Source organism: Rhodococcus sp. P4_C10, from assembly GCF_056402135.1.
In genome coordinates this window covers 57,672-115,342 of sequence record NZ_JBFUHZ010000018.1, presented here as the reverse complement: position 1 = coordinate 115,342, position 57,671 = coordinate 57,672, and the positions used below count along the sequence as shown (strand labels likewise).

The following is a 57,671-nucleotide window of genomic DNA, read 5'->3' as shown; positions in this document are numbered from 1 at the left end:
GTCCCGAGCAGGACGTGATGATCAGCTGGCTGCCGCTCTTCCACGACATGGGCATGATCGGGTTTCTCACCGTCCCCATGTTGTTCGGGGCGGAGGTCGTGTCCATCACCCCGCTCGACTTCCTGCACGCCCCGATCCTGTGGGCCGAGCTGATGGGGAAATACCACGGCGCCGTCACCGCCGCACCGAACTTCGCCTACTCCGTGCTCGCGCACCGGCTCGCGCTGGCCGAGGACGGTGCCGTCGACCTGTCGACGATGCGCTGCCTGCTCAACGGCGCCGAGCCCGTCGACCCCGACACGCTGATCGCGTTCGCGGAGGCGGGCGCCCGCTTCGGGCTGGACCCGATGGCGCTCGCGCCGACGTACGGGATGGCGGAGGTCACCCTCGCGGTCTCGCTGGCCGAGCCCGGACTGGGGATGGTGCTGGACCTGGTGGACCCGGACCTGCTCGAGGCGGGCGGCATGGCGGTGCCCTCGCGGCGCAGCAACGCCCGCCGCCTCCCGACGCTGGGGACGTTGGTGTCCGGGCTCGAGGGGCGTGTGGTGGGGGAGGACGGGCAGGAACTGCCGCCGCGCGGCGTCGGGATCATCGAACTGCGCGGTGCGTCCGTGACGTCGGGATACCTGACGGTGGACGGTCCGCAGCCCACCCAGGACGCCGACGGCTGGATCAGCACCGGCGACGTCGGCTACTTCACCGAGGACGGCCTGGTGGTGGTGTGCGGCCGCGTCAAGGACGTGATCATCATGGGTGGGCGGAACATCTACCCCACCGACATCGAGCGGGCCGCCGGCTCGGTGCGGGGGGTGCGGCCCGGCAACGCCGTCGCGATCAGGCTCGACGCCGGGCAGAAGCGGGAGGGCTTCGCGGTCGCGGTCGAGACCAACGACATCGACCAGCCGGACGAGGTCCGGCGCATCGAGCACGAGGTCACGCACGCCGTCGTCGCCGAGGTGGGGGCGCGGCCGCGGACGGTCGCGGTGCTGGGGCCGGGGTCGATCCCGAAGACGTCGTCGGGGAAGCTGCGCCGGGGCAACTCGATCGCGCTGATCGGCGGCTGACTCCCGCCCTCCGGGGTTTGTCCTCTCCGGGGTTTGTCTCAGTGCAACCGGTTCTGCGCGGCCTCGAGCCCGACGCGCAGCAGCAGTTCGACGGCGTCCGCCGCCTCCTCGCAGTTCAGGTCCAGCTCCTTGCGCTCGACCGAGGAGAACGGCTTGAGCACGTAGTCGGCCGGGTCCATCCGGCCCGGGGGGCGGCCGATCCCGACGCGCACCCGCAGGTAGTCCTTGGTGCCGATCGCCTGCGAGATCGAGCGCAGGCCGTTGTGCCCGCCCTCGCCGCCGCCGAGTTTGAGCCGCAGCGTCCCGAAGTCCAGGTCCAGTTCGTCGTGGACCACCACGATGTCCGCGGGGTCGACGGAGAAGAACCGGGCCAGCGCCGCGACGGGTTTGCCGGAGAGGTTCATGTAGGAGCGGGGCTTGGCGAGGATGACCTGACGGCCGGCGACCCGCACGGTGACGGCGTCGGCGCCGCTCTTCTTGTGCAGGCTGAAGTTGGCGCGCTCGCGGGCGGCGAGGGCCTCGACGACCAGGAAGCCGATGTTGTGCCGGGTGCGTTCGTACTGGGGTCCGGGGTTGCCCAGCCCGACGACCAGGGCGGGGCCCTGGGGCTCGCTCGACGCGGTGTTCACGCTCAACGCTTCGGTTCTCTCGGTGGTAGGGGCAGGCCGCACACGGAAAGCGGCGCGCCATCCCTGTCGGGACGGCGCGCCGCTCACGTTAGCGCTGCACTGATGGGTGCGGGCGGAGGACTCAGGCCTCGGTGGCCTCGGCCTCTTCCGCGGGCTCCTCGGCCGCCTGGGCGGTGACGACGTTGACGATCAGCAGGTCGGCGTCGTCGGCGAGGGTGGAGCCGGCGGGCAGCTCGATGCTGCCGGCCAGGATCTGGGTGCCGGCCTCGGCGCCCTCGATCGAGACCTCGATCTGGTCCGGGATGTTGAGGGCGTCGGCCTCGAGCTTGATGGTGTCGACGTCGGTGACGACCAGGGCGTCGGACTTCGCGGTGCCGACCAGGACGATCGAGACCTCGACGGAGACCTTCTCGCCCTTCTGCACGATGAGCAGGTCGGTGTGCTCGATGTAGCGACGGATCGGGTGCACGACGACCGACTTGGTCAGCGCGAGCTGCTCGGTGCCGTCGATGTCCAGGGTGAGGATCGAGTTGGTGCCGTGGGCGCGCAGGACGCGGGCGAAGTCACGGGCGTTCAGCGAGAGGTGCTGCGGCTCGGTCTGGTGGCCGTACAGGACGGCGGGGACCAGGCCGTCACGACGGGCGCGGCGGGCGGCACCCTTGCCGAACTCGGTACGGACAGCGGCTTCGAGACGGTTGACTTCGTTCGACATGGAAATACAGCTCCTACGGCTCACATCAGATTTGCATCGCTTGGATGTTGGGCTCGACGGGGGCGGACAACGCGCACGGCCCGGAGCGGTCCTGCTCGATTGGTAGCCGTAGCCGCGTCGATCACGGTAAGCCAACAATGTTGGTTCACCCTCGCCGAGACAACTTGGACAGAGTACCGGACGGCCCCCGGCCGGCGCCACCCGGCGCCGATCCGGTTCGGTTCGACTACCGCCCGTCGACCGCCTCGACGAGCCGGTCGACGTCGTCGAAGGAGTTGAAGTAGTGCGGGGACGCGCGCACCACGGCGTCCAGGCCGCGCCGGCTCATGTCCAGGTATGTGGACCCGCGTCCGCTGACGGTCACGGTGATGTCCTTGGCCGCCAACGACTCCCGGACCCGGGTGGGGTCGACGCCGGCCACGGTGAACGAGACGATGCCGGTGCGGTCGACACCGAGATCGCGGACGGTGACGCCGGGGACGGCGGCGAGTTCGGTGCGCGCGTACTCGGCCCGAGCCGAGACCGACTGCTCGATCTCGTCGATGCCGAGGTCGAGCAGGTACCGGACCGCGGCGCCGAGCCCGAGCCTGCCCGCCACCGAGCACTCCCAGAACTCGAACCGCGACGCGTCGGGCGCGAGGCGGTAGCCGGACTCCTCCGTCCACTGCGCGCCGTGCAGGTCCAGGGCGGCAGGTTCCATGGTCGCGGCCAGTTCGGGGCGCACGTAGAGGAACCCGGTGCCGCGCGGCCCGCGCAGCCACTTGCGGCCCGTCCCGGACAGCGCGTCGACGCCGAGTGCGGCCACGTCGACGGGGACCTGGCCGACGGACTGGCAGGCGTCGAGCAGCACCAGCGCGCCGACGGCGTGGGCCAGGTCCACCACCTCGCGGACCGGGTTGAGCAGGCCGCCGTTCGTCGGCGCGTGCACCAGCGACACCAGTCGCACCCGCTCGTCGAGCATCCGGGCCAGGGCGTCGAGGTCGACCTCCCCGGTCGGGGTGGACGGCACCACCTCGACGACGGCCCCGGTGCTGCGGGCCCGCTGCAGCGCGGCGATCGCATTGCTCGCGTACTCCACCTCGGAGACCAGGATCTTCTGGCCCGCGGCCAAGGGCACCGAGTAGAAGAAGTCGGCCCAGCCGCGCGTGGCACTCTCCGTCAGGGCGAGGTCGCCGGGCTGCGCGCCGAGCAGGGCGGCGAGTGCGGTCTTGACGTCGGCGAGGTCCTCGGCGCGCTCGGCGGCGGCGCGGTAGCCGCCCACCTCCGCCTCGCGTCTCAGGTGCGCGATCACGGTCTCGGTGACCACCCGGGGTGGCAGCGAGGACCCGGCGCTGTCGAGAAACGCCTGGCCGAGGCAGCCGGGGGTGTCGGCGCGGACGCGGTGCAGATCGAGCATGTGCCCTCCCGCCGATTCGGTGCGTGCTCCCCGGACGGTACCGCGCGCGGGTGCGGCGTCATCGATCTCGGTTTAGTGTCGGAGGGGTTCTCCAGTCTCGTGAAGCGAAGTTCCTGCCGTAGAAGTGCCGCCCGACGATCGGAGCGCATCATGGCAATGGCAGTCGACACCCGCCGGTTCACCACCCGGGCCGCGGCGGAGGCGTACGTCGGTGGTGTCTGCTTCAAACTGGGGCCGCCGCGGCTGGTCGGGGCGGAACTGGAGTGGCTGACCTCCCGCAGTCGGCCGTCCAACGGCCGACCGGACCCGGGCGMCGTCGCCCGCGCGCTGGGGCCGCACGCTCCCACCTCGTTGGCCGCCGACTCGCCCGCCAGGCGGCTCTCCCGGGGCAGTGCGGTGACGATGGAGCCGGGCGGTCAGATCGAACTCTCCAGCGCGCCCTTTCCCTCGGCGGCCGAACTGTGCGCCGCGCTCGCCCGAGACGCCCGGTCGCTGCAGGACCTGCTCGAGGACGAGGGCATCGCCATGTACGACGGCGCCGCGGACGTCTGGCGGGACGCGGAGCGGGTGCTCGCGATGCCGCGCTATCGCGCGATGCAGGAACGATTCGACACCGTCGGGCCCTTCGGACGGCTGATGATGTGCAACACCGCGGCCACCCAGGTGAGCGTGGATGCGGGCGCCGACGCCGCCGAGGTCGAGGACCGCTGGACGGCGCTGTACGCGATCGGTCCGGCGCTGGTCGCCGCATTTGCCTGTTCGCCGCGGCTGCGGGGCGTGCCGGCGGGCACCTGGGCCTCGCAGCGGATGCGGGCGTGGCTCGAACTGGACCCGACGCGGACGGCACCGCCGCCGCTGGCCGACCCGATCACCGGCTACGCGCGCTGGGCGCTGGACGCGCCGCTGTTGTGTGTCGTCGGTGGGCGCCCCGGCTGCGGGAACGACTGGTCCGTGCCGCTCGGGGCGAGTTTCGCGGACTGGATGGCCGGCGCACTGGACGAGGAGGTCGGCAGACGGCCCGGACCTGCGGACCTCGACTACCACCTGACGACGCTCTTCCCGCCGGTGCGGGCGGCCGGTCACCTCGAGGTGCGGTATCTCGACGCCCAGCCCGGTGAGCTGTGGCGGGTGCCGATCGCCGCGGTGGCGGCCCTGCTCGGCGACCGGGAGACGGTCGCGGCGGCGTCGGCGCTGGCGTCGTCCACCGCGGGCCGCTGGCGGGACGCCGCCGAGTTCGGGTTGCGTGACGGTGAACTACGCAGTGTCGCAGCCGAACTGCTGTTCCTTGCGGCGTCCCGGTCGACGGCGTTCGAGGCCGACCTGGCCGCCGCGGCGCGTCGATGTTGCCACGGCCGGACGCCGACCCAGGATCCCGTCCATGCGGGGTTCGGCGCCGGGGGTCTCGGGCGATGAGCGAGACGGAGGCGTTGCGCGCCCGGCTGGCGGCGGTACTGACCCGGGCTCGTGACCGCAGCGTCGTGCTCACCGAGTGTGTCGACGAGCCGGACCTGACGGCGCAGCACTCCCCGCTGATGAGTCCGCTGGTGTGGGATCTCGCGCACATCGGCAATCAGGAGGAGTTGTGGCTGGTCCGGGATGTCGGCGGCCGTGAACCGGTCCGCCGGGACATCGACGAGTTGTACGACGCGTTCCGCCATCCGCGCTCGACCCGACCCGCCCTGCCGCTGCTGGATCCGGCGCAGGCGCGCGGGTACGTGGCGCAGGTGCGAGAGAAGGTGTGGGACATCCTGGACGGGGCGTCCCTACAGGGCCGGCCGCTCGAGCGGGACGGCTTCGCCTTCGCGATGATCGCCCAGCACGAGCAACAGCACGACGAGACCATGCTCGCGACCCATCAACTGCGCAGCGGTCCGGCGGTGCTGACGGCGCCGCCGCCGCTGCGCCCGGTCGCCGAGGTACCGACGGAGGTACTGGTGCCGGCCGGCGGGTTCACCATGGGTACGTCCACCGACCCGTGGGCCCTCGACAACGAGCGGCCCGCGCACCGGGTTGTGTTGCCCGCGTTCGCGATCGACACGGCGCCGGTGACCAACGGCCGCTACCTCGAGTTCCTCGCCGACGGCGGCTACCGGCGGCGGGAGTTGTGGAGCGAGCGGGGTTGGGAGCATCGGCAGTCCGCGTCGCTCGAGGCGCCGCAGTTCTGGGAGTGCGACGGCGCCGGCAACTGGTGGCGGCGCGCGTTCGGCACGTTGGCGCCGCTCCCGGCGGACAGCCCGGTGGTGCACGTGAGCTACTTCGAGGCGCAGGCCTACGCCCGCTGGGCCGGCCGGCGGCTGCCCACCGAGGCGGAATGGGAGAAGGCCGCGCGCTGGGACCCCCGGACCGGTCGGTCGCGCCGATTCCCCTGGGGCGAAGGCGAACCCGACGAGACTCACGCCAACCTGGGCCAGCGTCACCTCGAACCCGCCGGGGTGGGGGCGTACCCGGCGGGGCGGTCGGCACTCGGAGTGGAGCAGTTGATCGGTGACGTGTGGGAGTGGACGTCGTCGGACTTCCTGCCGTACCCGGGGTTCACGGCGTTTCCGTACCGGGAGTACTCGGAGGTGTTCTTCGGCGGTGACTACAAGGTGCTGCGCGGAGGTTCGTTCGGTACCGACCCGGTGGCCTGTCGCGGCACCTTCCGCAACTGGGACCTTCCCGTCCGGCGGCAGATATTCGCCGGGTTCCGTTGTGCCCGAGACGTTCCGGGAGAGTAGATCCGTGTGTAGACACCTCGGTTACCTCGGCCCGCCGCGCGCTGTGGGTGGTCTGCTCACCGCGGGACCGCACAGTCTGGCCACGCAGTCCTGGGCGCCGAGGGACATGCGGGGCGGCGGCACCATCAATGCGGACGGGTTCGGCGCGGCCTGGTGGGACGGGGCGGGCGCCGTGTGCGCCTACCGGAACGCGGAACCTGTCTGGTCCGATCCGGCGGTCGAGGGGGTGCTGGCGCAGGTGCGTTCGAGTGGGGTGCTGGCGGCGGTGCGTTCGGCCACGGTCGGCATGCCGCTCGAGCGGGCGGCCTGCGCTCCGTTCACCGACGGCACGTGGGCATTCAGTCTCAACGGGTGCATCGACGGCTGGCCGGACTCGATGGCGGCGCTGGCGGAATGGCTGCCCGCAGTGGAGTTGCTGCGGATGCCGGCGCTGACCGATTCGGCGCTGGTGTGGACGCTGGTGCGCCGGCGCCTCGCGGCCGACGGGCCGGAGGGCGCGTTGCGGTCGGTGGTCGCGGACGTGTTGGCGGCGGCGCCGGCGTCGCGACTGAACCTGCTGCTCGGCGACGGGACGACGCTGTGGGCGACGACGGTGTACCACTCACTGTCGGTGCGGGTGGACGAGACGACGGCGCTGCTGGCGTCGGAACCGATCGACGACGAGCCGGGCTGGCGGGTGGTGCCGGACCGGCACCTGGTGCAGGCCAGACCCGGACAGCTGAGCATCACCGCAGTACCCGACTGGGAGGAACAGCCATGAGCGAACCGACGGTGGAGGTTCACCTGTCACCGGAGCAGCTGCACCTGAGCCTGCGTGAGGACGCCCGCATCGGGCTGGCCGCCACGCCGAAGTGGTTGCCGCCCAAATGGTTCTACGATGCCCGCGGCAGCGAACTGTTCGAGGAGATCACTCGTCTGCCGGAGTACTTCCCCACCCGCACCGAGCGAGAACTGTTGCGGGCCAGTGCCACCCATGTCGCGGAGGCCACGTCCGCGCAGATCCTCGTCGAGCTGGGTTCCGGTTCGTCGGACAAGACGAGGTTGCTGCTCGCTGCGCTCACCGCGCACGGCACGCTGGAGCGATACGTGCCGCAGGACGTCTCCGAGGCGGCCCTGGTGTCGGCGACCCGGCAGCTGGCCGACGAGTTCCCCGAGTTGACGGTGCACGGGATCGTCAGCGACTTCACCGACACGCTGCACAACCTGCCTCGCGGGGGTCGGCGGATGATCGCGTTCCTGGGCGGCACCCTCGGGAACCTGGTTCCGGAGGAGCGGGAGGAGTTCCTCGCCTCGATCGCCGAGGTCCTCGACGAGGGGGAGCAACTGCTGCTGGGGGTGGGGTTGGTGACCGATCCGGCGGTACTGGTGCCGGCCTACGACGACGCGGCGGGTGTCACCGCCCGGTTCAACCTCAACCTGCTGTCGGTGCTCAACGAGCAGTTGGGCGCGGACTTCGACGTGTCGAAGTTCCGGCACGTGGCGTTGTGGGACGCGGCGCGCGAGTGGATCGAGATGCGTCTGGAGGCGACGACGGCGATGACGGTGCAGTTGCCGGTCCTCGGCACGAAGGTGAGCTTCGCCGAGGGGGAGCAGATGCGGACGGAGATCTCGGCGAAGTTCCGGCCCGAGGGCATCTGCAAGGAGCTGGAGCGGGCGGGGTTCGGCAGCGACCGAATGTGGACCGATCCGCAGGAGCGTTTCGCGCTGGTGCTCGCGGACCGGGTGGGCTGAGCAGGCTGAAACGCCGAAAACCGGATCCGTCAGCCGAGGCCGCGGGATCCGGTTTTCGGAAAGGCTGAATTACGCGGCGCTGAACGAGGTCAGTGCCAGACCCAGGCCGACCACGGCGCCAACACCGACGAGGGTGCCACCGAGTGCGGCGATGACCTTCTGGACGTCGCCGGCGGTCTTCAGGTCTTCGGCAGTTGAACCCATGATGGTGCTCCTAAGTGGTGAGGGGTAGGGGTGATGCGCATCTCAGCGCGTGACTATTTGTAGCGAAGGTCACGGTTTGATGCCAGGCCAGTCTCACTCAGTGGGAAATGAATATAAGGAATAGCCTCAATTCCGTCCGTAATTCGGCGTTTGTCCGGTTTCTTGTCCGGTTTGTCCGCCGTAGGGCACGAGCCGCCGTGTCCTGCCCGTTATACGGCGCCGCACTCGAGTGCTGCAGCTACGCCTGTCCGGTGACGTCGATGATGTTCACCTGCAGCTTGGGGACCGTCGTGCTTCCACCTGCTTGGGTGTCGTAGGTGTAGGAGCCGAGCACCTCGGCGTGCATGGTCACCAGGTCGTCCTCGACCACGTTGGCGATCAGGGCTGCGGTGTCCCCGACGACCATGGTGTTCTGGTCGTAGTCGTACTTGCTCGACGGTTGATTCGCCGCTGTGCGCGCCAGGAACTGAGTGGTTCCAGTGGCGGAGTCGAACTGAGTGATCCTGCCGTAGACCACGACCTTGCGGCCCGTCGCCGCGTCGGGGTTCTTCGCGATGAGCGCGAAGTCGCGATCCGTCAACTGCTCGTACGACGCGGGGTCCTTCTTGGCGGCCTCGATGGCCTGCAGTCGGGTCGCTTCCGCGGCGGCGGCCTCCTGTCGGGCCTTTGCTGCCGTCGCTTCGGCCTGCTTTCTGGCTTCGGCCTGCTGCGGCGTCTCGGTCGGCTGCGCCGAGGTGGTGGTGGACGGGGTGGCCTTCGCCTCGGTGTCTGAGGTGGCGCAACCGGTCAGGCTGACGGCCACGGCTACAGCGGCGGCCACGGCAGCCCAGGTCGACTTCGGAGTGTTCTTCGGGTTCATCGGATGCCTTTCGGGAAGTGCTGGGTGTGCCGTGGCCGCTGCCTGACGGCGAGCTACAGGGCGGAGGAGCCGGCCATCAGGAGCGGGAGGGCCAGCGGGAGCACCGCGCTGCCGACGACCGCGCTCCCGATCGCAGCGGAGCCGATGGCGGCTCCGGTCAGGTCGGGTGCCGGCGGTGCGGGGGCGTCGGCGACGCGCCGCCAGATGCCGCACCCGTAGGAAGTGCTGACCGCGTGGGTGGCGTAGTCGACGGTCATCTTCACGCCGCGACCCGTCGAGGCGTGACGGCCCGTCTCGCCCCAGTTCTCGTTGTAGAACGACACGCGGCATTCCATGTCGGGGCTGACGGACTCCGTCTCGTAGACGCCGGACGCGATGTCTTCGCCGACAATCCAGATGCCCGAGCCGAAGCTGGTGGCTGCAGCGTTCGCGATGCCCGACGCCCCGAGGGCGAGCCCCGCCGCCGCGAGCGAAACCCCGACCATGCTGGTGATCTTGCGCATTTCCTGTCCTCCTGATGGATGCCGTCTGTCTTGGTTGGCGCCACATCGACCCCTCGTCGACGCGGTGCCTCAACAGACTCGGCCCCCGGTCGGACATTGATGCAATGGTGGCTTGATAACGGGGGATATCGAGATTGGCGCAAGTCGCGTCGGACCCCTGCGATAGGTTCTCTGGGCAGCCAATGCGCGGCACTGGAACCAGCCGATTGCACAGACGATAGGGGAGGGGTGTGACACGAGTGACCGAACTCGAGGTGGCCTCGACCCTGCTGTTGACCAAGCCCGAGATTGCGGCGCTGGCGAAGGTGCAGCGCCCGGTCGTGACGATGTGGGCCAAGCGGTACCGCGGCGATGACCGGCCCTTCCCAGCCCCGGTCCAGGCCGACGGTCGCGGCGACCGGTTCGATGCCGGCGAGGTGGTGGATTGGATTCGGTCACGTGGCCTCGGCAACAGCGAGTCGTTGGCCGAAGACCTGGCCCTGCATGCCGCACTGGATCACCGGTCGCCGCTGGACGCGGACGTGGTCTTCGCCGGCATCACGGCCCTGCTCTGCGCGAAGTCTCTGCTCGGCGTACAGCTTTCGGAGCTCGACGCCGACAACCTGCTGGACGAGGTCGACGAGTTGGACCCGGACGACGAGTTCCTCTATTCGGAGGTGGCGTCGCTGGCCGGCGAAACCGAGGTGTTCGCGTCGTACGTGGACCGGATGGCCGACGCCGCGTACACGCCGGCGCAGGCCTTCGAGTCGATGATGGCGAACCGGTTCCGGCGCGGCCACCGGGACCTCTCGGACAGCGCGCTAACGGCGCGGGCGCTGGAACTCGGTGCGCGCGTGTGCGCGGCGTTGACAACAGACGAGCGGGCCGTCTACGTGGATCCGTCGGCGGACGGCAGCGACCTGCTGGTGGCACTGCGGGCAGCCCTGCCCGAGTACACGGAGCCGGTCGCAATGACGGGTGCCGACGGCACGGCGACGTCCCGGCTGGCCCGCCGGCGGTTGGCGGTGCACCAGTGGAGCCTCCGCGCGGCGCCGGAAGGTGGCTTCGCCGAGGGCTTCTCGATCGACGGGCCCGCTATGTTTCTCACCCAGTACCCGTCGCCGTGCTCGGTGGGGTTCTCGGATGCACAGATCCTCGCGGGAATCGACGACATCGCGCTGCAGATGGGTCCGGGCCACCACGCGGTGGTCCTCGGCCCGGCCAGTGCTCTGGTCGACGAGCTGGCCGACCGCGACGCGGAGTCGATCCGTTCGGCGTTGCTCCGCAGCGACCGCGTCCGCGCGGTGGTCCGGCTGCCCGAGGGCTTGGTCGTCACCCGTCCGGGCCTGTCGATGGCGATGTGGGTGCTCGGCAGCGCGGACCCCGCAATCAAGCCCGCGGACCGGTGGACGGTTCTTGCGGACCTCGGTGCGGTGGAGTTGGACGACGCCGCGATAGAAGGGGTCATATCGGACGTGTGCGCGGCGATGGGTTCGTGGGAGTCGCTGAGGGCGCACGCATTCCATTTCGGCGCGGTGATCAAGACCGCGGTCCTGCTCGCCGTCGGCGGCGGCCTCACCCCGCCGCGCCGGCACCCGGTCCGTCGACGGCTGGTGTCCGGCGGAGAGGCCGCGGGCCGGGTGATCGAACTGATCGACTCGGTCAACCACGCGGCGGCGGCAGTGGACCCAGGCCTGCGGCTGCCCGTGGAGTACCGCGAGTCCGGCGGCCGGATGCTGCCGACCGCGGGCGAACTGGCGCAGGCGCGCGAGCTGAAGGTGTTGCCCGGCAACCGGATCGACGATACGGATATCGCGGTCGACGGCGGCATCCGGGTCATCGGCTGCGACGAGGTGCTCGGCGGCCGGGCGCTGGGTGAGCGCGGCATCGACCGGTTGGACTTCGTCGCGAAGTACCCGAGCGGCCGGTACACCGAGCCCGGTGACATCGTCTTCTGCACCAGCCCCGCGTTCGGCGTCACGGTCGACGTCGAGGGGTCGTCCGTGGTGCTCGCGCCCGCCCGTGTCATGCGGATCGCCGATCCCGTTACGTCGGGTCTGATACCGGACCTGATCGCCCGGCACCTGTCGGCCCGCGGACTGGGGAAGCGGACCGCCGGCGCGATCAGGTCGGGCGACGGCTGGCGGACGTGGGAGATCCCACGGGTGCCACCGGACCTGGCCGCGGGCGTCGCGGCCGCGCTGGCCGAGCTGAGGCAAAGGCGCAGCGCCGCAGCACGGCTGCTGACCGACATCGATCGACTGACAGATGCCCTGGTGGACGGGGTCGCGCACGGAGCGCTGACCGTCGCCGAGGGAACCGAGACTGACAAAGGGAAGGGCTGACCATGCCACCGAAGAAGAAGGTCGCGGTGACCGCGCCGACGACGATGAAGGAACTCAAGGACACGCTGTGGAAGGCCGCGGACAAGCTGCGCGGGTCCATGGACGCCTCGCAGTACAAGGACGTGATCCTCGGCCTGGTGTTCCTCAAGTACGTCTCGGACGCGTTCGACGAGCGGCGTGAGCAGATCCGGGCGGAGCTGCTGGCCGAGGACATGAACGAGGAACAGATCGCGAACCTGATCGACGACGAGGACGAGTATCGCGGAGGCGGTGTGTTCTGGGTGCCGGCTGCCGCGCGGTGGCAGTTTCTGTCTACACACGCAATGGGGATTCAGGAGCAGGACGGTATTGAGGCTCAGAATGCCGGTGAACTGATCAATTCCGCCATGTCGACACTCATGGGGGCGAATGAGAGCCTGCGTGGCGTCCTCCTTGCGAATTTCAACGATGACAGTCTCGATCAGCGCAGGCTGGCCGAGCTGATCAACATGTTCAGCGACACCCGCTTCACCGGTCACGGTTCGACCCGTGCGCGGGACCTGCTCGGCGAGGTGTACGAGTACTTCCTGGAGAAGTTCGCCCGCGCCGAGGGCAAGCGGGGCGGCGAGTTCTACACGCCCGCAGGCGTGGTGCGGGTGCTGGTGGAGGTGCTCGAGCCGTACAGCGGCCGGGTGTACGACCCGTGCTGCGGCTCGGGCGGCATGTTCGTGCAGACCGAGAAGTTCATCGAGCAGCACGGCGGCAACCCGACCGACGCGTCGGTGTACGGCCAGGAGCAGAACCAGCGCACCTGGCAGATGGCGAAGATGAACCTCGCAATCCATGGCGTCACCGGACAGCTCGGTGACCGCTGGGAGGACACGTTCACCCAGGACAAGCACCCGGACCTGTTGGCGGACTATGTCCTTGCCAACCCGCCGTTCAACATCAAGGACTGGACGCGCAAGGAAGACGACAAGCGCTGGAAGTACGGCGTGCCACCGGTCGGCAATGCGAACTACGCCTGGATCCAGCACATCATCTCCAAGCTCGCCGAGCGCGGCAGCGCCGGCGTGGTGATGGCCAACGGCTCGATGTCGTCGAATTCCGGTGGCGAGGGCGATATTCGGGCGCAGCTGGTGGAGGCTGATCTTGTTTCGTGCATGGTCGCGCTGCCGACCCAGCTGTTCCGGTCGACCGGTATCCCGGTGTGCGTGTGGTTCTTCGCGAAGGACAAGTCGGTGGGCCCGAAGGGTTCGACCGATCGGCAGGGGCAGGTGCTGTTCATCGACGCCCGCAACCTCGGGTACATGGTCGATCGCGCCGAGCGGGCGCTGAGCGACGAGGACATCGCCAAGATTGCCGGCACGTTCCACGCGTGGAGGGGCATGGAAAGCGCTGCGGGCGTTGAGTATGTCGACGAGCCAGGCTTCTGCTACTCGGCGACGCTGGCGGAGATCAAGGAGGCCGACTACGCACTGACGCCGGGTCGGTACGTGGGTGCGGCGCCGATCGAGGACGACGGGGAACCGATCGAGGAGAAGATCGCGCGGCTGACGGGGGAGTTGTACCGGCAGTTTGACGAGTCGGCGCGGTTGCAGGGTGTGGTTCGGGAGCAGTTGGGGAGGGTGCTGTGATGGTGTGGGCAACACAGAGATTTGAAGAGCTCTTTACGTCGCCGTTGCGGAATGGTGTCAGTTATCCGTCACGGATGCGTGGGACCGGTGTGCCGATGGTGAATATGAAGGAGATCTTCGCCTTTGATGAGATTCGGGACCAGGATTGTGAACTTGCGCCGCTAAGCGACAGCGAAAGAGACGGATATCTTCTTGAGGTTGGAGACCTCCTGTTTGCCCGACAGTCGCTCACGTATGAGGGTGCAGGAAGGTGTGTGATCGTGGGCCCAGGTGCTTCAGAGCGGACCTGGGAGAGTCACATTATTCGTGTGAGGCTTGATTCACGCAATTCTTGCCCCGGATTCTATTTCAACTACTTTCGATCGTCGATTGGTAGGCGATCAATCGAAGCTATCATTCAGCAGGTGGCGGCCGCAGGCATCCGTGGGTCAGACCTTCGAAGGTTGGCAGTGCCAGTACCTCCAATCGCTGAGCAGCGAGCCATAGCGGAGGTCCTTGGCGCACTTGACGAAAAGATCACCGCGAACCGGAAGTTGGAAGAGGTCGCGGAGGAATATTTGGCAACGCAGTTCGCCGCACTAGGAATGGACTCGGACGCCGACGATCGGGATGCCCGAACACTGGATCTTTACTTCGATTTGAACCCCTCGTATCGGGTGACCGAGTTGGAACCGATCTACGTCGACATGCAGAAGTTGCCGACATCGGGAATGACCATTGCGGAGTGGGACCGCCGCCCGGCGAAGGGAGGGGTTCGCTTCGCGAATGGCGACACACTTATGGCGAGGATCACGCCGTGCCTGGAGAACAGGAAGACCGGGTATGTCGACTTCCTGGACAGTGGGCAGGTGGCGATCGGTTCGACCGAGTACATCGTGCTGCGATCGAAGGACGGTGTGCCTAAGGAGCTTTCCTATTTCCTCGCGGTCAGTCCGCGCTTTCGGACCTTCGCGATTCGGCACATGGTGGGGACCTCTGGTCGTCAGCGACTGTCGGCCAACGACCTTGCCGGGTACGAGGTCAGGGCGGTCGATCCGGTTGCGCTCGACAAGTGGGGCGCAGCTGCGGGTCCGCTTGTAGCGAGTCTTGGTTGCGCGCGCGATGAAACCCGGTCGCTCGCAAACATCCGCGACACTCTCCTCCCACAGCTTATGTCCGGCAAGCTTCGCGTCCGCGACGCGGAGAAGCAGGTCGAGCAGGTCCTGTAGGTAATCGACTCAAGGGTGGGGGAATCGTCAATGTCTGAACTCGGTTTGGATGATCGCTCGGCTCGGCTGGTATCCGGAAAGGCCGTGTGGGATGAGCTCACACCCATCCTGAAGCCGTATGCCAAGACCATCACCGCGGCGATTGCATACATCGGGTCTGTCGCCGCACAGCAACTCCACCTGTCCGCCGGTTCGTCGATCATCGTTGATGCGAGCGAGCGTTGTGTACGCGCGGGTTCCACAGACCCGCGCGTACTGCTCGCCTGGACGAAGTCGGGGGTCAAGGTGTACTCGCTGGCCGGGCTGCACGCGAAGATGGTGCTCGCCGACAGTCCGTCAGGTGAGTATCCGTCCTTTCTCGCAGCTGGGTCGGCAAATGTGTCCGCGGCATCGGGTAGTCGGCTCCTCGAAGCCGTTGTCCTTACCGACAGCGACATCACACTCGACGAGGCCAGGAATGCCCTCGTCGAGTGGAAAACGATGGCTGGGTCGGCACTTTCGCAGGCACGGTTGAGGGAACTCGAGGCGATGTACGGCGCTGAGCGAAATGGTATCGACGGAGATGTGGAGGAAGACGAAGCCAGCGGCGAACCGGATGGTGACGAGGACGGTTCGGCGACGCCGTGGCCTCGGCCCACATCCATCTACGTTGCGCCGGTGTCGACGACCGATGATGCGTCCGAAGAGGCGGAACACCGACTGGAGGAACTCTCCGCGCAATACGGGTGCGCTGACAATGGCGACGACACGGACCAGTTCGCAGTGACGATGTTTTGGTGGGACGAGACCGCAGATCCGGACTACGAGCCTAACTGGAAGTACGCCGAGGGCGCTCATGTGATCGTCGTGAACGGAACCAAGTCCGGCAGGATTCAGGCGAAATCTCTTGTGGGTGAGCCCGGTCGCGTTGTCCATTCCTACACCGACCAGGATGCAAGCCCGGCCCGCACCTACTACTACCTGTACTCCAAGCTCTCCGGTCAGCATCGAACCTTCGCGGATCTCGAGTCCGCACTCGAAAGTGTTGGCGTCAAGGTCGACTACTCGAGTCGTTACCTTCGCGAGAAGGTCGTCAACGCCCTCATCGGAATTTGGACCGACATCGAATACGACGAGGCCTGACACATGAATCTCATTGCACCGTACCTCCGCGTCGTCGCCGGCATGTTCGCCGCCGTCTGCACCTGGCTGGTGATCGTGGAACTGGTCAACGGCCGCTTCAGTGAATCCTTAGTCCAACTCCTCTTTGCTGTCGGACTCTGGTACCTCGCCATCGGCAAGCCGATTCGCAACCACCTCGCCCGCATCAGGGCCGACAACGCCGCGCTCGCCGCCCGTGCGCAGGCCGGCCACGAGGCCTACATGGCCGGGGATCCGGCGGCGTTCGCCCCGCCGCCGGAGGCTCCGCAGCCGCCCAAGGTCCGCCGGGGCGTCGTCATCGCCGCGGTCGCCGCCGCGGGACTGGTTCTGATCGGCATTGCCAGTGACATCGGCGACGGACTCGACAACGAGTCCAAGGACGACTTGACCGCCACCTCAGCACCTGCGTCGGTCGCCGCGGTCGCAGCGCCGACGGAGCATGCACCCGCTACGTTGCCGGCCGCAGCAGCACCGGCGTTCATGCCGCACGTGGTGTGCATGAACCTGCAGGACGCGCAGGACACGATTCAGGCTGCGGGCGTGCTCTACTCGCGGAGTGCGGATGCGACAGGACAGGGTCGCGCGCAGATATCCGATCGGAACTGGGTGGTCGTGCAGCAGTCTCCGGCCGCGGGTTCGACCTTCGGTGAGGGCGAGGCGGTGCTGTCGGTGGTCAAGCTGGGGGAGCCGGGCGACTGCTCCTGAGAGGAGCGCACCGCACGTGCGTGCGGACCGGACGCCATCTCAAGGGGTCGACCCCGCCGACATTACCCGGTCGCGGTTTGCGCTCTTCATGTGAAAACCCACAATAGGAACAGGCTGATCGCGATCAGAACCAGGATGAGGCAGAGGAGCTTCCACCTCCAGCAGTGATCGACAGTTGGCACGGGGTGGTTGCCGACGACGACGGGTGCACGGCCCGGTTGACCGATGACCACTGCCGGGCCGCCAGCACTCGGGTCCCAGGTGGCCGGCACGGTGTAGGTGCCGTCGCCATTGTCCTGCGGAGTCCCGGTAGCCGTTGTGCCAGGTCCTCCTGTGATCGTCACACCGTCGCCACGGCCCGGTCCGACGTTGTTGCCGTACGGGTCTCGCGGAGTGACGATGATGGTGCCGGTCTGCGTGCCATCGGGATTCGTGGCTGTCGTCGTTGTGCTCACGGTCGTGTGCTCGAGGTCGACGCTGGGCTCGACATGCACCGACCACTGAAGCTCGCGGGTCGCGACGCAACCGGTGCCGAAGGTCGCGACCGCGTGGAATGTGTAGTTGCCTTCCATCGTGAGGAGATCGGTGAGCGGCTTCCCGAACAGGCCGTGGGATTCGAATGCGCCGTTGGTATTGGCGGGGCCGCCGAGCAGATCGATGTCGACTTGGGTGTAGGTGATCGACGGTTGGCCGGTGTGCGCCTCGATCGCCTGGAGAGTGGCCTGGCGTGCTGGCACGGTGTCGGATCCGATGCTGATTGGCTGCTGAAGGCCCTTGTCCGACAACAGATTGCCGGCACTGACCGCGGGCCGGGTCACGGTTAGCCGGACTGTCGCATCGGCAGGCGAGCCGCCGCCGCCATAGTGAAGGAAGACCAACGGATTGATCGAGTCACCTGTGTAGTAGGCCGCGGGTCCGGGAACACGATCGAGCACCGCGCCACCGTTCGCGACCACGTTGACGAAGTAGCGAGCCGCGGGTACCGGTCTGGGGAACTCGCCGCCCCCACCAGGACGGAACACCGTGACGTTCCACCGCCCGTCGCGCTCGCCGCTGTGTGGCAGGGGGATTCGCAGGAAGGTCCAGGTGCGACCGGTGGCCGATGCGGTGCCGGGCGCTCCGGCGCCGAACGTTGCCCCTCCTGGAGTCGTCACGTTGACGAACAGCGTGGTGTCGAAGTTGTCCCATCCGACCACGATGGTGATTGTTTCTTCCTCGCACACGTTGAACGGCAGCGGCGGGGCGGAATACTGATTCTCCGCGATGACGAATTCTGGGTCAGTCAGCAGGCCGGACTCGAAGATGTTCCCAAATGCCTGGGCAAAGAACTTCTCGAGTTGAAGATTGGTGTCGGCGCGGACGTAGCTGCCGTTGTGAGCCGCAGCCAGTGCGGTCAGGAGGTTGCCGTCGAGGCTGGAGGCGGTACCGTACCCGATCGTGTTGAGGTCGACGCCGGTGATTGCGCCCTGCACGCCCGGGCTGTCGATCATTGGCGGCGTGTTCTGCAATCCGTCAGTCAACAGCAAGATGGTGCGTGGATTTGTGCCTCCGGTATGGAGTTGATTTCCTGCCGACTCGAGCCCGCCGCCGATCGATGTCGACCCGCCGGGCGTCAATGCGCCGATCTTGCCGCCGGCGTATGGCTTGTCACCGACAAGTACCTGCTTGTTGGCTGCGGAGGCGTCGTGGACCGAGAAGTCGACGCTCGCCGTGGTGCTGAACGACACGAGGCCAAGGCGATTGCCCGTGCCGAGCTGCACGAGCTGCACGAACAGCGAGGCGGCGTCCCGCGCCTCCTCGATCTTGGTGCGGCCGCTCGCACCAGGAAGCGACATACTGCCGGAGCGGTCAATCACGATCATCACGTCGCGCGTGATGACCGGCGCTGCCGTGGGCGCGGCAATCTGCTGAAGGATGCTTGCGGTCGGGTAGTACCTGAGGAACTCGTTGGGGTCGTTACTGCAGGGGGTGCCGTGGGAAAGCACACCGGTAATGCGGCCCGCCGCATCGAACAGGCCCGAACCCGAGCTGCCGCCCGAGACGTGGAAGTTCTTCGGGACCATCACGCTGACGTCGCTGCTGCTGACCACCTGCGCGTAGCCGGGATGCGGCACGGACAGCTTCTTCACAGCCCCGTTGGGGTGATGGATGCCGAAGACCCTCTCATTGACGCCCGGAAGGTCGTGGCGCATCTGGATTGCCGGCAGACCCGGTGGCACTGCGAGCTGGAACACGCAGTAGTCGATGTTGTAGTCCGTCGAGAGTTGTTGCTTGACGACCTTCTTGACCTTGATGAAGCGGCCCGCGTAACCGGCCGGCCGCGCCCCGCCGCAATCGACCTCGTAGTTGAAGATGACGGACGAGCTGCGAGCATCCTCCTCTGGATGTTCCATGCAATGGCCCGCGGTGACGGCGAGGTCAGGGCCGATCAGGGTGACCGAGCACGTCGACAGGACTTCGAAGCTCGGGTTCTGGTGCTCGGTGGTGTCGACATGGATGATCATGCCGACGCTCTTCGCGACTGCGAGTCGGATATCGGCAGCAGGAGTGACGCAACTGATGTTCTCCCAGTTCGGAGGTGGCCCGCAGAACCAGAATGGGTCGTATTTCGGCTCGACGTAGGTGGCGTCCAGCAGAAAAGGATCGCAATTCGACAGCGCGGCGGGATCCTGGTCACCGGTGTGTCGCTCGCCGCGACCGTACTTGTCGAGTGTCACGCTGCCGGTGGCGCCACCGCCACTACGGATGTAGCGAATCGGTACCTTGCCGTCTGCGAAGGCCGCGACGTTGATCGGGCGAGTCCAGAAGTCGGTGCTGTCGGCCGCAGTGAACACGTCCATGCTGTCGGCGCCGCCGTAGCCGAGATCGACCTCGAGTCGGTTGCTGGTCGGCAAGCTCACGTTGCTGAAATGCAGTATCAGTAGCTTGGTTCCGGACGGCGCAGGCTTGTGCTGGAAATTGAGCATCCAGATGTCTGGGGGATTGGTCGGCGGCCCGGCGGCGGGGCCGATCGTGAGCGCCGGCGAGACGGTCTGAACAGTGCCGACGATGTGGGACATGGCCAACTCCTCGATTGCTGTCACGCCGGGAATGACGTGGTTGCGTACGGAATCCGAGTGCCTCTGCAGACCAATTGTGGGTTCGGCGCCGCGACAAGTCGCGAGTATTCCGCTACTCGACTTCGCGAGCCTCGTCAAGCGAGCGAGAAGGCTCAATCAAGGGCCCGCCGACCACCCACCCGGTCGCGGCTGCGGCAGCCCCAGCACCGTCCGCGGTCATGCCCGACGTGACGTGCATGAATCTGCAGGACGCGCAGGAGACGATTCAGGCCGCGGGCGTGTTCTACTCGCGGAGCAAGGATGCGACAGGCAAGGGCCGCGCGCAGATCTCCGACCGGAACTGGGTGGTCGTGCAGCAGTCTCCGGCCGCGAGTTCGACGTTCGATGAGGGCGAAGCGGTGCTGTCGGTGGTCAAGCTGGGGGAGCCGGGCGACTGCTCCTGACCGCCGCATCGTGGCGCAAACCTTGGCCTGAAGACATGTTCGATTCAATTCGCATAAGTGCTGGTGCAGACCAGATTTGCGGCGTAAACTAGTACGCATGTTCGAGGTTCCGGGATCGCGGGAGGTCGCGTCTGTCGAGCCACTGCTCGACGATCTGGCCGACTGCGACCTGCCCGGCATCCTGCGCGGACATCACGCCCGGATCGCCCGCGAGCAGTTCCGCGAGATCGACGCCGTCACCACCGTGTACTTCACTCGCTGCTCGGAGGATGCCTCGCGCGGAATCAACGAGGCGCACGAGGGGGAGTACACGCACATCGAGGTCGCCGGGACCCTGCGGATCACCGAGTACGAGGCGAACCGGATGATTGACCTCGGGGTCGGCCTTCGGCTTCGCCTGCACCGGACGTCGAAGGCGTTCGCCGCCGGAACAATTGACCTCGGCAAGGCGCAGGCCATCAACGACGTACTGGTCAACGTCTCCGACGACAAGCTCGACCTGATCGAACGTCTCCTCCTCGTCGGTGCCGCGGAGCAGTCGCGGAACAAGCTCAAGGCGAAGGCCCGCCGGCTGATCAACAAGCACGACCCCAACGGTGCCCGCAAGCGCCGCGAGTCCGCCCAGGACGGTCGCGGCGTGTGGCTGACAGCCGATGAGGATGGCATGGTCGAACTCTCGGGGAAGCTGTCGGCCGCAACTGGACAGGCACTCGGGATGCGGTTGCGGGCCATGTCGTTTCAGGTGTGCGGCAACGACCCGAGGACGCTGCCGCAGCGCCGCGCCGACGCGCTGGAGGTACTCGCCTACGGCGGACACAGACTGGAATGCCGGTGCGGGCAGGGGGGTGCCTGCCCGAAGCGGCTCGTCCCGACCGACGGCGAGGCAGGTTCCACGGGAAACCATGGCGACGGCGACAGCACGAGTGCGCCCGACCGTGTCGGCGGCGTGGCTACCGCAGACCCCGAGGCCAAGGACCCCGCTGTAGGTGGCGTCGATTCAGACGATTCGGCCGCGGACGGCTTTGAGAACGAACAACATTCGCCAACCGGCGACGCCGAGTCGCACACCACGGTCCTCGTCGGTGTCAATGCCTCGACCCTGCTCGGACTCGACGACCTTCCCGGTTACCTGCACGGCCACGGCTCCATCGATGCCGAGCACGCCCGCGAACTGTCCGCCAACGCCACCTGGCGGCAGGTCCTCACTCTCACCGAGGCCGATCGGGAACGCCTGATCGACAGCCTGATCGACGCGCTCCTCCAGTCCGGCTACACGATTGACGGCCCCGAGCTGAAAAGTGACGTAGGCGCCCGAGACGATTCCGCGGAGTGGGTGAACGGCCATCGCGTCGACACCTCGGTCCCCGGACCGATCCTCGGCATCGGCAAGGCCCTCGACAAGGGTGGCATCGCGTCGTCGGTGATCCGCAATCGCACCAGGGCTCGCAGGGAGGAACTGACCTACCGGCCGTCGGTACGCCTGGCGCGGATTGTCCGGACACGGGACGGAACCTGCAGATTCCCGAATTGCACAGAGCGGGCAGAGAACTGCGACCTCGACCACACGGTCCCGTTCGACCGCGATCATCCCGAACTCGGCGGACCGACCACCGAACTGAACCTGGCGTGCCTGTGCCGCCGCCATCACCGCCTCAAGACGCAGGGGTACTGGAAGGTTCGGCAGATAGGTGGCGGACGCCTCGAATGGACCGACCCGAACGGCGAAAAGGTGGTCACGGTTCCCGGGGGACCATTCTGCGATTCGGATGCCTGGGACGGACGTGGCCTCTCGAATCACCGTGGCCTCTCGGACCAAGGCGGTGTCTCGGATGATCACGACGCGCCGGATGGCAGTGGCGCGCCGGATGGCAACGGCGTGCCGGACAACCACACCGTCGCGAGTGAACGCGGACTCCCCGACGAGCATGGCGCCTCACACCCGCCGGACATGCGAGACCCGGACTCCGCCACCGAGAGCGTGTGTAGTTCCGATGGAGCTCCGGACTGCACCGACAGCACTCCCGACGCCGCCCCCGTACGACCGACCGGGCGCGCCCGTACCGAGGCAGACCTCACCGCGCGCGGAATCGATCCGAGTGTCCTCACCGACCAGGCGACGCTGGACCGGATGTTCGCGGAGATGTGCTCGCCGGTTCTGAGCGACCTGGAATTCCTTCTCGACCTCAACGCCCCCGGCTGGAGAACGCCCGACCCGGAACTCGACCGCATGATCCACGAGATCCGCTCTGCCGGCGGCGACTACGTCGGAGCCGCCAGGATCGGTGAACCGGTCAACGTCGACCCGGCCATGTTCCCGCCGCTGAGCCCACCGCCCCCACGGCCGGACGAGCCGCCGCCGTTCTGACGTTCACAGCGCGGTGACACCAACAGTGCAGTGACACCAACAGTGCAGTGACACCAACAGTGCAGTGACACCAACAGCACTGCGCGATCAGCCAACCAAACGCGTTGTCACTTGGAGCTCGGAACCTTGGTCAGTGCACTCGCGGTCGTGGTGGGTGCCGGAATGCTCGGGGACGATTCCACAGGAGACGAATCCACAGGCGACGAAACCTTCGTCGCTTCCACCCCGGACGACTCCACCGATGCCTCCGGAACCACGGACTCGGTCGCGGCTGCGTCAGTCGTCGGCGCCACACTCGCGGCTTCGGGGGTCGCGGCCGCAGACTCCGACACAGGTGCAGATGCCGACGGGACCGCCGCAACGGTGCCGCTCGTCGGTCCGCCCGCCGAAGACTTGGTGGTCGACTCCTGCTTGACCGTCGCTGTCGCCGAGGGAGCCGCACTCGTCGTCGTCGCCACGGCAGCGGACGAGCCCACCGAGCCCTCCGACGACAGCTGCTCCACCGAGGCCAACGCATCGGCGTCGGGCTTGGTCGTGGTTACGACCGGCTGCCCATTCTGTGCCTGCTTCGCGAGCTCGGTCAGCCACGCGGCGGCGTACTCGGCAGACGTCAGCGGCTTGCCGTTCGCGGCATTGGCATCGCGCCAGTAGTCGAAGTGATGGCCCTTGGCGTCCGGTCCGAGGGTGAGGTTGTACGGGTCGCTCATGACCACCGGGATGGTGTTCTGGTTCGTCACGATCAGCCCGAGAATCTCGTTGAGCACCTTCTGCGGCAGGTAGGCGAGCGGCGACATCTCGTCCGTGGCGATCGCGACATCCTTCACCGGCGTCTTTGTCGCGGGCGTCTCGCCCGGCTTGTAGGTCGGGGCCGACACCTTCAGCAGCACGTCGAGGAACGTCTCGTCGCTCTGCATCCAGTCGGGCTGAGATCCGATCTCGGCGAACGCATTCATCGCGATCTGGCCGAGGACGACGGCGACGTCCTGCCCGGTCGCCGGGGTGAGCCCCTGACGCTCGAGTCCGTCGACGTTCAACTGCCGACCCACGTTGACGACCAACTGCAGCAGCGAGATGTTCTGCGGCGCAGAGCAGGTGAGGTCGCCGTCGGAGCAGAACGACGCGACCTTGCCGGCCAGCGCGCCGAAGTCGTCACCGCCGGTGTCCGGCAGCGCTCCCTGTCCCGGTGTCGCGGCACCGCCGGTCTGGTACTTCGTGTCGAACCCGTCTGGGTTGGTGAACGGGTTCTTGGAGCCGGGGAAGGGTCCCTGGTCGGCCGCGCGGCCCGCGTCGGCGAGGATGACGACACCGACGACGTTCGCGGGATTGGCGATCGAGTAGCCGCCGTCGGCCTCGGCCACTTGGTGTCCGACGTCCATTGCGACACGACGCGCGACGTCGGCGCCCTCGCTGTACCCCACCACCGCGAACTTGGTGTCCGGGCACGACTGCTGGATCTTTCGCATCACCGTTTCGGTGTTCGCCACACCCGCCGTGACCGCGTCCTCGTAGCTGTCCATGTTTGCGGGGTAGGCGATGTAGACCGCGGCGTAGGAGTCCTTGTCGACCGCACCCTTCGGCGCGTTCACCACCGGGTCGACCCAGCGGCTGCTGTAGTCGCTCGACAACATCGCCGGGAGTCGCTCGTCGTCGGGACCGACCAGCATCTTCGTACCGTCGACGGGCGTGTCACCTCGGCCGGCCACCGAGATGGTCACCATGTCGTGGCACTCGGTGGTCGACGCCGTCAGTTCGGTGTCCATGGTGGTTGGCCCCGAGGACAGGGCCAACGGCAGCGTGATCACCGCCGCGACCCCCACGATCGCGGGCGCGATCATTCCCGAGGCGATGCGATGTCGTGCGAAGAACCTGCGAAATGTCATGCCCGCTCCCTGTGTCGACATCAGGACACACACGCCTCCCTGCCCCCGAGCGGTGTGTCACGTCACTACATGCATCGTCCTCATGAGCCAGAGTGCTACATGTCGGGCACATAAACGCCGATTTGCGTCCTCAAGTGTCGCGGACACGTGGTCGAGTAGATCGACTGTCGAGTAACTCGATCATCGAGATATGGGTCCCAGGGTGCTGCCCGGACTACAGCTGACCCCAGGCGGTCGTGTCGGGATGGTCCCGCCGGGCCAGCGCATTGAACACCCCGACCAGTTCCTCCTCGTCCGCCGCCGCGAAGAATCCGGTGTGGATCATGGTGCCGATCGCCATCATGTAGTGCTCGGGCAGTGCGATGCCATCCCTCAGTGCCACCCACATCCCGGACTGCACGGCTTCGTACGGCTCGCCGACTGCCGCCGCGTTTGCCACCAGACGCACATCGTCAGAGCTTCCACCCTCGAGTAGCTCCGGCATCGCCTGCGCCACCGACGTCACCAGGTCGGCCGGATAGCCCGAAGGGTAGACGTTGAAGACCACGCCCTCGCCGCAGACCGGGAAGGCCGTCACCATCCGCGAGTTGCCGTCCATCGGCCGCCGCCACACCGTGCACACCAGCACCCCGTCGAACTCGCGCTCGTCGAATACGGTGTGTCCGATCTGCGTTCGCAGCAAGGGCTCATGCACCGTGGCTTCGACCCGCGCCAACGCCGTGTCCTCGGACCATGCTGCCGGGAACTCGGACTTGCCGGGAAGCCCCCCCCACCCCCTGTGTGGGCGCGCCGCATCGAGGCCCGCTACTGCAGGTTCACTCGCGCGCCGCCGGAGAACATCGAGTCGTGCAGCTTCATGTACGCGGGCACCGCGCCGGCAGGCATGTCGTAGACGACCTTCATGGTCACCGCGTTGCCCGGGTTGATCTCGTCGTAGAACGAGACGTCCGAGTCGAGGTTCAGTCCGGCTGAGGTGTCGGCGGTGAACTTTCGGCCCTGCGTGTCGTACATCTCCTGGTTGTCAGGGCTCAGGCCCTTCGGTTCCTTCGCGGTGTTCTGCACGGTCATCGTCACCACCACGAACTGCCCCTGCGCCTCCTTGGTGAGGAACATGTTGTCGCCCAGCGAGGAAAGCCCTGTCTCGACTTCGGTGACGGTGAACTCGAACTTGCCGTCCCGCACCGGTGCATTCAGCCCCGGAGCGCTGTCGGGCTTGGGCGCCTCGGCTGCCGGTGCCTCGGCTGCTGCGGCACCCCCGACGGCAGCGGCGCCGGCGGCAGGAGCCTCGGCGGCTACCGCGGAGTCGGACCCGGTCTTGGTCTCCTTGTCGCCGTCGCTGATGCCGGCGATCACGAAGACGGCGACGATGGCGCCCACCACCCAGGGCCACCTCTTCGACTTCTTCTTGGGCGGCTCGGGTGCCGGCGCGGTCGGCGGCATTCCCCAACCCTGCTGGGGGTTCACGGGTTCCTGCGGATACGTCATGGTGTGCCTCTCTGATCCAGGGAAGTCGGCGGTGGGGGTGTTCGGTCGCCCAGCGAGAACGCGAGCCCGGTCGGCGCCGACACGGGTGGGCGCATCGCCGGCGCCGCGGTCGCACTGCTTCGGGGTTCGTTGAACTGCATGTCCACAGGATTGGCGACGGCAGGCGGATTTCATAGTGGATGATTGATAACTGGGGTTATCGAGTGACTTGAGTAGATATCTCGGTGCGCCGCAGCGGGTCCCGATACCGTGTCGGGCATGACGAACGGGACCGCCATTGTGGCGGCAATCTAAGTTGATCACCATGAACGAGGGTGTGGTCACGGCCGAACAGCACGGTCTCTCCGAGGACGACTGGGAACAGCTCGCGCTCGACCAGCTCGGCGAGCTGGCCTGGCAGCCGCGTACCGGCGCATCGATCGCGCCCGGCACCGGGGAGCGAGCCTCGTGGGAGGAACTGCTGATCGTGCCCCGGCTGCGGTCGGCGATCGCCACGTTCAACCCTGCGCTGCCGCCGCATGTCGTCGACCAGGCCGTCGCGCACATCGCGACCGCGGGATCTCACGATGCGATCGCCGAGAACCAGACGGTGCACGGATACCTCACCGAGGGGCTTCGCAAGGTCAGCTACGTCGACGACACCGGCGCAGAGGTCACGCCCACCATCCGGCTGCTCTCCACGGCGCCCGACGACAACGACTGGCTGGCGGTCAACCAGGTCACCGTCGTCCGCGGCGACTTCACGCGCCGGTTCGACATCGTGCTCTACCTCAACGGCATGCCCGTCAGCATCATCGAGCTCAAGCGGGCAGGCAGCGAACAAGCCGACCTGGTCCAGGCGCATGCCCAGCTGCGTACCTACGTCAAGGAATTCCCGCTGGCCTTCCGGTTCTCCGTGTTCAGCCTAGTCTCCGACGGCGTCACGGCCCGGTACGGGACGCCGTTCACCGCGCTGCACCACTTCTCGCCCTGGAACGTCGACGACGACGGCGTGCCCGTCCCCATGGACAACGCCGACGCCGCAACCGCGCTCGACATCGCCCTGAACGGCCTCTGCAACCAGGAACGCTTCCTGCAGCTCCTGCGGAACTTCACCGCGTTCGACAAGGGTGAGGACGGGCTGCTCAAGCGAATTGCCAAGCCGCACCAGTACTTCGCGGTCAACAAGGCGGTCGCGTCCACCGTGCATGCGGTCGAGAGCAACGGCAAGGCCGGCGTCGTGTGGCACACCCAGGGCTCGGGCAAGTCGATGGAGATGGAGCTCTACGCCAACCAGGTGATCCGGCACCCCAAACTGGCCAACCCCACCATCGTTGTCATCACCGACCGCACCGAACTCGACGGCCAGCTCTACGAGACCTTCCTGCGTTCACAGTTGCTACCCGAGCAGCCCCAGCAGGTGCGCAGGCGCGAGGAGTTGCGCCAGGAACTGTCCGGGCGGACCACCGGCGGCATCTACTTCACCACTCTGCAGAAATTCGGCAAGACCAAGGAGGAGAAGGACTCCGGCGCCAGCCACCCGATGCTCTCGGCGCGACGCAACATCATCGTCGTGGTCGACGAGGCGCACCGCAGCCACTACGACAACCTCGACGGCTACGCCCGACACCTTCGCGACGCGCTGCCCCACGCCGCGCTGATTGCGTTCACCGGCACTCCGATCTCGTTCGAGGACCGCAACACCCGTGACGTGTTCGGCGACTACATCGACATCTACGACCTGACCCGCGCAGTGGCGGACGGGGCGACTGTCCCGGTGTACTTCGAAAGTCGCCTGGTCAAGGTCGCCTTCGCGGACGGGGTGACGGAGGCCGACCTCGACGCGTCCGCCGACGAGGCCACCGCCGGCCTGGACGACACCGAACGCGACCGGATCGAGAAGACCGTCGCGGTGGTGAACGCGGTCTACGGTGCGCCCGCACGGCTCGAGAAGCTGGCGCAGGACATCGTCGACCACTGGGAGGCCCGGCGCGAGGCGATGAGCGCCTTCATCGGGTCGGACGAGAACCCCACGGCGTCGGGGAAGGCGATGATCGTCGGCGGGACCCGGGAGATCTGCGCGAACCTGTACACCGAGATCGTCAAGCTCCGACCGGACTGGCACTCCGACGACCTCTCGGCCGGACGGATCAAGGTCGTCTACTCCGGTACCGCGTCGGACCAGCTGCCCGTCAGCGCGCACGTGCGCCGCGACTCCCAGAACGCCACCGTCAAGAAGCGGCTCAAGGACGTCGACGACGAACTCGAGATCGTGATCGTCAAGGACATGATGCTGACGGGATTCGATTCCCCGCCGCTGCACACCATGTACCTGGACCGCCCGCTCAAGGGTGCGCTGCTGATGCAGGCGCTGGCCCGCGTCAACCGCACCTTCCGCGGCAAGCAGGACGGACTCCTTGTCGCGTACGCGCCGATCGCCGACCACCTGGCCGCAGCGCTCGCCGAGTACACCGACTCCGACAAGCAGTCCAAGCCGCTGGGCCGCGACATCGAGTTCGCGATCGACACCGCGAAGGACCTGATCACCAAGATCGAGAACATGCTGCACGGGTTCGACTGGCGCGCGAAGTTGCACGTGCCCGGACCGCGCGCCTACCTCGACGCCGCCTACGCCACCGTCAACCACCTGCGTGACCCGCGCAACCCGGAGAACCAGGTGCCGGCGGGGCAGGACAGCCTGGCCGTGCGCTACCGGAAGTTGTCCTCCCAGCTGTCGCGGCTGTGGGCGATCTGCGGCAGCCGGGACGAACTGCGCGAGCTCGCACCCACCGCGCGGTTCTTCGAGGAGGTCCGCGTCTACATGGCCAAGTTCGACGCCGAGGACCGGCTCGCACGCGGGCAGGCGGTGCCCGAGGACGTCGAGCGGCTGCTGCGCCACTTGATGGCGGCATCCGTCGAGTCGGACGAGGTGCTCGACATCTACGCGGCGGCCGGCATGCCGAAGCCCGCACTCAGCGACATCAATGTCGACTTCATCGACAAGACCAGGCAGGCGAAGAACCCCAACCTCGCGATCGAGGCGCTGCGCAAGCTGATCAACGAGGAGTCACGCAAGGCTGCCAAGCACAACGTGATCCGCCAGCGGGCCTTCTCGAAGAAGCTGCAGGACCTGATGGTCAAGTACACCAACAGCCAGCTCACCTCCGCCGAGGTGATCGCGGCGCTGGTCGAGGTGGCCAAGGAGGTCGCGCAGGAGGCGGAACGCGGCAATCGTTTCAGCCCGCCGCTGGACGAGAACCAGTTGGCGTTCTACGACGCCGTCGCGCAGAACGAGTCCGCGGTGCAGGAGCAGGGGGAGGGCAAGCTCGCGGACATCGCCCGGGATCTGGTTGCGGTGATGCGCCGCGACGTCAAGACCGACTGGACCGTTCGTGAGGACGTCAAGGCCAAGCTGCGCTCGCAGATCAAAAGGCTGCTCACCAAACACGGCTACCCGCCGGACAAGCAGCCCGCCGCGATCAAGCTGGTGCTCGAGCAGATGGAGATCATCGCGCCGATGATGGCGGCATGAAGAAGTTCATTCGCCTGCCGTGGCGCGGTTCGACGGAGAGCGCGTCGGAGTCGGAACCGACCGCCGACGTGGCCGCCGAACCCGCTGGGGACGAGACCAGATCGGAACTCGACGTCTGGGACGACAACGTGACCATGCGGTTCGAGTCTCGGGTACAGGCAAAGCGGCGCGCGAAGCTGTACATCGACGATGCGGCGCTGTCGCGGCGACTGGCGGCCAAGGTCCGACGCCGGCGCGCGGCCGGGATCCCCGACGCAAATCTGGGTCCGGCCGAGAACACAACGCCGGGATGGGCGCGGACGGCCGTCAAGAACGGTGAGAAGGGCCCTCTCGCGAGCATCGTCGGGGTCGTGATCATGGTCGTTGTCGCTGCTGTGGCATCCGCACCGTGGGCGAACGTCTTGCTCGCAGTCTTCGTCGCGCTGGTGGTTGGGAACGCGATCCAGTGGACCGTCGGAACCGTCTGGAGCCAGACGAGCTCGCTGAACCTTGCTCCGTCCGACCGCTCTGCAATTGAGAAGGCCACCGCTCGCCGGGCTCTCCCCGGCCGTGAGGAACACATCGTGGCGGTGGCCGAAGAGGTGACTGCTCTCGTTCGGTCCAGTCCGGCATGGCACAGCGACGCACTCACCGACCACCGGGTGCGGCTCGACCTGGATGAGGAGATGCGCCAGATCAGGGCGGCCGCCACGCGACTGCGGGTGGCGCGGGCGGTGTTGGATGTTCGCCCTACGATCGACGGCAGCGAGCATGCGGTCGCGGCGCAGCAGGCGTGGAACGAGCGGGCCGATCTTGTCGACACAGCCGAGCGTGCTCTGCTCCGCCGGATTGCGCTGTTGTACGGATATCAGGAGAGCCTTCGGTCGCTCGAGTCGGTGCTTGCCAACCTGGAGGTTGTGCGCCGTATGGCCGCCGCAGATCACAACATCGATGCCCTGCACGCCGACATCGCCCATCACGAGCTGCGATCGCAGAACACCCGTGACCTCACCCTGACGCTCACGGAAATCGAGGCTGGGCTCCAGGCGCAGATCGACCACCTGCGTACCGGCGTGTTCTACACCCCACGCTGTCAACCCCGCTCGCCGTCACGCCGACGCGGTAGCGGGGTCGGGACGGGGCCGGGCATCGGCGATATCTCGACGCCGTCCGCGCCACCGTGCGACCATAAAAGTCTTGTGCGCCCAGGATCTGCCGAAGAAATGATCAGGGAGACGGACAGACGCATCCGCCTCCCGCATTCACGAGTTCAGATCAGCACACGGCGGCACTGTCGCCGGCCGGATACGCCGTACGGCGAGGAACCGCCGTGAAACCGGACGACCGACGGCAACCGGCTTCGCAACTGTCGGACGCCGTGCGGTTCCCGCTGTCCGCGCCGCAGCGTGCGACCTGGTTCGCGCAGCAACTCCGACCCGAGGTGCCGATCTCGATAGCGCACTACGTGGAGTTGCGCGGCGACCTGGACGTCGACCTGTTGCGGCGGGAGATCGTCGCGGTCGCCAGCGAGTTCCAGTCGCCGCTGCTCAGGGTGGTCGAGGTGGACGGCGAGCCCATGCAGTACGTCGATCACGCGACCGACATCCCGCTCCCCGTCGTCGACCTTCGTGGCGAGGACGACCCGGTCGCCGCGGCCCACGAATGGATGCACCGGAGCTACCAGATCCCGCTCGACCTCGGCGCGGATCGACTGGTCGAGACCTCCGTCCTGTGCGTGGGAGAGTCGCACTACCTCTGGTACAGCCGCATCCACCATGTCGCGCTCGACGGCTACGGCGCCATGACGATGGTCAACCGGATCGCGCACCGTTACTCGGCCTCGGTGGCCGGTCGCGAACCCGATCCGAGTCGGCCCGCCGCCCTGCACGAGCTCTGCGACCTCGACGCGCGCTACCGGAACTCCGGCCGATTCACGGGGGATCGGGCCTACTGGGCGGAGCGAGTGCAGGCAGTCGAGGGATCGAGCCTGGCCGACGAGCGGGCGCCGGCACCCGCCAGAAGTGACCTCGAGAGCGCCGTGCTGTCCGGGTCGGCCGCCGGACTGCTCCTCGATTCCGGCAAGCAGGCAACCCCGGATGCCGCGGTCACGATCATCGCCGCCTTCGCCTGCTACCTCTCCCGTCTGACGGCGAAACCCGATGTTCTCGTGCAGGTTCCGCTGTCCGGCCGGACAACCGCCTTGCTGCGCAACTCCGGCGGCATGATGGTCAGCGTTGCGCCGCTGCCGATCTCGGTCGACGAAGGAGGCGCGGTCGCGGACCTCGTGGCGCGGGTCCGGCGCGAGCTGACGGGCGCATTGCGGCATCAGCGGTGCAGTCTCGACGACATCCGCCGCGACCTGAGCACGAACGACGGCGGCCGGCTCGACGGGCCCATGGTCAACGTCATGCTCTTCCGCCAGGAAGTTCAGCTGGGCCCGCTGGTCGGCGAGTACCACATCGTCACGTCCGGTCCGGTGGACGACCTGCTGGTCAACGTGTACCCGAGCGGTGCGCCGGCCGAGGTCCTCGTCGACTTCCGGGCCAATCCCGGCCGGTACCGTGGTTCGGCGCTACACCGGCACCACCGGCAGTTCGTCGAACTGCTGGAAGAGTTCCTCGCGGCAGACCCGCAGGCGCCACTCGAAACCATCCACGGGGCGAGCTACCGCGAAGGCGAGCGGCTACGGCTCGAAGCGCAGAACCGCGAGTACTGGCAGGCACGGCTCTCGGGCCTGCCCGAACTGCTGACCTTGCCGACCGACCGGGCCCGACCCGCCGCACAGTCACTGCAGGCGGACCGCGTCGAACTCCCGATCGACGCGGGCCTCCATCGCCGAATCGCCGCGCTGGCACGCGAACACGACACCACCATTTTCGCGGTTCTGCACGCTGCGTTGGCGGTTCTGCTGAGCCGCCTCGGGAGCGTCTCCGACGTAGCGGTCGGAACGCCGGCCGCGGTGGGCGAGCGCCAGGACATCGTGGTGCTGCGCAGTCGCGTCGATCCGGACGTGTCCTTCACCGACCTCCTCGGTCGGGTTCAGGAGATCGAGCAGGAGGCGTTCGAGCACTGCGATGTTCCCTTCGATCAGCTGCCGCGGATACTCGGGATCGGTGATTCCCCAGCGTTCTCGCCGCTCGTCCAGGTGCTGTTCGAGTGCCGCGACGGGGCGGCGACCGGGCTCGGCAGGTTCGACCTGCGGGTGGCCGCGGCCGAGCACTTCACCGCCGACGGCAGCCCGTCCGGCATCACCGCAACGCTCGGGTTCGCCGTCGACCTGTTCGACCCGGCAACGGTGACCCGGCTCGGGATGCGGCTACGTCAGATCCTGGAGGCGGTGACGATCGACCCGGGGATCGACGTCGGCGACATCGACATCCTCTCCGGCAGCGAACGCGCCACCCTCGTTCCGGTTCGTGGTCCGTCGGGCAGCCCGGAACGCACGCTGCCCGAACTCTTCGCCGCCGCGGCACGAGCACATCCGGCGGGTGTCGCCCTCTCGAGTCGCGGTGTCGAGATGACGTATCGAGAACTGGACGAGCGCTCGAACCAGCTGGCGCGGGTGCTCCTCGAACGCGGTATCGGTCCGGAAGACTGTGTGGCGCTGGGCATGACCCGCTCCATCGAGTCGGTCCTGTCCATGCTGGCGGTGGCCAAGTCGGGTGCCGCGTTCGTGCCGGTGGATCCGAGGTATCCGTCCGGGCGAGTCGAGCACATGCTCGACGACTCCGGCGCCGTCGTGGGGGTCACGGTCGCCGCCGAGCGCGCCCTGCTGCCGGACACGACACCGTGGCTGGTGCTCGACGACGACGAAGTCCGGACCCGGTGCGAGACCGCGCCGGCGTCCGCCGTCACCGACGGCGAGCGGCCCCGGGCCCTCCGCATGGAGAATCCGGTATACGTGATCTACACCTCCGGCTCCACCGGCCTGCCCAAGGGCGTGTCGGTCACCCACTGCGGCCTCGAAAGCCTTGCCGCCGAGCAGCGTTCACGGTTCGGGGCGACATCGGCGTCACGGGTTCTGCACTTCTCGACGCCGAGCTTCGACGCGTCCGTCCTGGAGTATCTGCAGACGTTCGGCGCCGGCGCGACGATGGTGATCGCTGCGCCGACGATCTACGGCGGCGAGGAGTTGTCCCGGCTCCTGCGCTCGGAGCGGGTGACCCACGGATTCATCACGACCGCGGCGCTCGGAACCGTCGACCCGGACGGCCTCACCGACTTTCAGGACGTGGTTCTCGGCGGCGAGGCCTGCCCGCCGGATCTGGTGAAGCGGTGGGCTGTACCAAGTCTCCCGAGTACCCGAGGAGGGGGCCGCCGGTTGTACAACGCGTACGGGCCGACCGAGGCGACCGTCGCGTCGAACATCAGCGAACCGATGTCGCCGACCGGAGCCGTCACGTTGGGAGGTCCACTCCGGGGATTCCACGAGGTCGTCCTGGACGCACGCCTGAGGCCGGTACCGGTCGGCGTCGCAGGCGAGCTCTATCTCGCGGGCCCCGCCCTGGCCCGCGGGTATCACGGCAAACCGGCGTTGACTGGCGAGCGGTTCGTGGCCGACCCCTTCGGCGGACCGGGCGACCGGATGTACCGAACCGGTGACGTGGTGCGGTGGCGAACCGACCGCTCACTGGAGTACCTGGGCCGCAGCGACTTCCAGGTGAAGGTGCGCGGATTCCGGATCGAACCCGGCGAGATCGACACGGCCCTCCGCACCAACCCCGGCGTCCGGACCGCACTGACGGTGCCGCGAACGGCGCCGTCCGGCGACACGGTGCTGGTGTCGTACGTGCTGCCGGCGACCGGGCAGGCGGTCGCGTCCGCCGAGTTGACGGACCACGTCTCGGGGCAGTTGCCGCCGCACCTGGTTCCGTCGGCGATCGTGGTGCTGGACGAGATGCCGATGACGCCCGCGGGGAAGGTCGACCGCGAGGCGTTGCCGGTGCCGGAGTTCCTCTCGGCGGCGGCCGAGTTCCGCGCACCTGCCGGTCCGGTGGAGCAGGCCGTGGCGCGGGTCTTCGCCGACGTCCTCGGAGTGGAGCGGATCGGCCGGGGCGACAGCTTCTTCGACCTCGGAGGTAACTCTCTGGTCGCGACCCGTGTCATCGCGCGTCTCAATGCCGCGCTCGGCGTCGATCTCGGTGTGCGGACCCTGTTCGAGGCGCCGACCGTGGAGGCGCTGGCCGGATGGGTCGGTCGTACTGACGTGAGGCGCCACGACCGCCCGAACCTGGTGGCGCAGCAACGCCCCGACCGGATTCCGCTTTCGCTTGCGCAGCAGCGTGTGTGGTTCCTCAACCAGTTCGACATCTCGTCGCCGGCATACAACATTCCGATGGCGCTGCGCCTGTCCGGGACGCTCGATGTCGAGGCGCTCCGGGTGGCGGTGGGGGACGTGATCGAACGGCACGAGTCGCTTCGCACCGTGTATCCGGCGTCGGAGGACGGTCCGCATCAGGTGACAGTGCCTTCGGCGCCGGTGGTTCCGGACCTGGCGCCCAGGCTCCTCGGAGACGAGGAGGCATTGCGGGCGGAGATCGCCGAGCTGGCGTCCCGAGGCTTCGACGTGAGCGCGGAGGCACCCGTGCGTGGCGCACTGCTGCGGACCGGGCCAGACGAGCACGTCCTCATGCTGGTCGTTCACCACATCTCCGCGGACGGAGCGTCGCTCGCACCGCTGGCCCGTGACCTGGCGGTCGCCTACGCCGCGCGGGCGGCGACGCAGACGCCGGACTGGCCCCCGCTCCCACTGCAGTACGCCGACTACGGACTGTGGCAGCGGGCGGTTCTCGGCGGTGACGACGATCCCGACAGCATGATGTCGGAGCAGTTGGCGTACTGGAAGACGACGCTCTCCGGTCTCCCCGACGCCATCGCGCTGCCACTGGATCGACCGAGGCCCGCGGAGAGATCACTGCGGGGTGAGCGCGTTCGTTTCGCGCTGCCTGCGCGGTTGCATCGGGACCTGATCCTGCTGGCGCGGCGACACGACGCCACGATGTTCATGGTGATGCACGCAGCGCTGGCGGTGCTCGCGGCGCGGTTGAGCGGGTCCGCAGACATCGCACTCGGAACGCCGGTCGGGGGCCGGGGCGAAGAGGCGCTGGACGACTTGGTGGGGATGTTTGTCAACACGCTGGTGTTGCGGACCGACGTGGAGCTCGAAGCGTCGTTCGCCCAAGTGCTTTCCCGCGCACGCGAGACGGACCTCGAGGCCTTCGATCATGCCGAGGTCCCCTTCGAGAGCGTGGTCGAGGCGCTCGGGCCCGGCCGCTCGACCGCGTACTCGCCGCTCTTCCAGGTCATGTTGGAGTTCCTGAACACGGCGACACCCCGGGTGGAGTTGCCGGGACTGACGGCGGAGGTCGTCGACGTCGAATCCGGTGTGGCCAAGTTCGACCTGCAGTTGACGCTCGCGGAGGGCTACGACGACACGGGGAGCGCCGCGGGCCTCTCGGCAGAGTTCACGTTCGCGTCGGATGTCTTCGACCGCGCGACCGTGGAGGGGTTCGCCGAGCGGTTTGTCCGGGTTCTGCGGGGTGTGGTCGAGGATCCGGGCGTGCGGGTCGGTGACGTGGACGTGCTCGTCGCCGGTGAGCGGGAGTTGGTGGTCGAGCGGTGGAACGCGACGGCCCGTGCGGTGCCGGCGGGAACATTGGCGGGGTTGTTCGAGGCGCAGGTCGCGCGGACGCCGGATGCGGGCGCGGTGTCGTTCGAGGGTGCTGTGTTGTCGTATGCGGAGTTCGGTGCCCGGGTGAATCGGCTGGCGCGGTACTTGATTTCGCAGGGTGTGGGCCCGGAGTCGTTGGTGGGGGTGGCGGCGGCGCGGTCGGTGGAGATGTTGGTGGGGATCCATGCGGTGATGGCGGCGGGTGGGGCGTACGTTCCGATCGACCCGGACCAGCCTGCCGAGCGGGTGGGGTATGTGGTGGGGACGGCGGCACCGGTGTGCGTGTTGACCGCCGGAACAGATGGGTTCGAGATGCCGGGCGAGACCCCGGTTCTCGACATCGGCACCCTGGATGTTTCCGGGTTCGATCCGGGGCCGGTCACGGATGCGGAGCGCCCGGCTCCGTTGCGGCCCGACAATGCGGCCTACGTGATCTTCACGTCCGGGTCGACGGGGATGCCGAAGGGTGTCGCGGTGACGCATGCGGCGGTCGTGAATCGGCTTTTGTGGATGCAGGATCGGTATCCGTTGGATTCGACCGATGTGGTGTTGCAGAAGACTCCGGTGACGTTCGACGTGTCGGTGTGGGAGTTGTTCTGGCCGATGCTGGTGGGGGCGCGGTTGGTGGTTGCTGCGCCGGACGTTCACCGCGATCCCGTCTGTCTCGAACGCGTGATTCGCGAGGAGTCGGTCACCACAGTGCATTTCGTGCCGTCGATGCTCGAAGTGCTTCTGGCGAGCGCGGACGTCGGTGGGTGTGGATCGCTGCGGCGGGTGTTCGCCAGCGGTGAGGCGCTGTCGGCGGTGACGGCGGCGCGTCTGCTTCGGGTGAGTGGCGCCGAGTTGCACAACCTGTACGGGCCGACGGAGGCGGCGGTGGACGTGACGTTCCACGAGGTGACCGCGGCGGATGTGGTGGGTGTGCCGATCGGTGCGCCGGTGTGGAACACGCAGGTGTTCGTGTTGGACGGGCGGTTGTGTCCGGTGCCGGTGGGTGTGGCGGGGGAGTTGTACCTGGCGGGCGTGCAGTTGGCGCGGGGGTATGTCGGTCGCAGTGATCTGACGGCGGATCGGTTTGTGGCGAGTCCGTTTGTTCCCGGTGCGCGGATGTATCGCACGGGTGACCTGGTGTGCTGGAACGGTTCCGGGGAGCTGGAGTATCTGGGGCGTACGGATTTTCAGGTGAAGTTGCGGGGGCAGCGGATCGAGTTGGGGGAGATCGAGGCGGCGTTGTTGTGTCACCCGGGGGTGGCGCAGGCGGTGGTGGTGCTGCGCGGTGACGGGTCGCGTGGTGACCATCTCGCGGGGTATGTGGTGCCGGCGGCGGGGGTGCGGTTGGAGGTGCGGGCGGTTATCGGGTCGGTGGCGGCTCGGTTGCCGGGGTACATGGTGCCTGCGGTGGTCACGGTGCTGGCGGGGTTGCCGGTGACGGTGAACGGGAAGCTCGACCGAAAGGCCCTGCCCGAACCAGACTTCGGTGCGTCCGCCGCGGGTTACGTGGCCCCCCGCAGCCCGATCGAAGAGATAGTGGCCTCGGTGTACGCCGACCTGCTGGGAATCGCCAGGGTGGGCGCGCACGACAACTTCTTCACGCTCGGCGGGAACTCCCTGATCGCCACGCGACTGGTGGCGCGGATCAACGCGGCCACCTCGGGCAATGACGCCTCCTCGGGCGGAGCCTCGGGCAATGATGCAGTCCTGGGCCGGATCGGTGTTCGCGACGTGTTCGACGCCCCCACTGTGGCCGACCTGGCCGTACTGGCCCAGTCGCGCGACGGACCCGCTGCCCGTCCACCGCTGAAGCCGAGGGACGGCGGCGCGGAAGTGCCGGTTTCGCCCGCCCAGCAGCGCATGTGGTTCGTCAATCAGTTCGACACCTCGTCATCGGCCTACAACGTCGCCTTCGCGTTGAGGCTCGAGGGTCGACTCGACGTGGACGCCCTGCAGGCGGCGGTCGCCGACGTCGTCGAACGACACGAGGCCGTGCGCACCGTATTCCCGCTCACCGACGACGGACCGCGTCAGGTGGTCCTGCCGGCGCCGAGCGCGGTGCCGGACCTCGCTCCGATCACCGTGTCGGGTGAGGCCGAACTCCGCGAACGGGTACTGCGAGTGCTGTCGACAGGATTCGACGTGACCGAGCAGGTCCCGTTGCGCGCACGCCTGATGCGCCTCGACGAGGACGTGCACACGCTCGCGGTGGTGGTGCATCACATCGCGGCCGACGGTCTCTCCATGGCCCCGTTGGCCCGGGACATCATGGCGGCGTACGAAGCGCGGGTGAGCGGGTCGCCGCCGGACTGGGCCCCGCTCGAGGTGCAGTACGGCGACTACACGTTGTGGCAACGGGAGTGGTTGGGCTCGGAGTCCGATGAGGCGTCGCGTATTTCGAGTCAGCTGGCCTACTGGAGCGCCACCCTGTCGGACCTGCCCGAAGTGCTCGAGCTTCCCACCGACCGCCCCCGCCCCGCCGCTCGATCACTTCGCGGCGGCCGCGTCGAGTTCGTGATCGGCCCCGACGTCCATGCCGGTGTGGCGGCGCTGTCGCGAGAACACAACACCACCGTCTTCATGACCATGCATGCCGTGCTGGCGATCATGCTGGCCCGACTGAGCGGTTCGGAGGACATCGCCGTCGGGACGCCGACCGCCGGCCGTGGCGAGCGCGAACTCGACGACCTGGTGGGCATGTTCGTCAACACGCTCGTCCTGCGCACCCGCGTCGACGGCGGCGCCACCTTCACCGAATTCCTCGGCAGCGTCCGGGAATCCGATCTGGCTGCCTTCACCCACGCGGAAGCCCCGTTCGAGCGGGTGGTGGAGGTCCTGAGTCCCTCCCGGTCTACGGCGTACTCACCGCTCTTCCAGGTGATGTTGGAGTTCCAGGACATCGAGCGTCCCGCGCTGGAGTTGCCGGACCTGCGGGTTCGGAGCCTCGACTTCGAGATCGACACCACCAACTTCGACCTGCAGCTGACGCTGACCGAGAACGTGGACTCCGCCGGCAACCCGGCCGGCATCACCGCGGGACTCGGCTATGCGACCGACCTCTTCGACGAGGACACGGCGATCGGGTTCGCGACGCGGCTGCAGCGCATCCTCGAGACGGTCGTCGCCCGCCCCGCCTGCCGGGTGGGAGACATCGAGATCCTCGATGCCGGGGAGCGCGCCGCACTGACACCGGTGGGGGGCCCCGCCCCGGTGGCGGCACGGACCCTGCCGGACCTGTTGGCCACCGCGGCCGCGCACGATCCGGATGCCGTGGCATTGGTCTTCGAAGGGCGGGAGGTGCGCTACCGCGACCTCGACGGCCGCTCGAACCAGTTGGCCCGCCTGCTGATCGAGTGCGGTGCCGGACCGGAAGCCGTGGTCGCGCTGTGCCTGCCGCGGTCGGTCGAATCCGTTGTGGCCGTGTGGGCGGTGGCCAAGTCGGGGGCCGCCTTCCTGCCGGTGGATCCGACTCATCCGCCCGCGCGGATCGAGTACATGCTCACCGACTCCGGCGCGGTGCGGGGTGTGACGACCTCCGCGCGGCGTGCCGGACTTCCCGATGCGGCGGAGTGGCTGGTGCTCGACGAGCCTGACTTCGAGGACCGACTCTCGAGCTACCCGGCGGCGGCGATCACCGACGACCACCGGGCCGCGTCACTTCAGATCGACAACCCGGCCTACCTGATCTACACCTCGGGTTCGACCGGCAGACCCAAGGGTGTGGTCACCACGCATCGCGGCCTGTCGAACTTCGTTGTGCAGGAGAGGGAGACGTTCGCGACGACTGCGCAGTCCCGGACGCTGCATCTTGCGTCACCGAGCTTCGACGCCGCCGTCCTCGAGCTGCTGCTGGCGATCGGCGCGGCGGCCACCCTGGTGATCGTGCCGCAGTCCGTGTACGGCGGTGACGAGTTGGCGCGACTGCTGGAATCCGAGCGGATCACCCACTGCTTCGTGACTCCGGCGGCGCTGGGGTCGGTCGATCCGGCGGGTCTCCCTGATCTGGACTGTGTGGTGACGGGCGGGGAGGCGTGCCCGCCTGAACTGGTAGCTCGGTGGAGTACCCGAGAAGGTGCCCGGAGAATGTTCAACGCCTACGGGCCCACCGAGGCGACGGTGGTGGCGAGTGTCAGTGCCGCACTGGTACCGGCGGCGCCGGTCACGATCGGCACGCCGATCCGCGGTTTCGAGGTCGTCGTGCTGGACGCGCGACTGCGGCCGGTGCCCGTCGGGGTGACGGGGGAGCTGTACCTCGCCGGCCCCGCCCTCGCGCGCGGCTACCACCGACGGTTCCCGCTGACCGCGCGGCGATTCGTCGCCGGTCCCTTCGGCCCGCCGGGCAGTCGGATGTATCGCACCGGCGACCGGGTGCGCTGGACGTCCGACGGGCAGTTGGAGTACCTCGGGCGTACCGACTCCCAGGTGAAGGTCCGCGGCTTCCGGATCGAACTCGGCGAGGTCGAGTCCGCTCTGCTCGCCCATCACGACGTGGCCCAGGCCGTCACCGTGGTGTGGAACGTCGATGGCGGCGGCGATCGACTGATCGGCTACCTGGTGCCCGAACCCGGCGTGACGCTCGATTCGAGGGCCGTCCTCGACTTCGTCGGCGGCCGGTTGGCGTCGTACATGGTGCCGGCGGCGCTGGTGGTACTCGAATCACTGCCCCTGACCGTTCACGGAAAGCTGGACCGCGCAGCGCTTCCGGCGCCCGACTTCTCGGCGCCCGCGAGTCGACCGCCGAGATCCGAGACGGAGGAGCTGCTCGCCGGACTGTTCCGGGAGGTGCTCGGACTGGACTCGGTGGGGGTGGACGACTCGTTCTTCGCCCTCGGCGGCGACAGCATCATGTCGATCCAGTTGGTGGCCCGCGCCAAGGCGGCCGGTGTGATCCTCTCTCCCCGAGACGTGTTCGAACGCAGGACCGTCGCCGGCCTCGCCGAGTCCGCACGGTTCGACGGCCTCGACGCGGTGGTCCTCGACGAGCTGCCGGGCGATGGGGTCGGCGACGTGCCGCTGACGCCGGTCGCGCGGTGGATGCTCGGGCGCAGCGGCGGGCGACTCGACAGGTTCGCGCAGGCACTGCTGCTGGCGTCGCCCGCCCGTCTCACCCGGGAGGTGCTCGTTCGAGCCGTCGCGGCGGTCCTCGGCCGGCACGACATGCTCCGCGCACGACTGGTTGTCGAAGGCATGGAAGTGCTGCCGGCAGGCGCGGCGGCGGCGGAAGAGCTGGTCCGTCGGGTGCCGGTCGAGACGGTGGACGGCGACGGTTTCACCGCCCTCGCGGCCGCGGAACTCGACGCCGCGGCCGACCGCCTGGACCCGGCCGCCGCGGCCGTGCTGCGGGTGGTCTGGTTCGACGTCCCGAACCAGGCGGGGCGCCTGCTCGTGGTGGCGCATCACCTCGTGGTGGACGCTGTCTCGTGGCGCATCCTCGTCGCGGATCTGGCGTCGGCGTGCAGCCAACTCCAGGCCGGCCTGACTCCCACCCTGCCCGCGGTCGGCACCTCGATGCGGCGGTGGTCGCACGGTTTACGCGACGCCACGGCCAAACGGACGCACGAACTCGAACTGTGGGAGCGGATCCTCGAGGGACCGGATCCGCTGATCGGTTCCCGCCCACTCGATCCCGCGCGCGACGTCGACGCGACCGTCAGCTCCCTCACCGTCGACGTGCCGTCGAACGTGACGGACGCACTGCTCACCGCGCTGCCGCACGCCTTTCACGGCGGTGTGGGAGACGGGCTGCTCGCCGCGCTGGCGCTGGCACTGATCACCTGGCGCCGGGAACACGGCGTGGACCTGCCTCAGGCCCTGATCAACCTCGAGGGGCACGGCCGCGAGGAACACGTCGTCGCCGGTGCCGACCTGTCCCGCACCGTCGGCTGGTTCACCACCGTGTATCCGGCGAGTCTGGACCTCACCGGGATCGACGTCGACGACGCCATGGCCGGCGGCCCGGAGGCGGGCCGGGCGGTCAAGGCCGTCAAGGAACAGCTGCTCGCGATCCCGGACCACGGGATCGGCTTCGGAATGCTCCGCTTCCTCGACAGCGAGGTGGCGGAGTCCCTCGGACGATTCCGTTCTCCACAAGTCAGTTTCAACTATCTCGGGCGCGTCAGCACCACCGGCGACGCGGGAGACTGGCGGCCCGTTGCGGGCACCGGTCAGCTCCGTGGCACCCAGGATCCCGACCTGCCGGTCGCGTCCGTTGTCGACATCAACGCCTTCGTCGACGACAGCGCCGAGGGCCCCCGCCTGACGGCGGTGTTCGCGTTCCCGCGCGGGGTGCTGCCCGAGGCCGACGTCGCGGCGTTCGCCGAGCTGTGGCGCCGGGCCCTGGGCGGACTCGCCACCTGCGCACGTCGGCCCGGTGCGGGCGGGCTGACACCGTCCGATGCGCCGCTGGTGTCGGTGAGCCAGGGCCAGATCGAGCGGTGGGAGACGAAGTTCCCGGCGCTGCGGGACATCTGGTCGCTGTCCCCGCTGCAGGAGGGTTTGCTGTTCCATGCATCGTTGGTCGCCAGCTCGGTGGACGTGTACACGGCGCAACTGCGCATCGGCCTCGAGGGGACGGTAGATGCCGGGCGCCTGCGGGCCGCCGCGGCCGGCCTGCTCGACCGTCACCCGAACCTGCGGACCGCGTTCGTCTACGACGCCGACGGGGTGCCCGCTCAGCTGGTCGTCGACGAGGTGGTGGTGCCGTGGCGGGAGGTGGATCTCACCGGCCGCGGACCCGCCACCGAGGCAGACCTCGAACAAGCACTCGGCGAGGACCGAGGCGCCCCGTTCGACCTCGCCGCACCTCCGCTGCTGCGGCTGACGCTCTTCCGTACCGCACCGCGGCGATGGGTACTGGCGCTGACCAATCACCACATCGTCCTGGACGGCTGGTCGATGCCGGTGCTGGTCCGAGAACTCCTGGAACGCTACGTCGCCGGCGGTACCCCGGTCGGTCTGCCGGAGACCGGGTACCGCACCTACCTGGGCTGGCTGGCGACGCGGAACCACGACGAGGCGGCCCGCGCCTGGGGCAGTGCGCTCGACGGCCTCGCGGAGCCGACGCTGCTGGCGCCGCAGACGCCCGCGGGGTCCAACGGCGTGCCCGAGGAAATCGACATCGAGCTGCCCGCCGAGGTGCTCGGCGCGCTCGCCGCGGTGGTCCGTCGCGGGGGGATCACCGTCAACACGGTGGTTCAGGTGGCGTGGGGGATGCTGTTGTCCCGGTTGCTCTCCCGCGACGACGTGGTCTTCGGTGCCACCGTCTCCGGCCGTCCGCCACAGCTGTCCGGTGTGGAGAACATGTTGGGGCTTTTCATCAACACGGTGCCGGTGCGCGTGCGGGTGGACCCGGACGAGAGTGTCGCGGAGTTGCTCACCCGGGTGCAGGCGGAGCAGGCGTCCCTGCTCGACCATCATCACCTCGGGCTCGGTGACATCCAGTCGCGGGTGGGCCTGGGCAACCTGTTCGACACGCTGTCGGTGTTCGAGTCGTATCCGGTCGACACGTCGGGTCTCGGCGAAGACACCGACATCGCGGGCATGCGGGTGACGGACTTCGAGGCCCGCGACGCCACGCACTACCCCGTCACCCTGCTGTCGATCCTGGAACCGACGCTGCGGCTGAGCCTGCGCTACCAGCCAGGAGCATTCGACCGGGCAACGGCGGAAGGATTCGCGGAGCGTTTTGTCCGGGTTCTGCGGGGTGTGGTCGAGGATCCGGACACCCCGGTCGGTGCGGTCGACTGCTTCGTGCCCGGTGAGCGGGAGTTGGTGGTCGAGCGGTGGAACGCGACGGAGCGTGCGGTGCCGGCCGCGACCCTGCCTGGGTTGTTCGAGGTGCAGGTGGCGCGGACTCCGGACGCGGTGGCGGTGTCGTTCGAGGGTGAGTCTCAGACCTACGGAGAGTTCTCCTCTCGGGTGAACCGGCTGGCGCGGCAGCTGATCTCGATGGGTGTGGGTCCGGAGTCGACGGTGGCGCTGGCGATGCGTCGGTCGCCGGACCTGCTGGTCGGGATCTACGCGGTGCAGGCCGCCGGCGGCGCGTACGTGCCGGTGGACCCGGACGAGCCGGCGGAGCGGATCGGACACGTGCTAGAGACCGCCGCGCCGGTGTGCGTGCTGAGTACCGCGCGGGACGAGTTCGGCGGCGGCGGAGCGCGGCCGGTGCTGCTGGTCGACGAGCTGGACCTCTCGGACGTGCGCGACGGACTGATCGTGGACGCCGAGCGGCGTGCTCCGCTGGTGCCGTCGAACACGGCGTACGTGATCTTCACGTCGGGGTCGACGGGGATGCCGAAGGGTGTCGCGGTGACGCATGCGGCGGTCGTGAATCGGCTTTTGTGGATGCAGGATCGGTATCCGTTGGACTCGACCGATGTGGTGTTGCAGAAGACTCCGGTGACGTTCGACGTGTCGGTGTGGGAGTTGTTCTGGCCGTTGCAGGTTGGTGCTCGTCTGGTGGTTGCGGTGCCGGGTGGGCATCGGGACCCGGGGTACCTGGCTCGGGTGGTTGCCGAGGAGTCGGTCACGACAGTGCACTTCGTGCCGTCGATGCTGGCGGTGTTCGTGGCGGAGCCGTCGGCGGTGGAATGCGCGACGTTGCGGCGGGTGTTTGCGTCGGGTGAGGCGTTGCCGGCGGAGACCGCCGTGCGGTTGCGGGAGATCCTTCCGACGGTGCGGTTGCACAACCTGTACGGGCCGACGGAGGCGGCGGTGGACGTGACGTTCCACGAGGTGACCGCGGCGGACGAGGTGGGTGTGCCGATCGGTGCGCCGGTGTGGAACACGCAGGTGTTCGTGTTGGACGGGCGGTTGTGTCCGGTGCCGGTGGGGGTGGCGGGGGAGTTGTATCTGGGCGGTGTGCAGTTGGCGCGGGGGTATGTCGGTCGGTCTGATCTGACGGCGGATCGGTTTGTGGCGAACCCGTTCGGGGGCGGGACGCGGTTGTATCGCACGGGTGACCTGGTGTGCTGGAACGGTTCCGGGGAGCTGGAGTATCTGGGGCGTACGGATTTTCAGGTGAAGTTGCGGGGGCAGCGGATCGAGTTGGGGGAGATCGAGGCGGCGTTGTTGCGTCACCCGGGGGTGGCGCAGGCGGTGGTGGTGCTGCGCGGTGACCATCTCGCGGGGTATGTGGTGCCGGCGGCGGGGGTGCGGTTGGAGGGTCGGGCGGTTCTCGGGTCGGTGGCGGCTCGGTTGCCGGGGTACATGGTGCCTGCGGTGGTCACGGTGCTTGCTGGGTTGCCGGTGACGGTGAACGGGAAGCTCGACCGCAAGGCCCTGCCTGAAACGGAATTCACTGCCACCGCGTACCGCGCCCCGGCCACGCCCACAGAGCAGGCGGTGGCCAGGGCCTTCGCCGACGTCACCGGCGCCGAACGCGTCGGTGCGGACGACAGCTTCTTCGAGCTGGGCGGCGACTCGCTCAGCGCCGCCCGGGCGGTGGCACGCATCAACAGTGCACTCGACACGAATCTGGGTGTGGCTGCGTTCTTCGACGCGCCGGTGGTGTCCGACCTGGCCGCCGCGATCGAGTCGACCACGACGACGAGTTCCACCGCGCCGGTGCTCGCCGCCGGGCCCCTCATTTCAAGGTCCCTCATTTCAAGGTCGCGGCCCGATTGGATTCCACTCTCGCTCGCGCAGCAGCGTATGTGGTTCGTCAACCAGTTCGACACCTCCTCGCCGGCGTACAACGTCCCGGTCGCCCTGCAGTTGGACGGGGCGGTGGACGTCGAGGCGTTGCAAGCGGCGCTCGGTGACGTCGCGGAGCGGCACGAGGCGCTGCGAACCGTGTTTCCCGGCTCCGCCGCCGGACCCCGGCAGGTGATCCTCGACCCGGCCGTCGGCGGCCCCGAGTTACGCCCGGTACCCGTTGCGCAACACGAACTTCGAGACACGCTCACCGACTTCTTCGGAACGGGATTCGACGTCACCGACGAGCTTCCGATCCGGGTCAGGTTGCTCAGGCTCGACCATGATCGGCACGTCCTGGCCATCGTCGTGCACCACATTGCGGCCGACGGCTTCTCGATGACACCGCTGGCACGGGACGTGATGGTGGCCTACACGGCGCGAACCCAGCAGCGGGCGCCCGACTGGGCGCCGCTCCCCGTGCAGTACGCCGACTACAGCCTCTGGCAGCGGGAGGCACTGGGCACCGAGCTTCTGAACACACGGGCGCAGCCCGATTCGGTGATTTCCGGTCAGCTGGACTACTGGACCCGGACGCTGTCGGGCGTCCCCGCGGTGCTGGCGCTGCCGTTGGACCGGCCGCGGCCGGTGCAGCGGTCCTTCGACGGCGAGGTTGTCGCGTTCGAGATCTCGCCGTCCGTGCATCATGCACTGACCGACCTTGCACGCCAGAGTCATTCGACGGTGTTCATGGTGGTGCACGCGGCGTTTGCGGTGCTGCTGGCCAGGTTGTCGGGATCGGACGACGTGGTGGTGGGGACGCCGATCGCGGGCCGCGGCCACGCCGAACTCGACGACATGGTGGGGATGTTCGTCAACACGCTGGTGTTGCGCACCCCGGTGGCGGCGGGATCGTCGTTCGCCGGCCTGCTCGCCGAGGTGCGGTCGGCGGACCTCGGTGCGTTCGAGCACTCGCAAATGCCCTTCGAGCGGCTGGTGGACGAACTCGCACCTGACCGGTCCACCGCGCACACCCCGCTGTTCCAGGTGATGCTCGAATTCCAGAACGCCACCCGTACGCGCCTCGAACTGGCAGGGCTGACCGCCCGGTCGCTCGACGTCGACCTGGCGGTGGCGAAGTTCGACCTGCAGCTGAGCCTCGCGGAGCGGGTCGACGAGGACGGGGCGCCGGCGGGGATCGGTGCCGGCTTCCGTTACGCCACAGATGTGTTCGACCGGCGGTCGGTCGAGGCCTTCGCGGAGCGCTTCAGACGGGTGGTCGAGGCCGTGGCCGCGGACCCGACCGTGCCCGTGGGCGACATCGACGTCCTGCGTGCGGACGAACGCGAGTTCCTGCTTCGCTCGGCCCACCGACCCGGAACCCACTTCGCCGCGGTGTCGTTGGCGGACCTGTTCGACCGGTCGGTGGCATCGGCCGGCGACGCCGTCGCGGTGCGCTGCGACGGTGCATCAGAGACCTACCGGGAACTCGACCGGCGGGCGAACCGGCTCGCGAGACTGCTCGTGGCACAGGGGGTGGGCCCGGAAACGCTGGTGGCCGTGGGCATGACGCGGTCGATCGACTTGGTGGTGGCGCTGCTGGCGGTGGTGAAGTCGGGTGCCGGTTACCTCCCGGTGGACGTGGGCTCACCGGCGGAGCGGCTGACCTACCTGTTCGGCGATGCCCGGCCGCGGTGTGTGCTCACCACGACCGCGGACACTCAGGCGGTCGGCATCGGTGAGGTCCCGGTGGTGGTCGTGGACGATCCGGAGACCTTGACGGCGCTGCGGCGCTTCTCGCCTCTGCCCGTGACCGACGCGGACCGGAGGCGCCCGCTGCGGCCGGACTCGGTGGCGTACGTGATCTACACCTCCGGTTCGACCGGGCGGCCGAAGGGCGTGGCGGTCACGCATCGCAACGTGGTCGCGTTGCTGGCGAACACGCAGCCGCTGTTCGGGTTCGGGCCGGCCGACGTGTGGACGATGTTCCATTCCGCCGCCTTCGACTTCTCGGTGTGGGAGATGTGGGGCGCGCTCGCACACGGCGGACGGCTGGTGCTGGTGGACTACTTCACCGCGCGCACGCCCGACAGGTTCCTCGAGCTCCTGCACGACGAACACGTCACGGTCGTCAATCAGACCCCCACCGCCTTCTACCAGTTGGCGGAGGCGGATCGTCTCGCCGACGGTCCCGGACTGTGCCTGCGCTACGTGATCCTCGGCGGGGAGGCCCTCGACTTCGGGCAGCTGGCACGCTGGCACGCGCGCCGGGGCTACTCGGCGCCGGCGCTGGTCAACATGTACGGCATCACGGAGACGACGGTGCATGTCAGCCATCTGCCGATCGACCCGGACCGTGACAGCGCGGAGTCCGCATCGGTGATCGGCCGGGGGCTGCCCGGGCTGCGGGTCCACGTGCTCGACGGACGACTGCATCCGGTGCCGCCCGGCGTGGTCGGGGAGATGTACGTCTCCGGGGCGCAGCTCTCGCGCGGGTACCTCGGGCGGCCCGACCTCACGTCCACGCGATTCGTCGCGGACCCCTTCGCCCCAGGCTCGCGGATGTACCGGTCCGGGGACCTGGGCCGGTGGAACGGGAACGGACAGCTGGAGTACCTCGGCCGCAACGACCTCCAGGTGCAGGTGAAGGGCTACCGAATCGAAGTCGGGGAGGTGGAGACGGCCCTGCTCGCGTGCGAGGGGGTGGCGCAGGCGGCGGTGACGGTGCGCGCGGATCCGGTGCTGGGGGATCGACTGGTGGGGTACGTGGTGCCGCAGACCGGCCTCGCGACCGACCCCACCGTGCTCATTGATGCGGTCGCACAGCGGCTGGCGCCGCACATGGTTCCGGCCGCGGTGGTGGTTCTCGACACGATGCCGCTGACGGTGAACGGCAAACTCGACCGGAAAGCGCTGCCCGAACCGGACTTCGGGCAGCGGGCGACCGCCGGCCGCAGCCCGGTCGGCGAGCGGGAACGTATCCTCGCCGACCTGGTCGCGGAGGTCCTCGGCCTCGACTCGGTCGGCGTCGACGACTCGTTCTTCGCCATCGGCGGCGATTCGATCATGTCCATCCAGTTGGTCACCCGTGCGAAGGCGGCCGGGATCCTGATCTCGCCCCGCGACGTGTTCGAGCGTAAGACCGTTGCGGGACTGGCCCAGGTGGCCGAGTCGGGTGAGGAGAGCGTCGTCCTCGACGAACTGCCCGGCGGCGGCGTCGGGGAGATACCGCTGACACCGATCGCGACGTGGATGCTCGGCCGCGGCGGGGACTTCCGTCGCTATGCGCAGTCCGCACTGTTCGCCGTTCCCGCGGCGTTGGAGGAAGCCACCCTGGCGCGGGCGGTGCAGGCCGTGCTGGACCGGCACGACCTCCTCCGGGCGCGGCTGCGGCGCACCGCCGGTGCCGAGCGGGGCTGGTCGATGGAGGCGCGAGCCGCAGGGTCGGTGCGGGCGGCCACGGTGCTCCGCCGCGCCCGGACGGACGATGTCGGCGCCGAACTCGACGCCGCGCTCGACCGTCTCGACCCGGAGTCCGGCGTGATGATGCAGGCGGTGTGGCTCGACGCGGGCGACGGTCCGGGCCGGCTGCTGATCACCGTTCATCATCTGGCGATCGACGGTGTGTCCTGGCGGATCCTGATGCCGGACCTCGCCACGGCGTACGCACAACTGCGGGCCGGCACGCCACCGACGCTGGAGCCGACCGGGACCTCGATGCGCCGGTGGGCGTACGCCCTCACCGACGCCGCACGCGAACCCCAGCGATCCGCCGAAGTCGAACTGTGGCAACGGATGCTGGACACGCCGGATCCGGCACTGGGGTCGCGCCCGGTGGCGGCGTCGGACACCGCTGCCACCGCGGCGGATGTCGAGGTGCGAGTTCCCGCCGCGCTGACCGAGACGATTCTGACGACCGTGCCGCGGGCATTCCACGCGGGCGTGGGGGACGGGCTGTTGACGGCGCTGGCCATGGCCCTGATCCGGTGGCGGCGGCGCCGCGGGGTCGACCTCGCCGAGGCGCTGGTGAGTCTCGAGGGGCACGGCCGCGAAGAGCAGGTGGCCCCGGGGGCGGATCTCGCCCGGACCGTCGGTTGGTTCACCACCATCTTCCCGGTTCGACTCGAGCTGAGCGGTGTGGACCTCGACGACGCGTTCGCCGGGGGACCGTCGGCGGGGGACGCGATGAAGGCGGTCAAGGAGCAGCTCCTCGCCGTTCCCGACCACGGCATCGGTTTCGGGCTGCTCCGGTACCTGAACAGCGGGAGTGCCCAGGCGCTTTCGCCGCGGCCGCTGCCCCAGGTCAGCTTCAACTACCTCGGCAGGCTGGCCCGGAATACCGCCGCGTCCGCGGAGGGGTGGTCGCCGATCGAGGAACCCGGACTGCGCGGGGCCTCGAAGGCCTCGAAGGCCGCGATGCCCGTCGCGGCCGTCGTCGACGTCAACGCGCTGACCGTCGACACCGATGACGGGCCCCGGCTGAAAGCCACGTGGACGTACCCGCCGGGTGTCCTGCAACGGGAGGAGGTGGAGGAGCTCGCGCAGCTGTGGATGCAGGCGCTCGCCGGGCTCGGTGCCCACGCCGAGTCGGGCGGCGGCGGGTTCACGCCGTCGGACTTCGATCTCGTCGACCTTCGCCAGGATGCGCTCGAGGCGCTGGAGAGCCGCTGCCGCGACCTGACCGATGTGTGGCCGCTCTCGCCCCTGCAGGCCGGCATGCTCTTCCACGCCGAGTTGGCCGACGAGTCCGTCGACGCCTACCTGGTGCAGGTCAGCCTCGACCTCGTCGGCGTGGTGGACCCGCCTCGCCTGCGGCGCGCCACCGACGCCCTGCTGGACCGGCACGCGAACCTGCGGGTCGCCTTCCTACGCGACCCCGGGGGCAACGCGGTTCAAGTTGTCCGGCAACGGGTGCGGGCGCCCTGGACCGAGGTCGACCTGACTGCCCTCGACGACAGTGCGGCGGAGTCGGAGTTTCAGCGACTGCTGGCGCAGGACCGGGTCCGCCCGTTCGACATGGCGAGCGCCCCGCTGATCCGGTTCATGCTGATCGCGACCGCGCCGAACCGGTACCGGCTGGTGTCGACCAACCATCACATCGTGCTCGACGGCTGGTCGATGCCACTGCTGGTCAAGGAATTGCTGACGCTCTACGCCACCGACGCCGACCCGTCTGCGCTGCCAAGGGTGCGCGGGTACCGCGACTACCTGGCGTGGCTGAGGAACCGCGATGACGGCGCCGCCGCGCAGGCGTGGGCTCTGGCCCTCGCCGGGGTGGAGGGTCCGACGTTGCTCACCCCGGCGGACCGAGGCCGGCGGCTGTCCACGATCACCCAGGAGTGGGTGTTCGACCTGGACGAGGAGCGCACCACCCGCCTGCGCGTGCTCGCACGGTCTCGCGGACTGACCGTCAACACCCTCGTGCAGGTGTCGTGGGGGATCGTGCTCGCCGCGTTGACCGGTCGCGACGACGTGGTGTTCGGTGCCATCGTCTCGGGACGTCCGCCCGACCTGGCCGGCATCGAGACGATGATCGGACTGTTCATCAACACCCTGCCCGTCCGGATCAGGCTGCGCCCCGGCGAGACGGTGGGCGCCCTGCTCGAACGCGTGCAGGCCGAGCAGACGGCGTTGTTGGATCACCACTACACCGGCCTGGCCGAGATCTCGAGCTCCGCGGGGCCGGAGGTCGGATTCGACACGTTGACCGTGTTCGAGTCGTATCCCGTTGACCGCGAAGGGCTGTCGACCGACACCGACATCGCCGGGATGCGTGTCGACGGGGTGCAGGCGCGCGACGCCGCCCACTACCCGCTGAGTCTGGTGGCGTCCGTCGACTCTCGGCTGCGCCTCAAATTCGAGTACCTGCCCGACATCTTCGACGTCGACACCGTCGACGGCATCGCCGGGCGCGTGCTGCGGGTGCTCGACGCCTGTGCCCGCCCGGACCGGCCGCTGGCCGCGCTGTCGCTGCTGACGGACCGAGAACGCGCCGACCTCGTTCCGGTCCGCGGCGGTCCCGGCGGGTCGCCCCGCACCCTGCCGCAGATACTCGTCGAGGCGGCGGCGCTCGACCCGGACGCGACCGCGCTGTCCTACCTCGACGAGGACGTGAGCTACCGCGACCTGGACGAGCGGTCGAATCGTCTTGCCCGCGCACTCCTCGCGCGTGGTGTGGGCCCGGAGACCTTCGTCGCCATCGGGATACCGCGGTCCGTCGACTCGGTGCACGCGGTGTGGGCGGTGGCCAAGACGGGGGCGGCCTTCGTCCCGATCGACCCGAACTACCCCGACGAGCGGGTCGTCCACATGCTCCTCGACTCCGGGGCGAGAATCGGCGTGACCACGGCCGAACACCGGGACCGGCTACCGGATGCCGCACGCTGGCTGGTCCTCGACGATCCCGACTTCGTGAGCGAATGCGCTCGGCATTCCGCCGGGCCGGTGACCGATGCCGATCGAACCGGTCCGGTCCTGCTGGACACCGCCGCGTACGTCGTCTACACCTCGGGTTCGACGGGCCGGCCCAAGGGTGTGGTGGTGACCCACCGCGGACTCGACAACTTTGCCCGGGACCAACTCGAACGCTTCGGGGCAACTCCGAGGTCTCGCACGCTGCACTTCTCCACGCCGAGTTTCGACGGGTCGGTGTTCGAGTACCTGCAGGCCTTCGGCGCCGGCGCGACGATGGTGATCGCGCCGCCAACCGTGTTCGGCGGCGAGGACCTCGCGCGGCTGCTGGCCGAGCGGGAGGTCACCCACGCCTTCATCACCACCGCGGCGCTGGCATCGGTCGATCCTGTTGGGCTCGAACATCTCTCTGAGGTGGTGTTCGGCGGTGAGGCGTGCCCACCCGACCTCGTGGCCCGCTGGGCCGCGCCCGGTGCAGGGGAGCGCCGGTTGTACAACGCCTACGGGCCGACCGAGACGACGGTGATGTCCAACATCAGCGAACCGATGGTCGCGGGCGCGCCGATCACGGTCGGCGGGCCCATCCGCGGTGTGCGGGAACTGGTGCTCGACACCAGACTTCAGCCGGTCCCCGCGGGAGTTCCGGGCGAGTTGTACCTCGCCGGGGTGGGTCTGGCCCGCGGCTACCACCGCAGGCCGGCACTGACCGCCGAGCGGTTCGTGGCCGATCCCTCCAGCCCCGGGACGAGGATGTACCGCACCGGCGACATCGTGCGGTGGACGGCGGACGGGAGCGTCGAGTACGTGGGCCGCAGCGACTTCCAGGTGAAGGTGCGCGGGTTCCGCGTCGAACTCGGCGAGATCGACGCCACGCTCATGTCGGAGCCGAACGTCGGGTTTGCTGCCACACTCGCGGACCACGGCGCGGCGGGCGACACCCTGCTGGCGTCCTATGTGGTGCCGACGTCGGGCCGGTCGCTCGACACCGCCGAGCTCGCCCGACGACTGGCGGACCGGTTGCCGTCGCACATGGTGCCCGCCTCGATCACGGTGCTCGACCACATTCCCCTGACGGCGGTCGGCAAGCTGGACCGCACGGCACTGCCGAAACCCGACCTCCTTTCCCGGACAGGGCAGTACCGTCCGCCGAGCGGTCCGGTCGAGGAGGCCGTGGCAGACGTCTTCGCGGAGGTGCTGGGCCTCGCTCGGGTCGGTGTCGACGCCGGGTTCTTCGACCTCGGCGGCAATTCCCTGAGCGCCACCAGGGTGATGGCGCGACTGCGGGCGTCGCTGGGCACCGGCTGCGGGGTGCGCGACCTCTTCGAGGCGCCCACGGTCGCATCGTTGGCCGCCCGGATCGGACACGGCGGTGCGCGCACGTCCGAACGTCCGGTGCTCGCGGCCCGTACCCGGCCCGAGGACATTCCGCTGTCGTTCGCGCAGCAGCGGATGTGGTTCGTCAACCAGTTCGACACCGCCTCGGCCGCATACAACATCCCGATCGTGGTGCGACTCGGCGGTGAGCTCGATGTGCGAGCGTTGAACTCGGCGCTCGCCGATGTCGTCGCCCGGCACGAGTCGTTGCGCACGGTGTTCCCGGTCCGCGGGGACTGGCCGGTCCAGCAGATACTGCCGGCCGAGGCTGCCGCGCCCGCCCTGGTCCCCGTCCCCGTCTCCGGGGAGCGCGGGTTGCGGTCGGGGCTGGCCCGGCTGGTCTCGGCCGGTTTCGATGTCACAGCGGGGATTCCGCTGCGGGCCGGACTGTTCTCGCTCGACTCCGCCGAGCACGTACTCGCCGTCGTGGTTCATCACATCTCGGCAGACGGGTTCTCGATGGTGCCGCTGGTGCGTGACGTGATGACGGCCTACGCTGCCCGCGCCCGCGGCGGCGAGCCCGAGTGGGCGCCGCTGCCGGTGCAGTACGCCGACTACTCCCTGTGGCAGCGGGAGCTGCTGGGCTCGGCCGACGATCCCCAGTCGTTGCTCTCCGGTCAACTCGACTACTGGACGACCGCGCTGGCGGAGATGCCGGATCTCCTCGAACTCCCCACCGACCGAGACCGTCCCGCCCAGCAGACCTTCCGCGGTGCGCGCATCCACTTCACGGTCGACCGGGACCTGCACCGACGCGTCAGGGAGCTGTCGAGAAGTCTTCGCTGCACCGAGTTCATGACCGCGCACGCCGCCCTGGCGCTGCTGCTCAGTCGGCTCGGCGGCACCCCGGACGTGGCCGTCGGCACCCCGATCGCCGGCCGGGGCGAGCCCGTCCTCGACGATCTGGTCGGCATGTTCGTGGGCACCCTCGCCCTGCGCACGCAGGTGGACGCCGCCGGGTCGTTCACCGCCCTGGCGGCGCACTGCCGCGAGGTCGACCTCGGGGCCTTCGCGCACGCAGAGGTCCCCTTCGAACGGGTGGTGGAGGCGATCGGGCCGGCTCGTTCGACGGCGTACTCGCCGATTGTCCAGGTGTCACTGGAATTTCAGAACAACGAGCGACCGGTCCTGGCCCTGCCGGGGCTCGAGGTCCACGCGGTCGACCCCGAACTCGACGTGGTCAAGGTCGATCTCGAATTCATCCTGGCGGAGGAGTTCGATGCCGGCGGTGCGCCGGCCGGGATGACCGGCGCCATCGACTACGCCACCGACCTCTTCGACGCCGACACCGTCGAAGGGTTCGCCGACCGGTTCGTGCGGATCCTCGACGCGGTGACCGAGAACCCTGACCGGCCGGTCGGGGACCTCCCGCTCCTCGGCGAGATGGAGCTTCGCGAGATGGTGCCGGCACACGGGGCGCCGGAGGTGTGCCCGCAGCGCTTGCCTGACCTACTGACGGCGGCCGCCGCGCTGGACCCGAATGCGGTGGCCCTGTCCTACGAAGACCGGCGGATCAGCTACCGCGAGCTCGACGAGTGGTCCAACCGGCTGGCGCGGGTCCTGCGCGACCGCGGGGCGGGACCGGAGACCTTCGTGGCGCTGGGAATGACCCGGTCGATCGAGGACGTGGCCGCGATCTGGGCGGTGGCCAAGGCCGGGGCGGCCTTCGTGCCCGTCGATCCGGCCTACCCCCGTGATCGCATCGACTACATGCTCACCGACTGCCGGGCCGCACTCGGGCTCACCGTGAGTGGCAGCCGGAGCAACCTGCCCGACACCGTGGAGTGGCTGGTGCTCGACGACGAGGACTTCGCCGAGCGGGTGGTGGCGATGCCGTCGGCGCCGGTCACCGACGAGGACCGGACGACTCCGCTGTACCTCGCGCACCCGGCGTATCTCATCTACACATCCGGCTCGACGGGACGGCCGAAGGGGGTGACCGTCACGCACCGGGGCCTGGCCAACTTCACCGCGGAAACTCGTGAACGCTTCCAGGTCGCCCACGACTCCCGGGTGTCGCAGCTGGCCTCCCCGAGTTTCGACGCGTCGGTGTTCGAGCTGATGATGGCGTTCAGCGCGTCGGCCCGGGTCGTCATCGTCCCGCCCACGGTCTACGGCGGCAGTGAGCTGGCGGATCTGCTTCGTCGCGAACAGGTGACCCACACGACCATCACGCCGACCGCGCTGGCGGCGTTGGGTGACGACGGGCTCGAGGCCTTGCGTGTCCTCGACCTGGTGGGTGAGGCCTCCCCGCCGGAGGTGGTCGCGCAGTGGGCGCCCGGCCGGAGCCTGCACAGCGGGTACGGGCCCACGGAGACCACCGTCCAGGCGAGTGTCAGCGCCCCCATGCGTCCCGGCGAGGACGTGAACATCGGTTCGCCCGCACTGGGATTCGGGTTCCTGGTCCTCGACGAGCGACTGCAGCCCGTCCCGGTGGGGGTGCCCGGCGAGTTGTACATCACCGGGCCGGGCATGGCTCGCGGGTACCACGACCGGGCGGCGCTCACCGCGGATCGCTTCGTGTCCTGCCCCTTCGGCGAGCCGGGCGGCCGGATGTACCGGACGGGTGACGTGGTGCGGTGGCATGCCAACCACACGCTCGAGTACATCGGCCGCAGCGACTTCCAGGTGAAGGTGCGTGGCTTCCGCATCGAACTCGGGGAGATCGACGCGGTGCTCACCCGCCATCCGGCGGTCGACTTCGCCGCCACCGTGGGGTACACCGGCCCGTCCGGCCACACCGTGCTCGCCTCGTACGTGCGGACCGTCGGCGGGCGGGAGGTGGAGCCCGCGGAACTGCGCACCTACGCGGCGGAGCGACTGCCCGCGCACATGGTGCCGTCCGCGGTGACGGTCCTCGACCGGATTCCGATGACCCCGGTGGGCAAGCTCGACCGGAAGGCGTTGCCCGCGCCCGAGTTCGGTTCCACGGCGGCCGAGTTCCGGGCCCCGGTCACGGAGGCCGAGCGCACCGTCGTCGACGTCTTCGCGGACGTGCTCGGGCTGGATCGGGTGGGCACCGCCGACAGCTTCTTCGACCTCGGTGGGACCTCCCTGGTCGCCACCAGGATCGTCGGCGCGCTGCAGGCCCGGACCGACCGGCGGGTCCCGCTGCAATGGCTGTTCCTCGACCCCACCCCGGCAGGCCTGGCCCGACGCCTCGACACCCCGGCGCGGAGTGTCGAGGCGGAAGCGGCCCTGGCCGTGGTGATTCCGCTGCGCACGCAGGGGAGCGGGCCGCCGTTGTTCTGCGTGCATCCGGGGATCGGGCTGTCCTGGGGTTACGCCGGGCTGATGCGGTACCTGCCGCCGGACCGGCCCGCGTATGGCCTGCAGTTGCCCACGATCAGCGGTGACGGTGAGTACCGGTCGATCGAACAACTCGCCCGCCGCTACGTCGAGGAGATCCGGGGCATCGCGCCCACCGGCCCGTACCACCTGCTCGGCTGGTCGCTCGGCGGGGTCATCGCGCACGCCATGGCCGTCGAACTGCAGAGCGCCGGCGAAGAAGTCGCCACCCTGGCCGTGATGGACAGTTACCCCGACGACGGCGAGGACCCGCCGCCGCGCCGACTGGAGGTACGGGACCTCCTGCGCGGGCTGGGGCTCGAGACCGACACCGGCGGCGAGCTGACCTACGAACGGGCCGCGCACCTGATCGACGAGGCGTTCGGGGCCGAGACCGGAGTGCGGGGGCGAGACCTCGAGCGGATCGCCGCGGGATACGAGAACTCGACGCGGCTCGCACACCACTTCGTCCCCGGGGTGTACGACGGGGACCTGCTCGTCTTCCCGGCCACGCGTGACGGGGACGGCGCGACCCGGGCGCGGTCGGCGAACGAGTGGCGCCCGCTCGTGACCGGCCGGATCGACGAGCAACCCGTGGACTGCGGGCACAACGAGATGATCGAACCGCAGGCACTGGCGATCATCGGGCCCGCGCTGGCCCGCGCACTCTCGGCGGGTACGTGAACTTTGCTCGTGGGGGTGGTGTTTTCCGGTTACCCTCAGAGGGATTGTTCTTCAGCATCACCGAACCGCCGTCGGGCATCGCAGTCAAAG

Annotated in this window: 25 protein-coding genes (1 of these 25 only partly in view); 15 read left to right on the top strand and 10 right to left on the bottom strand. The window is 68.6% G+C overall.

Features of this window, described 5'->3' with window-relative positions; all coding sequences use genetic code 11:
- Positions 1 to 1,064: the 3' portion of a fatty acyl-AMP ligase gene (locus AC1DWC_RS14955; RefSeq protein WP_477909201.1), read on the top strand. It extends 571 nt beyond the left edge of the window; 1,064 of the gene's 1,635 nt are visible here — the last part of the coding sequence; its start codon lies beyond the left edge, outside the window; it ends in the stop codon at positions 1,062 to 1,064.
- A gap of 38 nt (positions 1,065 to 1,102) precedes the next feature.
- On the opposite strand, the gene pth is transcribed toward AC1DWC_RS14955, so the two are convergent.
- The 3 genes from pth to AC1DWC_RS14940 form a co-directional block, all read right to left on the bottom strand.
- Positions 1,103 to 1,693, bottom strand: a complete 591-nt coding sequence (pth, locus tag AC1DWC_RS14950; RefSeq protein WP_072845385.1) for an aminoacyl-tRNA hydrolase — start codon at positions 1,691 to 1,693, stop codon at positions 1,103 to 1,105.
- A gap of 121 nt (positions 1,694 to 1,814) precedes the next feature.
- Positions 1,815 to 2,405 (bottom strand): 50S ribosomal protein L25/general stress protein Ctc, encoded by a 591-nt coding sequence (locus AC1DWC_RS14945; RefSeq protein ID WP_477838164.1) that lies wholly within the window; start codon positions 2,403 to 2,405, stop codon positions 1,815 to 1,817.
- Between the two features lie 226 nt (positions 2,406 to 2,631).
- On the bottom strand, positions 2,632 to 3,801 hold the full coding sequence (locus tag AC1DWC_RS14940) for an aminotransferase class V-fold PLP-dependent enzyme (RefSeq protein ID WP_477909199.1): 1,170 nt from the start codon (positions 3,799 to 3,801) through the stop codon (positions 2,632 to 2,634).
- A gap of 150 nt (positions 3,802 to 3,951) precedes the next feature.
- On the opposite strand from AC1DWC_RS14940, the gene egtA reads away from it, so the two are divergent.
- The 4 genes from egtA to egtD are packed head-to-tail and all read left to right on the top strand — an operon-like array spanning position 3,952 to position 8,249.
- Positions 3,952 to 5,214 carry an ergothioneine biosynthesis glutamate--cysteine ligase EgtA gene (gene egtA / locus AC1DWC_RS14935; protein ID WP_477909197.1) on the top strand — a complete coding sequence of 421 codons (1,263 nt, stop codon included), beginning with the start codon at positions 3,952 to 3,954 and terminating at the stop codon, positions 5,212 to 5,214.
- Entirely contained in the window at positions 5,211 to 6,518 is a 1,308-nt protein-coding gene (egtB, locus tag AC1DWC_RS14930) for an ergothioneine biosynthesis protein EgtB (protein ID WP_477909195.1), read from the top strand. The genes egtA and egtB overlap by 4 nt, the downstream gene beginning before the upstream one ends.
- 4 nt (positions 6,519 to 6,522) lie before the next feature.
- Entirely contained in the window at positions 6,523 to 7,278 is a 756-nt protein-coding gene (egtC, locus tag AC1DWC_RS14925; RefSeq protein WP_477909193.1) for an ergothioneine biosynthesis protein EgtC, read from the top strand.
- Positions 7,275 to 8,249: an L-histidine N(alpha)-methyltransferase gene (gene egtD, locus AC1DWC_RS14920; protein ID WP_477909191.1), complete on the top strand. Its 975-nt coding sequence runs from the start codon at positions 7,275 to 7,277 to the stop codon at positions 8,247 to 8,249. The genes egtC and egtD overlap by 4 nt, the downstream gene beginning before the upstream one ends.
- A gap of 69 nt (positions 8,250 to 8,318) precedes the next feature.
- Here egtD and AC1DWC_RS14915 read toward each other — a convergent pair whose 3' ends face one another.
- The 3 genes from AC1DWC_RS14915 to AC1DWC_RS14905 all read right to left on the bottom strand — a co-directional run bounded on the left by AC1DWC_RS14915 (position 8,319) and on the right by AC1DWC_RS14905 (position 9,815).
- The gene (locus tag AC1DWC_RS14915) at positions 8,319 to 8,453 is read right to left on the bottom strand and encodes a hypothetical protein (RefSeq protein WP_255312537.1); all 135 of its coding nucleotides are present in this window, start codon (positions 8,451 to 8,453) and stop codon (positions 8,319 to 8,321) included.
- A gap of 238 nt (positions 8,454 to 8,691) precedes the next feature.
- The gene (locus AC1DWC_RS14910; protein ID WP_477909189.1) at positions 8,692 to 9,312 is read right to left on the bottom strand and encodes a DUF2510 domain-containing protein; all 621 of its coding nucleotides are present in this window, start codon (positions 9,310 to 9,312) and stop codon (positions 8,692 to 8,694) included.
- Between the two features lie 53 nt (positions 9,313 to 9,365).
- Positions 9,366 to 9,815, bottom strand: coding sequence for a hypothetical protein (locus tag AC1DWC_RS14905; protein WP_477909187.1), 450 nt, complete (start codon positions 9,813 to 9,815; stop codon positions 9,366 to 9,368).
- A 239-nt stretch (positions 9,816 to 10,054) separates the two neighbouring features.
- Here AC1DWC_RS14905 and AC1DWC_RS14900 point away from each other — a divergent pair, with 239 nt between their 5' ends.
- The 5 genes from AC1DWC_RS14900 to AC1DWC_RS14880 are packed head-to-tail and all read left to right on the top strand — an operon-like array spanning position 10,055 to position 16,808.
- Positions 10,055 to 12,139 (top strand): helix-turn-helix transcriptional regulator, encoded by a 2,085-nt coding sequence (locus AC1DWC_RS14900; RefSeq protein ID WP_477909185.1) that lies wholly within the window; start codon positions 10,055 to 10,057, stop codon positions 12,137 to 12,139.
- Positions 12,140 to 12,141: 2 nt separating this feature from the next.
- Positions 12,142 to 13,755, top strand: coding sequence for a class I SAM-dependent DNA methyltransferase (locus AC1DWC_RS14895; RefSeq protein ID WP_477909183.1), 1,614 nt, complete (start codon positions 12,142 to 12,144; stop codon positions 13,753 to 13,755).
- Complete coding sequence (locus AC1DWC_RS14890) at positions 13,755 to 14,963, top strand: restriction endonuclease subunit S (protein WP_477909242.1); 1,209 nt, start codon at positions 13,755 to 13,757, stop codon at positions 14,961 to 14,963. Before AC1DWC_RS14895 ends, AC1DWC_RS14890 begins: the two co-directional genes overlap by 1 nt.
- A gap of 30 nt (positions 14,964 to 14,993) precedes the next feature.
- The gene (locus AC1DWC_RS14885; RefSeq protein WP_477909181.1) at positions 14,994 to 16,085 is read left to right on the top strand and encodes a phospholipase D-like domain-containing protein; all 1,092 of its coding nucleotides are present in this window, start codon (positions 14,994 to 14,996) and stop codon (positions 16,083 to 16,085) included.
- 3 nt (positions 16,086 to 16,088) lie between these two features.
- Positions 16,089 to 16,808, top strand: a complete 720-nt coding sequence (locus AC1DWC_RS14880; RefSeq protein WP_477909179.1) for a PASTA domain-containing protein — start codon at positions 16,089 to 16,091, stop codon at positions 16,806 to 16,808.
- Positions 16,809 to 16,894: 86 nt separating this feature from the next.
- Here the strand turns inward: AC1DWC_RS14880 and AC1DWC_RS14875 are convergent, their stop codons facing one another.
- Positions 16,895 to 19,867, bottom strand: coding sequence for a VWA domain-containing protein (locus tag AC1DWC_RS14875; protein WP_477909177.1), 2,973 nt, complete (start codon positions 19,865 to 19,867; stop codon positions 16,895 to 16,897).
- 218 nt (positions 19,868 to 20,085) lie between these two features.
- Between AC1DWC_RS14875 and AC1DWC_RS14870 the strand changes: the two genes are divergently transcribed.
- Positions 20,086 to 20,310 carry a PASTA domain-containing protein gene (locus AC1DWC_RS14870; protein WP_477909175.1) on the top strand — a complete coding sequence of 75 codons (225 nt, stop codon included), beginning with the start codon at positions 20,086 to 20,088 and terminating at the stop codon, positions 20,308 to 20,310.
- 97 nt (positions 20,311 to 20,407) lie between these two features.
- Positions 20,408 to 22,675 carry an HNH endonuclease signature motif containing protein gene (locus AC1DWC_RS14865; RefSeq protein ID WP_477909173.1) on the top strand — a complete coding sequence of 756 codons (2,268 nt, stop codon included), beginning with the start codon at positions 20,408 to 20,410 and terminating at the stop codon, positions 22,673 to 22,675.
- A gap of 107 nt (positions 22,676 to 22,782) precedes the next feature.
- Here AC1DWC_RS14865 and AC1DWC_RS14860 read toward each other — a convergent pair whose 3' ends face one another.
- The 3 genes from AC1DWC_RS14860 to AC1DWC_RS14850 all read right to left on the bottom strand — a co-directional run bounded on the left by AC1DWC_RS14860 (position 22,783) and on the right by AC1DWC_RS14850 (position 26,040).
- Positions 22,783 to 24,555, bottom strand: coding sequence for a cutinase family protein (locus AC1DWC_RS14860; RefSeq protein ID WP_477909171.1), 1,773 nt, complete (start codon positions 24,553 to 24,555; stop codon positions 22,783 to 22,785).
- Positions 24,556 to 24,769: 214 nt separating this feature from the next.
- The gene (locus AC1DWC_RS14855) at positions 24,770 to 25,270 is read right to left on the bottom strand and encodes a hypothetical protein (RefSeq protein WP_477909169.1); all 501 of its coding nucleotides are present in this window, start codon (positions 25,268 to 25,270) and stop codon (positions 24,770 to 24,772) included.
- 89 nt (positions 25,271 to 25,359) lie between these two features.
- Complete coding sequence (locus AC1DWC_RS14850) at positions 25,360 to 26,040, bottom strand: DUF4352 domain-containing protein (protein ID WP_477909167.1); 681 nt, start codon at positions 26,038 to 26,040, stop codon at positions 25,360 to 25,362.
- Between the two features lie 304 nt (positions 26,041 to 26,344).
- On the opposite strand from AC1DWC_RS14850, the gene AC1DWC_RS14845 reads away from it, so the two are divergent.
- Genes AC1DWC_RS14845 through AC1DWC_RS14835 form a run of 3 tightly spaced genes read left to right on the top strand, consistent with a single transcriptional unit; the run spans position 26,345 to position 57,581 of the window.
- Positions 26,345 to 29,551 (top strand): type I restriction endonuclease subunit R, encoded by a 3,207-nt coding sequence (locus AC1DWC_RS14845; protein ID WP_477909165.1) that lies wholly within the window; start codon positions 26,345 to 26,347, stop codon positions 29,549 to 29,551.
- Positions 29,548 to 30,864, top strand: a complete 1,317-nt coding sequence (locus AC1DWC_RS14840) for a hypothetical protein (protein WP_477909163.1) — start codon at positions 29,548 to 29,550, stop codon at positions 30,862 to 30,864. Before AC1DWC_RS14845 ends, AC1DWC_RS14840 begins: the two co-directional genes overlap by 4 nt.
- Positions 30,861 to 57,581, top strand: coding sequence for a non-ribosomal peptide synthase/polyketide synthase (locus AC1DWC_RS14835; protein WP_477909161.1), 26,721 nt, complete (start codon positions 30,861 to 30,863; stop codon positions 57,579 to 57,581). The genes AC1DWC_RS14840 and AC1DWC_RS14835 overlap by 4 nt, the downstream gene beginning before the upstream one ends.
- The last annotated feature ends 90 nt before the right edge of the window (positions 57,582 to 57,671 follow it).

Bases quoted from the DNA above. Each gene is read 5' to 3' on its own strand.
- AC1DWC_RS14865 (WP_477909173.1), top strand. From the start codon at position 20,408: ATGTTCGAGGTTCCGGGATCGCGGGAGGTCGCGTCTGTCGAGCCACTG.
- AC1DWC_RS14845 (WP_477909165.1), top strand. From the start codon at position 26,345: ATGAACGAGGGTGTGGTCACGGCCGAACAGCACGGTCTCTCCGAGGAC.
- AC1DWC_RS14850 (WP_477909167.1), bottom strand. From the start codon at position 26,040: ATGACGTATCCGCAGGAACCCGTGAACCCCCAGCAGGGTTGGGGAATG.
- egtB (WP_477909195.1), top strand. From the start codon at position 5,211: ATGAGCGAGACGGAGGCGTTGCGCGCCCGGCTGGCGGCGGTACTGACC.
- AC1DWC_RS14885 (WP_477909181.1), top strand. From the start codon at position 14,994: ATGTCTGAACTCGGTTTGGATGATCGCTCGGCTCGGCTGGTATCCGGA.
- AC1DWC_RS14945 (WP_477838164.1), bottom strand. From the start codon at position 2,405: ATGTCGAACGAAGTCAACCGTCTCGAAGCCGCTGTCCGTACCGAGTTC.
- AC1DWC_RS14840 (WP_477909163.1), top strand. From the start codon at position 29,548: ATGAAGAAGTTCATTCGCCTGCCGTGGCGCGGTTCGACGGAGAGCGCG.
- AC1DWC_RS14895 (WP_477909183.1), top strand. From the start codon at position 12,142: ATGCCACCGAAGAAGAAGGTCGCGGTGACCGCGCCGACGACGATGAAG.
- AC1DWC_RS14905 (WP_477909187.1), bottom strand. From the start codon at position 9,815: ATGCGCAAGATCACCAGCATGGTCGGGGTTTCGCTCGCGGCGGCGGGG.
- AC1DWC_RS14940 (WP_477909199.1), bottom strand. From the start codon at position 3,801: ATGCTCGATCTGCACCGCGTCCGCGCCGACACCCCCGGCTGCCTCGGC.
- AC1DWC_RS14880 (WP_477909179.1), top strand. From the start codon at position 16,089: ATGAATCTCATTGCACCGTACCTCCGCGTCGTCGCCGGCATGTTCGCC.
- AC1DWC_RS14890 (WP_477909242.1), top strand. From the start codon at position 13,755: ATGGTGTGGGCAACACAGAGATTTGAAGAGCTCTTTACGTCGCCGTTG.
- egtD (WP_477909191.1), top strand. From the start codon at position 7,275: ATGAGCGAACCGACGGTGGAGGTTCACCTGTCACCGGAGCAGCTGCAC.
- AC1DWC_RS14870 (WP_477909175.1), top strand. From the start codon at position 20,086: ATGCCCGACGTGACGTGCATGAATCTGCAGGACGCGCAGGAGACGATT.
- AC1DWC_RS14915 (WP_255312537.1), bottom strand. From the start codon at position 8,453: ATGGGTTCAACTGCCGAAGACCTGAAGACCGCCGGCGACGTCCAGAAG.
- AC1DWC_RS14875 (WP_477909177.1), bottom strand. From the start codon at position 19,867: ATGTCCCACATCGTCGGCACTGTTCAGACCGTCTCGCCGGCGCTCACG.
- AC1DWC_RS14860 (WP_477909171.1), bottom strand. From the start codon at position 24,555: ATGACATTTCGCAGGTTCTTCGCACGACATCGCATCGCCTCGGGAATG.
- AC1DWC_RS14910 (WP_477909189.1), bottom strand. From the start codon at position 9,312: ATGAACCCGAAGAACACTCCGAAGTCGACCTGGGCTGCCGTGGCCGCC.